At 72.4% G+C, this 56,709-nt stretch carries 49 protein-coding genes (1 of these 49 only partly in view); 26 read left to right on the top strand and 23 right to left on the bottom strand.

Features of this window, described 5'->3' with window-relative positions:
- The 4 genes from pgsA to ACRYCC_RS42340 form a co-directional block, all read left to right on the top strand.
- Positions 1 to 85, top strand: partial view of a CDP-diacylglycerol--glycerol-3-phosphate 3-phosphatidyltransferase gene (pgsA, locus tag ACRYCC_RS42355; protein WP_433819827.1) — the end only. 560 nt of this gene lie to the left of the window's left edge; the window shows 85 of its 645 coding nt (coding positions 561-645); its start codon lies off the left edge, out of view; it ends in the stop codon at positions 83 to 85.
- A 180-nt stretch (positions 86 to 265) separates the two neighbouring features.
- Positions 266 to 787: a DUF1990 domain-containing protein gene (locus ACRYCC_RS42350; RefSeq protein WP_433819825.1), complete on the top strand. Its 522-nt coding sequence runs from the start codon at positions 266 to 268 to the stop codon at positions 785 to 787.
- A gap of 217 nt (positions 788 to 1,004) precedes the next feature.
- A complete protein-coding gene (locus tag ACRYCC_RS42345) occupies positions 1,005 to 2,300 on the top strand; it encodes a CinA family nicotinamide mononucleotide deamidase-related protein (RefSeq protein ID WP_433819824.1) in 1,296 nt (431 codons plus the stop codon).
- Positions 2,301 to 2,412: 112 nt separating this feature from the next.
- The gene (locus ACRYCC_RS42340; protein ID WP_433819822.1) at positions 2,413 to 2,796 is read left to right on the top strand and encodes a helix-turn-helix domain-containing protein; all 384 of its coding nucleotides are present in this window, start codon (positions 2,413 to 2,415) and stop codon (positions 2,794 to 2,796) included.
- 117 nt (positions 2,797 to 2,913) lie between these two features.
- On the opposite strand, the gene ACRYCC_RS42335 is transcribed toward ACRYCC_RS42340, so the two are convergent.
- From ACRYCC_RS42335 to ACRYCC_RS42325, 3 genes are all read right to left on the bottom strand, one after another.
- A complete protein-coding gene (locus tag ACRYCC_RS42335) occupies positions 2,914 to 3,702 on the bottom strand; it encodes a DNA-formamidopyrimidine glycosylase family protein (protein ID WP_433819821.1) in 789 nt (262 codons plus the stop codon).
- A gap of 66 nt (positions 3,703 to 3,768) precedes the next feature.
- On the bottom strand, positions 3,769 to 4,236 hold the full coding sequence (locus ACRYCC_RS42330; protein ID WP_433819820.1) for an RrF2 family transcriptional regulator: 468 nt from the start codon (positions 4,234 to 4,236) through the stop codon (positions 3,769 to 3,771).
- A 138-nt stretch (positions 4,237 to 4,374) separates the two neighbouring features.
- Positions 4,375 to 5,820 carry a glycoside hydrolase family 3 protein gene (locus tag ACRYCC_RS42325; protein WP_433819819.1) on the bottom strand — a complete coding sequence of 482 codons (1,446 nt, stop codon included), beginning with the start codon at positions 5,818 to 5,820 and terminating at the stop codon, positions 4,375 to 4,377.
- Positions 5,821 to 6,084: 264 nt separating this feature from the next.
- Between ACRYCC_RS42325 and ACRYCC_RS42320 the strand changes: the two genes are divergently transcribed.
- Positions 6,085 to 7,281, top strand: a complete 1,197-nt coding sequence (locus ACRYCC_RS42320; protein ID WP_433819817.1) for an ROK family transcriptional regulator — start codon at positions 6,085 to 6,087, stop codon at positions 7,279 to 7,281.
- Between the two features lie 202 nt (positions 7,282 to 7,483).
- Here the strand turns inward: ACRYCC_RS42320 and ACRYCC_RS42315 are convergent, their stop codons facing one another.
- Complete coding sequence (locus ACRYCC_RS42315) at positions 7,484 to 7,618, bottom strand: hypothetical protein (protein ID WP_433819815.1); 135 nt, start codon at positions 7,616 to 7,618, stop codon at positions 7,484 to 7,486.
- Positions 7,619 to 7,830: 212 nt separating this feature from the next.
- A complete protein-coding gene (locus ACRYCC_RS42310; protein WP_433819813.1) occupies positions 7,831 to 12,615 on the bottom strand; it encodes an ATP-dependent helicase in 4,785 nt (1,594 codons plus the stop codon).
- Between the two features lie 143 nt (positions 12,616 to 12,758).
- On the opposite strand from ACRYCC_RS42310, the gene ACRYCC_RS42305 reads away from it, so the two are divergent.
- Entirely contained in the window at positions 12,759 to 12,953 is a 195-nt protein-coding gene (locus tag ACRYCC_RS42305; protein ID WP_433819811.1) for a DUF3046 domain-containing protein, read from the top strand.
- Between the two features lie 187 nt (positions 12,954 to 13,140).
- Here the strand turns inward: ACRYCC_RS42305 and ACRYCC_RS42300 are convergent, their stop codons facing one another.
- From ACRYCC_RS42300 to ACRYCC_RS42285, 4 genes are all read right to left on the bottom strand, one after another.
- Positions 13,141 to 13,590 carry a DUF350 domain-containing protein gene (locus ACRYCC_RS42300; RefSeq protein ID WP_433819810.1) on the bottom strand — a complete coding sequence of 150 codons (450 nt, stop codon included), beginning with the start codon at positions 13,588 to 13,590 and terminating at the stop codon, positions 13,141 to 13,143.
- Between the two features lie 50 nt (positions 13,591 to 13,640).
- On the bottom strand, positions 13,641 to 14,798 hold the full coding sequence (locus ACRYCC_RS42295; RefSeq protein WP_433819808.1) for a glutathionylspermidine synthase family protein: 1,158 nt from the start codon (positions 14,796 to 14,798) through the stop codon (positions 13,641 to 13,643).
- Between the two features lies 1 nt (position 14,799).
- Positions 14,800 to 15,198, bottom strand: a complete 399-nt coding sequence (locus ACRYCC_RS42290) for a DUF1190 domain-containing protein (protein WP_433819807.1) — start codon at positions 15,196 to 15,198, stop codon at positions 14,800 to 14,802.
- A 280-nt stretch (positions 15,199 to 15,478) separates the two neighbouring features.
- Positions 15,479 to 16,348 carry an ATP-grasp domain-containing protein gene (locus tag ACRYCC_RS42285; RefSeq protein WP_433819806.1) on the bottom strand — a complete coding sequence of 290 codons (870 nt, stop codon included), beginning with the start codon at positions 16,346 to 16,348 and terminating at the stop codon, positions 15,479 to 15,481.
- A 253-nt stretch (positions 16,349 to 16,601) separates the two neighbouring features.
- On the opposite strand from ACRYCC_RS42285, the gene recA reads away from it, so the two are divergent.
- From recA to ACRYCC_RS42265, 4 genes are all read left to right on the top strand, one after another.
- Positions 16,602 to 17,714, top strand: a complete 1,113-nt coding sequence (gene recA, locus ACRYCC_RS42280) for a recombinase RecA (protein ID WP_433819805.1) — start codon at positions 16,602 to 16,604, stop codon at positions 17,712 to 17,714.
- Between the two features lie 192 nt (positions 17,715 to 17,906).
- Complete coding sequence (gene recX, locus ACRYCC_RS42275; RefSeq protein ID WP_433819803.1) at positions 17,907 to 18,563, top strand: recombination regulator RecX; 657 nt, start codon at positions 17,907 to 17,909, stop codon at positions 18,561 to 18,563.
- A 583-nt stretch (positions 18,564 to 19,146) separates the two neighbouring features.
- Positions 19,147 to 20,757: a ribonuclease Y gene (rny, locus tag ACRYCC_RS42270; RefSeq protein ID WP_433819802.1), complete on the top strand. Its 1,611-nt coding sequence runs from the start codon at positions 19,147 to 19,149 to the stop codon at positions 20,755 to 20,757.
- A gap of 181 nt (positions 20,758 to 20,938) precedes the next feature.
- On the top strand, positions 20,939 to 21,880 hold the full coding sequence (locus ACRYCC_RS42265; protein WP_433819801.1) for a trypsin-like serine peptidase: 942 nt from the start codon (positions 20,939 to 20,941) through the stop codon (positions 21,878 to 21,880).
- Between the two features lie 28 nt (positions 21,881 to 21,908).
- Here the strand turns inward: ACRYCC_RS42265 and ACRYCC_RS42260 are convergent, their stop codons facing one another.
- The 5 genes from ACRYCC_RS42260 to ACRYCC_RS42240 form a co-directional block, all read right to left on the bottom strand.
- Positions 21,909 to 23,885, bottom strand: a complete 1,977-nt coding sequence (locus ACRYCC_RS42260) for a S9 family peptidase (protein ID WP_433819800.1) — start codon at positions 23,883 to 23,885, stop codon at positions 21,909 to 21,911.
- A gap of 82 nt (positions 23,886 to 23,967) precedes the next feature.
- Positions 23,968 to 24,921 (bottom strand): amino acid ABC transporter permease, encoded by a 954-nt coding sequence (locus tag ACRYCC_RS42255; protein ID WP_433819798.1) that lies wholly within the window; start codon positions 24,919 to 24,921, stop codon positions 23,968 to 23,970.
- Complete coding sequence (locus ACRYCC_RS42250; RefSeq protein ID WP_433819797.1) at positions 24,918 to 25,601, bottom strand: amino acid ABC transporter permease; 684 nt, start codon at positions 25,599 to 25,601, stop codon at positions 24,918 to 24,920. The genes ACRYCC_RS42255 and ACRYCC_RS42250 overlap by 4 nt, the downstream gene beginning before the upstream one ends.
- A gap of 58 nt (positions 25,602 to 25,659) precedes the next feature.
- Positions 25,660 to 26,514, bottom strand: a complete 855-nt coding sequence (locus ACRYCC_RS42245) for a glutamate ABC transporter substrate-binding protein (RefSeq protein WP_433819796.1) — start codon at positions 26,512 to 26,514, stop codon at positions 25,660 to 25,662.
- A 26-nt stretch (positions 26,515 to 26,540) separates the two neighbouring features.
- Positions 26,541 to 27,314 carry an amino acid ABC transporter ATP-binding protein gene (locus ACRYCC_RS42240; RefSeq protein ID WP_433819795.1) on the bottom strand — a complete coding sequence of 258 codons (774 nt, stop codon included), beginning with the start codon at positions 27,312 to 27,314 and terminating at the stop codon, positions 26,541 to 26,543.
- Positions 27,315 to 27,547: 233 nt separating this feature from the next.
- Here ACRYCC_RS42240 and miaB point away from each other — a divergent pair, with 233 nt between their 5' ends.
- Positions 27,548 to 29,065: a tRNA (N6-isopentenyl adenosine(37)-C2)-methylthiotransferase MiaB gene (gene miaB, locus ACRYCC_RS42235; RefSeq protein WP_433819794.1), complete on the top strand. Its 1,518-nt coding sequence runs from the start codon at positions 27,548 to 27,550 to the stop codon at positions 29,063 to 29,065.
- Positions 29,056 to 29,772 carry a class III extradiol ring-cleavage dioxygenase family protein gene (locus ACRYCC_RS42230; protein ID WP_433819793.1) on the top strand — a complete coding sequence of 239 codons (717 nt, stop codon included), beginning with the start codon at positions 29,056 to 29,058 and terminating at the stop codon, positions 29,770 to 29,772. Before miaB ends, ACRYCC_RS42230 begins: the two co-directional genes overlap by 10 nt.
- A 72-nt stretch (positions 29,773 to 29,844) precedes the next feature.
- Here ACRYCC_RS42230 and ACRYCC_RS42225 read toward each other — a convergent pair whose 3' ends face one another.
- Positions 29,845 to 30,039 carry an antitoxin gene (locus ACRYCC_RS42225; protein WP_433819792.1) on the bottom strand — a complete coding sequence of 65 codons (195 nt, stop codon included), beginning with the start codon at positions 30,037 to 30,039 and terminating at the stop codon, positions 29,845 to 29,847.
- A 150-nt stretch (positions 30,040 to 30,189) separates the two neighbouring features.
- On the opposite strand from ACRYCC_RS42225, the gene miaA reads away from it, so the two are divergent.
- From miaA to ACRYCC_RS42210, 3 genes are read left to right on the top strand one after another with little or no spacing between them, the layout of a single operon-like run.
- On the top strand, positions 30,190 to 31,101 hold the full coding sequence (miaA, locus tag ACRYCC_RS42220) for a tRNA (adenosine(37)-N6)-dimethylallyltransferase MiaA (RefSeq protein ID WP_433819896.1): 912 nt from the start codon (positions 30,190 to 30,192) through the stop codon (positions 31,099 to 31,101).
- Between the two features lie 27 nt (positions 31,102 to 31,128).
- Positions 31,129 to 32,004 carry a diaminopimelate epimerase gene (dapF, locus tag ACRYCC_RS42215; protein ID WP_433819790.1) on the top strand — a complete coding sequence of 292 codons (876 nt, stop codon included), beginning with the start codon at positions 31,129 to 31,131 and terminating at the stop codon, positions 32,002 to 32,004.
- 47 nt (positions 32,005 to 32,051) lie between these two features.
- Positions 32,052 to 32,804: an SCO6745 family protein gene (locus ACRYCC_RS42210; protein WP_433819789.1), complete on the top strand. Its 753-nt coding sequence runs from the start codon at positions 32,052 to 32,054 to the stop codon at positions 32,802 to 32,804.
- Positions 32,805 to 32,990: 186 nt separating this feature from the next.
- Here ACRYCC_RS42210 and ACRYCC_RS42205 read toward each other — a convergent pair whose 3' ends face one another.
- Entirely contained in the window at positions 32,991 to 34,949 is a 1,959-nt protein-coding gene (locus ACRYCC_RS42205; RefSeq protein ID WP_433819788.1) for a sensor histidine kinase, read from the bottom strand.
- A 197-nt stretch (positions 34,950 to 35,146) separates the two neighbouring features.
- Here ACRYCC_RS42205 and ACRYCC_RS42200 point away from each other — a divergent pair, with 197 nt between their 5' ends.
- The 4 genes from ACRYCC_RS42200 to ACRYCC_RS42185 are packed head-to-tail and all read left to right on the top strand — an operon-like array spanning position 35,147 to position 40,714.
- Complete coding sequence (locus ACRYCC_RS42200) at positions 35,147 to 36,115, top strand: ABC transporter permease (RefSeq protein WP_433819786.1); 969 nt, start codon at positions 35,147 to 35,149, stop codon at positions 36,113 to 36,115.
- Positions 36,112 to 37,002, top strand: a complete 891-nt coding sequence (locus ACRYCC_RS42195; RefSeq protein WP_433819785.1) for an ABC transporter permease — start codon at positions 36,112 to 36,114, stop codon at positions 37,000 to 37,002. Before ACRYCC_RS42200 ends, ACRYCC_RS42195 begins: the two co-directional genes overlap by 4 nt.
- Complete coding sequence (locus tag ACRYCC_RS42190; RefSeq protein ID WP_433819784.1) at positions 36,999 to 39,050, top strand: dipeptide ABC transporter ATP-binding protein; 2,052 nt, start codon at positions 36,999 to 37,001, stop codon at positions 39,048 to 39,050. The genes ACRYCC_RS42195 and ACRYCC_RS42190 overlap by 4 nt, the downstream gene beginning before the upstream one ends.
- Positions 39,047 to 40,714 carry an ABC transporter family substrate-binding protein gene (locus ACRYCC_RS42185; RefSeq protein WP_433819782.1) on the top strand — a complete coding sequence of 556 codons (1,668 nt, stop codon included), beginning with the start codon at positions 39,047 to 39,049 and terminating at the stop codon, positions 40,712 to 40,714. Before ACRYCC_RS42190 ends, ACRYCC_RS42185 begins: the two co-directional genes overlap by 4 nt.
- Positions 40,715 to 40,783: 69 nt before the next feature.
- On the opposite strand, the gene ACRYCC_RS42180 is transcribed toward ACRYCC_RS42185, so the two are convergent.
- From ACRYCC_RS42180 to aceB, 5 genes are all read right to left on the bottom strand, one after another.
- Positions 40,784 to 41,518, bottom strand: coding sequence for a hypothetical protein (locus ACRYCC_RS42180; RefSeq protein ID WP_433819780.1), 735 nt, complete (start codon positions 41,516 to 41,518; stop codon positions 40,784 to 40,786).
- Between the two features lie 161 nt (positions 41,519 to 41,679).
- A complete protein-coding gene (locus ACRYCC_RS42175; RefSeq protein ID WP_433819778.1) occupies positions 41,680 to 42,996 on the bottom strand; it encodes a (Fe-S)-binding protein in 1,317 nt (438 codons plus the stop codon).
- Positions 42,996 to 44,234, bottom strand: coding sequence for an FAD-binding oxidoreductase (locus ACRYCC_RS42170; RefSeq protein WP_433819777.1), 1,239 nt, complete (start codon positions 44,232 to 44,234; stop codon positions 42,996 to 42,998). The genes ACRYCC_RS42175 and ACRYCC_RS42170 overlap by 1 nt, the downstream gene beginning before the upstream one ends.
- The gene (locus tag ACRYCC_RS42165; RefSeq protein ID WP_433819776.1) at positions 44,234 to 45,682 is read right to left on the bottom strand and encodes an FAD-binding oxidoreductase; all 1,449 of its coding nucleotides are present in this window, start codon (positions 45,680 to 45,682) and stop codon (positions 44,234 to 44,236) included. The genes ACRYCC_RS42170 and ACRYCC_RS42165 overlap by 1 nt, the downstream gene beginning before the upstream one ends.
- 82 nt (positions 45,683 to 45,764) lie before the next feature.
- Entirely contained in the window at positions 45,765 to 47,369 is a 1,605-nt protein-coding gene (aceB, locus tag ACRYCC_RS42160) for a malate synthase A (protein ID WP_433819775.1), read from the bottom strand.
- 281 nt (positions 47,370 to 47,650) lie between these two features.
- Here aceB and hflX point away from each other — a divergent pair, with 281 nt between their 5' ends.
- The 7 genes from hflX (at position 47,651) to ACRYCC_RS42125 (ending at position 53,925) form a co-directional block, all read left to right on the top strand.
- Positions 47,651 to 49,066 carry a GTPase HflX gene (hflX, locus tag ACRYCC_RS42155; protein ID WP_433819773.1) on the top strand — a complete coding sequence of 472 codons (1,416 nt, stop codon included), beginning with the start codon at positions 47,651 to 47,653 and terminating at the stop codon, positions 49,064 to 49,066.
- A 646-nt stretch (positions 49,067 to 49,712) separates the two neighbouring features.
- Positions 49,713 to 50,924 (top strand): imidazolonepropionase, encoded by a 1,212-nt coding sequence (gene hutI / locus ACRYCC_RS42150; RefSeq protein WP_433819771.1) that lies wholly within the window; start codon positions 49,713 to 49,715, stop codon positions 50,922 to 50,924.
- 16 nt (positions 50,925 to 50,940) lie between these two features.
- A complete protein-coding gene (locus ACRYCC_RS42145; RefSeq protein WP_433819770.1) occupies positions 50,941 to 51,813 on the top strand; it encodes a DegV family protein in 873 nt (290 codons plus the stop codon).
- A 151-nt stretch (positions 51,814 to 51,964) separates the two neighbouring features.
- A complete protein-coding gene (locus ACRYCC_RS42140) occupies positions 51,965 to 52,354 on the top strand; it encodes a hypothetical protein (RefSeq protein ID WP_433819768.1) in 390 nt (129 codons plus the stop codon).
- Positions 52,351 to 53,145, top strand: coding sequence for a hypothetical protein (locus ACRYCC_RS42135; RefSeq protein WP_433819767.1), 795 nt, complete (start codon positions 52,351 to 52,353; stop codon positions 53,143 to 53,145). Before ACRYCC_RS42140 ends, ACRYCC_RS42135 begins: the two co-directional genes overlap by 4 nt.
- 23 nt (positions 53,146 to 53,168) lie before the next feature.
- Positions 53,169 to 53,624 carry a roadblock/LC7 domain-containing protein gene (locus ACRYCC_RS42130; protein ID WP_433819766.1) on the top strand — a complete coding sequence of 152 codons (456 nt, stop codon included), beginning with the start codon at positions 53,169 to 53,171 and terminating at the stop codon, positions 53,622 to 53,624.
- A complete protein-coding gene (locus ACRYCC_RS42125) occupies positions 53,554 to 53,925 on the top strand; it encodes a hypothetical protein (protein WP_433819765.1) in 372 nt (123 codons plus the stop codon). The genes ACRYCC_RS42130 and ACRYCC_RS42125 overlap by 71 nt, the downstream gene beginning before the upstream one ends.
- Before the next feature lie 149 nt (positions 53,926 to 54,074).
- Here the strand turns inward: ACRYCC_RS42125 and ACRYCC_RS42120 are convergent, their stop codons facing one another.
- Together ACRYCC_RS42120 and ACRYCC_RS42115 are read right to left on the bottom strand one after the other, a co-directional pair.
- A complete protein-coding gene (locus ACRYCC_RS42120) occupies positions 54,075 to 56,435 on the bottom strand; it encodes a ComEC/Rec2 family competence protein (RefSeq protein WP_433819764.1) in 2,361 nt (786 codons plus the stop codon).
- Positions 56,422 to 56,709 (bottom strand): ComEA family DNA-binding protein (locus ACRYCC_RS42115; protein ID WP_433819763.1); only part of this gene is annotated, 288 nt, incomplete at its 5' end. The genes ACRYCC_RS42120 and ACRYCC_RS42115, both read right to left, overlap by 14 nt.

Here is a 56,709-nt window from a genome sequence, read left to right as displayed (position 1 = left end):
CGTCGCCGTCACGATCGTGACCGGTCTGGACTACCTCTTCCGGGCCTGGAGCCTGCGCCGCCAGGCGGCCGGCGCCCGTTCCTGAGCGGGCGGGTCCGGGTGGACGGGTCTGAGCGGGCGGGTCCTGGACGGGTCTGGACGGGTCTGGACGGGTCTGGACGGGCACTGACGGGTCCTGGACGGGGCACCGACCGGTCCTGATGATCCTGTCCGGCCGCGCCGTATGCGGGATGCTGGCCCGGAGACGACTGCGGGAGGACGCACCGTGAAGCTGACCTACGACGAGGTGGGCGCCACCAGAGACGGCTCCCTGCCGGACGGCTACCGCCGGCTGCGGGAACGGACCCTGCTCGGGCAGGGCCCCGCCGTGATGGCGGCGGCCACCGACGCGGTGCTGGACTGGTGGATGCACCGGGCGGCCGGGGTCCGGATCGACTCGGGCGGCCGCCGGGCCGCGCCCGGGGTGATCGTGACGGTACGGCTCGGGGTCGGCCCCCTCGCGCTGCGCGCGCCGTGCGAGATCATCTGGACCGAGGAGGGCGACCGGCGCGCCGGTTTCGGCTACGGCACGCTCTCCGGGCACCCCGCGAGCGGCGAGGAGGCGTTCGTCGTCTCCCGTGATGCCGAGGACGACGTGTGGCTGACCGTCACGGCCTTCAGCCGGCCGGCCGTCTGGTACACCAGGGCGGGCGGCCCGCTGGTGCCGGTGATGCAGCGGGCCTACGCCCGCCGCTGCGGCACGGCCCTGCGCAGGCTCGTCTCCGCCGCGGACCGGCCCGGCGCCTGATCGAGGGCCGGGCCCGCCGGCCGATCCCGGGCCTGATCCGATCCTGAGCCTGATCCGATCCTGAGCCTGATCAGATCGTGAGCCTGATCGGATCGTGAGCCTGATCCGATCCGGGGCTGATCCGATCCGGGACGTGATCCGGTGGCCGATCCGACACAATCGGAACCCGGCGATCGCACCCGCGATCGCCTGTGATCCACGGCACGAAGGGACACGGATGCGGGTCGAGCTGGTGACGGTGGGGGACGAGCTGCTCCTCGGCGACACGATGAACGGGAACGCCGCGTGGCTGGGCCGGCGGCTGGCCGAGAACGGCGTCGGGGTGACGCGGAGCGTCGTCGTGGCCGACCGGCAGGAGGAGATCATCGGAGCCGTCACCGAGGCGCTCGGCCGCGCCGACGCGGTGATCACGACCGGCGGGCTGGGACCGACCTACGACGACCTGACCCGTGACGCGCTGGCCGTGGCGGCCGGGGTCGAACTGCACCGTGATCCCGGGATCGAGCGGCGGCTGCGCGAGCGTTCCGCCGGGATGGGCCTGCCGTTGCAGCCGATGGCGCTGCGCATGGCCGAGGTCCCCGCCGGGGCCACCGTGCTGGACAACCCCATGGGCAGTGCCCCCGGGCTGCGGATCGAGCTCGCGGGCGGGCCCGTCTACGCCCTGCCCGGCGTCCCGGTCGAGATGCGCGCCATCACCGACACGGCGGTGCTGCCCGAGCTGCGCACGGCGGTGACGGGCCCGGTTCCGGCCCGGCGGCGGCTGCGCACGGCGTGCGTGCGGGAGTCGGAGCTGGCCACCCGGCTGGCCGAGGTCGAGGCGCTGCCCGGGATCACGCTGGCGTACCTGCCCGACCCCGCCGAGGTGAGCGTCCGCATCACCGCCACCGGCCCGGACGCACCGGCCGCCCTGGACCGCGCCGAGGGGCTCGCCCGGGAACTGCTGGGCGGCGTCGTGCACGGCTCCGGGGAGGACACCCTCGACCGGGTGGTGCACCGGCTGCTGGCCGAGCGTTCCGCGACCGTGGCGACGGCCGAGTCGCTGACCGGCGGCCTGCTGGGCGCCGAGCTCACCGCGATGCCCGGGTCCTCGGCCACCTTCGCCGGCGGGATCGTGGCCTACGCGACGGCGCTCAAGGCCTCGCTGCTGGGCGTCCCCGAGGACCTGCTGGCCCGGCACGGCGCCGTCCACCCCGAAGTCGCCGTCGCCATGGCGGAGGGCGTACGGGACCGCCTGGGGGCCACCTACGGCCTCGCGGTCACCGGGGTGGCCGGTCCCGAGCCCCAGGACGGCCGGCCGGTGGGCACGGTCCACCTCGCCGTGGCCGGACCAGGCGGCGTCTCACCGGCCTACTCTCCGGCGCTGCCCGTGCCGGGCACCGGCCCGCAGATCCGGCCGCTGGTCCGGCGGATGACCGTGGTGCACGCCCTGGACCTGCTGAGACGGCACATTCTGGGTCTGGACGTCGTGCGCGAATGGCGCGATGATCGTAAAGATCGGGAAGAATCGACTTGATTACAGCGTTACGTTCGAAGCGAACACGAATCTCTCGGTCTGCCACGCGTACCGCGAAGCCGGGTACGGTGGAACCGTCAGATGGTCCGAACTCAGGGGAGGGAGCGAGACGATGGTCCTGCTTCGCCAGCTGCTTGGTGACGTACTGCGGCAGCTGCGGCTGCGCCAGGGTCGCACCCTCCGTGAGGTGTCCGCCGCGGCCAGAGTGTCGCTGGGCTACCTTTCCGAGGTGGAACGAGGACAGAAGGAAGCGTCCTCCGAACTGCTCGCGTCGATCTGCAAGGCCCTTGGGGTGCCGCTGTCCCACGTGCTTCGGGAAGTATCGGACCAGTTGTCCCTGGCCGAACTGCAGCACGAGCCGGTCATGGCCGGTGCGCCCCCGGCGCACGAGCGCCTCGACGCCGACAGGGAGGCACAGCGCATCGCCGAGACGATCCCCGCCACGCCGGAGGAGATCGCGGGCGACGCCTTCCGCGCCGACATGGTGGCCGCCTGAGCCATCGTCGAGCGGGGACCTCTGGCAGCCATGCCCGCGCGCAGGCCCGAGATAGGGCCTTTACGGCGAACTGACAGGCTTTTTCCCCTAAAAGAGGCTTACGCACGAGAGGCGTGATCAGGGAAGCGGTGCCGCGGGCTGACAGCGCGGGCACCAGAACGTGACCCGGTCGTAGGGACCTGTGCCCTGATCCGCCCGTTCGATCACGGTGCCGCAGCGACGGCAGGCACGTCCCGCCCGCCCGTAGACCCAGTGCTCCTGGCCTCGCCGGCCGGATCCGGTGGTGATCTGGTCCCAGCGTTCCTTGTTGGTGTCGAGCAGCCGCCGGGCCAGCTCCACCAGCTCCTCCAGCCCGGGGACGTCCCCGACCGGGCGCCACGGATGCACTCCGCGCAGGAACAGCACCTCGGCCTTGTAGAGGTTGCCGATACCGGCCAGCCTGGTCTGGTCCAGCAGCGCCTCGCCCACGGCGCGCTCGGGCCGCTCCAGCAGCAGGCGTACGGCCTCGGCCGCGTCCCAGCCCGGCCCCAGCAGATCCGGGCCCAGGTGGCCCACCGCCCCGTCCTCGGCGGAGGTCTTCAGCAGCTCCACCACGCCCAGGGAGTAGCCGAGGGCCTGCCACTCGGCGTTGGCGAGCACCAGGCGCAGGCGGTGGTCGGACGGCACCCGCCCGGGCCGCCGGATCTTCCAGGAGCCCTCCATCCGCAGATGGGTGTGGACGGTGAGATCGCCCTCCACCCGGATGAGCAGATGCTTGCCCCGGGACAGCGCCTCACGGACCTCCCTGCCGCGCAGATCCGCGGTGGCCAGCGCCGGGACCCGGAAGTCGCTGCGGGACAGGGACCGGCCGGCCAGCGCCCGGTGCAGGCGCTGAGCGGTCAGCCAGACGGTGTCCCCCTCGGGCACGTCCTCAGCCTAGGGGAGGCCGGGAGCGGGGACGGAGACCGGCGGGGCCGGCGCGGCCGGGCCGGGTCACTGGAAGGCCGGGGAGTCCCAGGCCGCAGGGTCCTGGGTGAACTTTCGGACGACCTCGGGCAGGTCACCGGCGGCGAGGTGGGCCAGCGTCACCTGTTCGAGGATGGACCGCTCACTGGCACGCAGCGCGATCCAGACCTCCTGGAGCGACCGGGCGGCGCCCTCGTAGCCGACGTGCTCGGGTCGTTCCCCGCGTACGCCGAGGAGCGGGCCGTCGATGGCTCTGATGATGTCGGCCATCGTGATCTTCTCGGCCGGTTTGGCCAGCCAGTAGCCTCCCTCCGGGCCGCGCTGGCTGCGGATGATGCCGGAACGGCGGAGCTGGCCGAGGATGTTCTCCAGGAACTTCGGCGGGATCTGCTGGGCGTCGGCCAGCTGAACCGCCGTCACCGGGTGGTCATCGGCGGCAACGGCGAGCTCGGCGGCCGCGCGCAGCGCGTAATCGACCCGGGCGGATAGTCGCATGATCTCAGTATCCCTTGCCTCGGAGACAGATTGTCCCTACCTCCGGTATGAGCGGTGGGGATGCTCCTCCATCCTGCCCCAGGCCGAGCTCGGCAGGGCCCCGGGGTGGGGTGGCCCAGAAGCCCAGGAGTCAGGGAGTCAGGGTGCGGTCAGCCCCAGGAGCTCGGCGGCGGCCCGGCCGTTGGCGCGCGCGGCGCCGTACGTCGCCAGGTGCACCGCCGCGGGCCGCCACACCGGAAGGCCCATCTCGACGACCACGGTGTCGGGGCGGGCCGCGAGCAGCGCCAGCACGAGCCGTCGCTGGTCCGGGTGCCGGTGGGCGTCGCGCACCACCACGACCAGCGACCGGTCGGTGGCGCGGGCCAGCAGCTTCGGCACGTCGGCGGTGGCCCCGTCGGCCCGCAGCACCTCGGGGGCCCAGGGGGACAGCCCCCACGGCACCGGCCCCACCGCGAGGTTGCCCGGCGCCTCCAGCTCCACGACCAGCGGGTCGCGCAGCGGGGGAAGCTCGCCGGTGCGGTGAACCGCCCGCCGTGCGGCCTCCAGGCCGACGCGGGGGGTGGCGGGGCCGGCCGTCGCCGGCGGGCCGCCGGCCAGCCAGGCCTTGAGCCGCCCGTTGCGGTCCGCGGCCTCGGCGAGGCGCTGTTCGGGCAGCCGTCCGTCCCGTACGGCGGCCACGATCGCCGCCCGGATGCCGGCGAGGCTGGCGGCGAACTCCTGGGAGCCCAGGCAGAGCAGGTCGGCGCCGGCGGACAGCGCCCGCACCGCCGCCTCGGGGATGCCGATGACACCGCTGGCACCGTGCATGTCCAGCGCGTCGGTCACGATGACCCCCTGGAACCCGAGCCGTTCCCGCAGCAGCCCGGTGATCGCCGCGTGCGAGAGCGTCGCGGGATCGCTCCCGGTCAGCCGGGGCACGTTGATGTGCGCCGTCATGATCGACTTGGCTCCGGCGGCGATCGCGGCCCGGAACGGCACCAGCTCCCGGCGGTCCAGCAGATCGAGGTCCGCGTCCACCACGGGCAGCCCGAGGTGCGAGTCGCCGACCGTCGCGCCATGGCCGGGGAAGTGCTTGGCGCAGGCGGCGACGCCCGCCGCCTGGAGCCCGGTGACGGCCGCGGCGGCATGCCTGGCCACCAGCGCGGGATCGGAGCCGAAGGCCCGGACGCCGATGATCGGGTTGTCGTCGGCGCTGTTGACGTCCACGGTCGGGGCGAGGTCGAGGTTGACCCCGACCTCGGTCAGCTCCGCGCCCATCGAGCAGTGCACCTGCCGGGTGAGCTCGACGTCGTCGACCGCCCCGAGCGCGGCGTTGCCCGGGTAGGCACTGCCCGTCAGGTGGGCGAGGCGGGTGACGTCGCCGCCCTCCTCGTCGATGGAGACGACCGGGTCGCCGGCCTCGCGCAGCCGCGCGGTGAGGGCCGCCAGGCCCTCGCGGTCGGGGACGTTGCCGTTCAGCGCGAACAGCGTCACGCCGCCGAGGCCGCGCTCCAGCTCGCCGAGCAGCCAGCCGGGCGGGTCGGCACCGGGGAACGGCGCGAGGAGCACCGACCGGGCGAGCCGGGAGAGGGAGTCGTCGCTCAAGAGGTGCTCCGCATGGGTCGTACCGGTTCCTTTTCCACGTGGCCTCCCCGTGACAGCGACCCTTCCGCCCGCCGGATCCGGCTCCGACCACGTAAGGTCCAGCCATGCCCGGCTTTGCTGCGCGTCGCCGGGGGTGCCGTCGCCCGGTCCAGGTTCTGGATCACGGCGTGTGTGTTGGTAAACTAACAGGAAACTTTCCTAAACGAAACCTGTTGCTGACGGTTTCGATATTCGCCGGTGGTTGAGACATTCGAGGAGTCCAGCATGGCCAGACGTCCCGGGACGCCGAGGCTGCTGCGTGAACTGAACGACCGGGCCGCACTGGAGCTGCTGATCGCCGAAGGGCCGCTGACCCGCGCCCAGATCGGGGAGCGCACGGGCCTGTCGAAGGTGACCGCCTCGCAGCTGCTCGCCCGTCTCGAGGAGCGCGGGCTGGTCGAGGTGGTGGGAGAACAGGCCGGCGGCCGCGGTCCCAACGCGGCCCTGTACGCCGTCGTCCCCGCCGCCGCCTACGTCGCGGGGCTGGAGGTCGGGCCCACCGGCGTCACCGCCGGGATCGCCGACATCACCGGGTGCATCATCGCCCAGGTCACGGTCGACCTCGACAACGCCGACGACCCGGTGTCGGTGGTCCACACCGCCGTCACCAAGGCCTGCCGGTCGGCCCGGGTGGCGCTGTCCCGGCTGAGCGCCTTCGTCATCGGCACGCCCGGCGTGGTCGATCCCCGGACCGGGGACGTGCAGTTCGCCTTCGACCTGCCCACCTGGCACGAGGGCGTCCTGGACGGGCTGCGGACCGACCTCCGCCGGCCGGTCGTCATCGAGAACGACGTGAACCTCGTCGCCGTGGCCGAACGCGCGTACGGCGCGGCCCAGGACGCCGAGGACTTCGCGCTCATGTGGATGGATCGCGGTGTCGGCCTCGCCGTGGTGCTGGGCGGGCGGATCCACCGCGGCATCTCGGGCGGCGCCGGCGAGATCGGCTATCTGCCGGTGCCGGGGGTGCCGCTGCCGGAGGGCGTCACCGAGTCGATGGCCTGGGGCAAGCCCGCGCTGGCCGGTGGATTCGGCTCGCTCGTGGGGGCGGACGCGGTGCTGGAGCTGGCACGCTCCCATGGATTCACCGATCCGGGGTCCGCCGCCGAATGCGTACGGGCCGCCGTGGCGGACGAGGAGCGCGGAGGGGCCTTCCTCGACGAGCTCGCCATCCGCATCTCCTACGGCGTGGCCTCGGTCAACATCGTCCTCGACCCGGGCCTGGTGGTGATCTCCGGGGAAATGGGGCGGGCCGGCGGCGCGGCGCTCGCCGCCCGGGTGGAGCGGGCGGTGGCCCGGATCTGCCCGACCAGGCCGCGGATCGCGCTGACCCAGGTCGACGGCAATCCGGTGCTGCGCGGAGCGCTCTACTCAGCCCTCGAGCAGGCCCGCGAAGAGGTCTTCTCCTCCACCACCGACGACTGAGCCCGCACCGACGACTGAGCCCGCACCGACGACTGAGTCCGTACCGGCGGCCGAGCCCGTACCCAACGACCGAGCCCGTACCGGCGGCCGAGTCCGTACCGGCGGCCCATGACACGCGATCGCCGACGACAGCCCCCGCGTCGTCGGCTGATGCCGCATCGCGCCGGCGACCGGTCCTTCTGGTCCGGTCGCCGGGCCGGACTCAGTGGTCGGTGACCTTCGGCAGCGCGCCGACCGGCTGGCGCCTCGGGTCCTGCTGGACCCGGTCGCGTACCGTCTGGCTGATCACCAGGCGCTTGCGCCGCTGCGCTATCGCCCATCGAGCCGTCGATGTCATGCCAACTCCCCGTAACCGATGGCATGGCCACCCACACCACCACTGACCCCGTTGACCTTCATGATCTCGAAACGCCGGGACCGGCGCATCGGCCGAGCGAATGATTCGTCATCCGCCCTTAGGACGAACGAAGCGGACGGCTGTTTTATTGCAGCTTCATGGAAAAGTTTCGCCGCCGTGGCCCGCCGCCCTGAATCAACGCCGCCGTGGCCTCAACGCCGCAGGCGGAGCCCTCGCGGGGTCGGATGGAATCCCGCCGTCTCCAGCGCCTCCGCCAGCGGCGAGCCGCCGATCGGCTCCCCGTCGGCGCGTTCCACCGTCAGCTTGCCCAGCGCTCCCTCCCGGACGGCCAGGGCCAGCGCGTCGACGGCCGGTTGCAGGACCTCGCGCTCCTCGCCCGGCGGCTGGAAGGACAGCAGCGTGCGGCCGCCGCGTTCCACGTAGAGGACGAGGTCGCCGTCGACGAGCACGACCAGTGCGCCGGCCTTGCGGCCGGGCTTGTGGCCGCTGGCGGCCTCCGGGCGGCCCTCGGCCCCCGCGCGCCCGGCCTCCGGCCACGGCAGCGCCGCGCCGTACGGGTTGGCCGGATCGGCCGCGGCCAGCACCAGCGTGCGACGGCCCCGGTCCCTGCCCCGGCCGGTGGCGGGCGTGGCCCACGGGTCGTCCACCGGCTCCGGGCGCGCCTCCCGCATGGCCCGCAGCCGGTCCACGGCCCCGGGGAGGGCGAACTGGGCCGCGCCCAGGCCCTCCACGAAGTAGCCGCGACGGCACCGGCCGCCCTCCTCGAAGGCGCGCAGCACCGGGTACACCGCCGCGAACCCGCCGGGAGTGCGCTCGGCGGCCACCGCGCCACGGATGACGATGCCGTACCGCTCGAGCAGCACCTCGGCGAGCGCGTGCGCCCGGCGGGTGCGGTCCGTGTCGCGGGCGGGCGCCAGCCACCACCGGCCCGCCACGGTCGGCGGCCCGGTCCGGGAGGGGAGCACGGGCCGTCCCCGGCGGGCGGTGCCGCGCGACCGGTGCGCCGGGCGCCCCGACCCCAGCGTGGTGCGCAGCGGGGCGAGCGTGTCGTTGGTGAGGTGGCCGGCCCACACCAGGTCCCAGAGCACCGTGGCCAGATCCTGGTCGCTCAGCCGGGCGGGCGCGACGGGTGCCTGTTCACCGGGGTTCTGGCCGGCGGGCTGGTCCCCGGGCGGCCGGCCATCCACGTGATCGGCCGGTGCCCGGACCCGGGACGGGGGTACGGGCACGGTACCGATCCGGACACCGTTGATCCGGTCGGAGAGCGTACGGAAGAACAGCGCGCTGCCGTCGGCCAGCGCCTCCAGTACCTTCTCGTGCGGCGGGGTCAGGGTGATCTCACCCGGGTCGGCCATGAGCAGCGGGGCGGTGTCGGCCAGGTAGAGCGAGATCCAGCCGTCGCCGCCGGGCAGGGCGCCCTGCCCGGCCCAGACGACCTCGCCGGTGGAGGTCAGCTCGTCCAGCATCGCCGGGGAGTAGCCGGGGACCCGGGCCGGCAGGATCAGCGACTCCAGCGCCGAGGCGGGCACCGCCGCGCCCTGCAGCTGCTCGATCGCCTGCACCAGCGCGTCGATGCCCCGTAGCCGCCCGCTCCCGATGCCGTGCCAGGCGGGCAGGAAACGGCCGAGGGACTCCGGCGGGGACGGCTCCACCTCCGCGCGCAGCCGGGCCAGCGACCGGCGGCGCAGCATCCGCAGGACGCCCGCGTCGCACCACTCGGTCCCCGGCGGCCCGGACAGGGCCTCCACCGGGAGGAACTCGCCCTCGACCACCCTCCCGCCGGCGGCCAGCCGGCGCAGGGTCTCGGCCACCACCGCGCCGCCCAGCCCGAACCGCGCGGCGGCCGCGGCGGCCCGGAACGGCCCGTGCGTCCGGGCGTACCGGCCGAGCAGGTCCCCGAGGGGGTCGGCGACCGGCTCGAGGAAGGCCTCCGGGATGCCGACGGGCAGTGGCACCCCGAGGGCGTCCTGCAGCCGGCCGGCGTCCTCGATCGCTGCCCACCGCTCGGCACCGCTGATCCGGACCCGGATCGCGCGCCGGGACTCCGCCAGCCCGGCCAGCCACCTCGGCACCTCCCCGGTGGTGTCCGGCGTGCAGCGCTCGGCCACCTCGCCGGTGGTCAGCGGACCCAGCTGACGGAGCAGGTCGGCGACGCCCTCGGCGTCCCCGGCCCGCCGGTCGGTGGCGAGCCGCTGCAGCTCCCGCTCCGCGTCGGCCACCACTTCCAGGTCCAGCAGCTCACGCAGGTCGGCCTGGCCCAGCAGCTCGGCCAGCAGCGCCGAGTCCAGGGCCAGGGCCTGGGCGCGCCGCTCGGCCAGCGGGGCGTCACCGGCGTACATGAACGCGCCGACGTAGTGGAACAGCAGCGACCGGGCGAACGGCGAGGGGGCGGGGGTCTCGACCTCGACCAGCCGGGCCGCCCGGCCCGCCAGGTCACGCATCAGCTGGACCAGCCCCGGCACGTCGAAGACGTCCTGGAGGCACTCGCGCATCGTCTCCAGCACGATCGGGAACGAGGCGTACTTGCCGGCCACGGCCAGCAGCTGCGACGACCGCTGTCGCTGCTGCCACAGCGGCATCCGCTTGTCCGGGCGGCGCCGGGGGAGCAGCAGCGAGCGTGCCGCGCACTCCCGGAACCGCGCCGCGAACAGTGCCGAGGAGCCCAGCTCGTCGACCACGATCCGCTCGATCTCCTCGGGCTCGAACAGCACCAGGTCGGCCGGCGGGGGCGTGCCGGTGGCGCCCTCGTCGAAGAGCATCGAGTCGGTGTCGGGGATGCGCAGCACGATCCCGTCGTCGGCGTGCACCGCCTGGGCGTCCACGCCGTACCGCTCCCGCAGCCGGGCGGTGATGGCCAGCGCCCACGGCGCGTGCACCAGCGCCCCGTACGGCGAGTGCAGGACCAGCCGCCAGTCGCCGAGCTCGTCGCGGAAGCGCTCGACGACCAGTGTGCGATCGTCGGGCACGTGCAGGGTGGCCTCTCGCTGCTCGGCCAGATAGGACACCAGGTTGCCGGCCGCCCATTCGTCCAGGCCCGCCGCGGCCACCCGCTCCCGCGCGGCGGCGGGCTCCATGCCGGCCAGCTCCCGGGTGAACGCGCCCAGCGCCCGGCCCAGCTCGACCGGGCGGCCGGGGGAGTCGCCGTGCCAGAACGGCAGCTTCCCGGGCTGCCCCGGGGCCGGCGAGACCAGCACCCGGTCCGGGGTGATGTCCTCGATCCGCCAGGAGGAGGCGCCCAGCACGAACACGTCGCCGATGCGCGACTCGTACACCATCTCCTCGTCCAGCTCGCCCACCCGCGAGGACTTCTCCCCGACGAGGCCGTGCCCGCCCGGGGGACGACCCCCGGAACCCCCGACGAGAAAGACTCCGAACAGGCCGCGGTCGGGGATGGTCCCGCCGCTGGTGACGGCGAGCCGCTGGGAGCCGGGCCGGTCGCGGAGCGTGCCGGTCACCCGGTCCCACACCAGCCGGGGCCGCAGCTCACCGAACTCGTCGCTGGGGTACCGCCCGGCCAGCATGTCCAGCGTGGCCTCCAGCGCCGAGCGGGGGAGGGTGGCGTACGGCGCGGCCCGACGCACGAGCGTCTCCACCTCGTCGACCGTCCACTCGTCCATCGCGACCATGGCCACGATCTGCTGGGCCAGCACGTCCAGCGGGTTGCGCGGATAGCGGAGCGCCTCGATCCGCCCGTCGCGCATCCGCTCCGCCACGACCGCGGTCTGCACCAGGTCTCCCCGGTACTTCGGGAAGATCACTCCCTTGGAGACCGCGCCGACCTGGTGGCCCGCCCGGCCGACGCGCTGCAGGCCGCTGGCCACCGACGGCGGGGACTCCACCTGCACCACCAGGTCCACCGCGCCCATGTCGATGCCCAGCTCCAGGCTGGAGGTCGCCACCACCGCGGGCAGCCGGCCCTGCTTGAGGGCCTCCTCGATGCCGGCCCGCTCCTCCTTGGACACCGAACCGTGGTGCGCCCGGGCGACCTCCCGCGGTGCGCCCCTCAGCGCGCCGGCCTGCGCCATGAGGTCGGCCGGGGCGACGTCCTCGGGCAGCGCCTCGCCGTTCTCGCGCTCGTAGGCCAGCTCGTTGAGCTTGCCGCAGAGCCGCTCGGCGAGCCGCCGGGAGTTGGCGAACACGATCGTCGAGCGATGCGCCTCGATCAGATCGAGCAACCGCTCCTCGACGTGCGGCCAGATCGAGCGCCGCGAGGGCTCCAGCTCGAGGTCCCCGCCGGACTCCCCGGGCTCGGTCATGTCCTCGATCGGCACGACGATCCGGAGCTCGAAGGCCTTCTCGTTCGGCGGCTGGACCACGGTCGCGGGCCGGGCGCCGCCGAGGTAGGCCGCCACCTCCTCCACGGGCCGGACCGTCGCCGACAGCCCGATGCGCTGGGCCGGCCGCTCCAGCAGGGCGTCCAGCCGCTCCAGCGACAGCGCCAGATGGGAGCCGCGCTTGGTGGCGGCCACCGCGTGCACCTCGTCGATGATCACGGTCTCGATCCCGCGGAGCGACTCCCTGGCCTGCGAGGTCAGCATCAGGAAGAACGACTCGGGGGTGGTGATGAGGATGTCCGGGGGCCGGGAGACCAGCCGCCGGCGCTCGTCGGCGGGGGTGTCGCCGGACCGCACCCCGACCCGGATGTCCGGCTCGGTGAGCCCCAGCCGCCGCGCCGCCTGCCGGATGCCGGTCAGCGGCGCCCGCAGGTTGCGCTCGATGTCCACCGCGAGGGCCTTCAGCGGCGAGATGTAGAGCACCCGGGCGCGATGCTTGGGATTGCCGGGGGGCGGTGTGGCGGCCAGCCGGTCGAGGGACCACAGGAAGGCGGCCAGGGTCTTGCCCGAACCGGTCGGCGCCACCACCAGCGTGTTGTCGCCGCGCGAGATCGCCTCCCAGGCGCCCGCCTGCGCGGCGGTGGGGGCCGAGAACGCCCCGGTGAACCAGGCGCGGGTGGCGGCGGAGAAGCGGTCGGGCATTCCCCTATGATGCCTCCGCCCGGCGGATGCCGCCGACGGGTGCGCCCCGGCCGATGACCCAGCGGTCACCTCCCGTCCCGGCCGCGCGCCCTGCGGGATCGCGGCGGGACCGAGGGCTCTGCCGCGACCGGTAGCGTGGGCGGGTGCGTCTCACGAGGTTCTGGCAGCTGATGAACGAGCAGTTCGGCGAGGTCTACGCGGCCAGCGTCGCCAAGGACTACGTCATCGCCGAGCTCGGCGGCCGCACCATCGAGCAGGCCCTCGCCGACGGGGACAGCGCCAAGAGGGTGTGGGCCGCCGTCTGCGCCACCTTCGACGTCCCCGACAGGCTCCGCTGACCCCGCCGTCCCGCTCCGGCAGCGGCTCACGGCCCCCGCCCCTCTCCCTCCGCCCGCCACTCTTCGCCTTGGCCCTCGCCTTCCGTGATCATGCAATCAATCGTCCAACGATTTCATGATCACGGAAGGCTCGGTCGGCGGAGCTCAGCTCGGGCTCGGGTCGGGCTTGGGCGGGGCTCGGGTGGGGTCAGATGACGGAGATGCCGGTGACGAGGCCGATCATCACATAGGTCGAGGCCAGCAGCAGGGCGGCCGGCTCCAGCTTCTCCTCCCGGCACAGGGTGCTGATCTTCACCCCGATCAGCAGGTTGAACACCAGCATCGCGATCGTCTGCACGACGATCCCGACGAGGCCGTAGACGACGGTGGCGATCAGGCCCTCGCCGAGATTGCCCTCCGAGCCGTAGATGGAGGCGGCCACGATCAGGCCGACCGCGACCATCGCCGCCGTCGCGAGCGCCGTCGCGTTCGGGTTGCGCTCATGCCGGATCACCGAGATCAGCCTGCCCGGCGTGGCCAGGTCCACCACGTAGAAACCGGCCACGAACAGGACCAGGCCGACACCGGCGTACGCCGAGATCGCCGCCGTGTTGTGGCCCAGCGTCGAAACAAAGCCGCTTTCCAGCGCCAGTGCCATGTTGCTCCTTAGAAGGGGATGCCTGAAGTGGGTGCTTCAGAGGGGTTCTGTCAGAGGCGGATGCGATGGGGGACGAAGGAGGAGGTGTCGTCGGTGATGAGGGCAGTGGTCTCCCGGATGCCGAGCCCCACCGACTCGTCGCCCACCACCCAGGTGCCGAGCACCGGGTACTGGCCGTCGAACTCGGGAAGGGCCATGAACTCCTGGAAGACGTAGCCCTCCGCGCCGTAGTCGCCCCCGGTCTGCACCTGCGGGCCGTCCGGGGTGACGATCCGCATGTTGTTGCCCTCCCGGCCCAGCAGCGGCTTCTGGATGTAGGAGGTGAGGTTCGCCGGGGTGTTGAGATAGGCGGGCAGCAGGTTGGGATGCCCGGGGAACAGCTCCCACAGCAGCACCAGCAGGCCCTTGTTGGACAGCAGCATCTTCCACATGGGCTCGATCCACGCCGTCGGGGCCTCCGGCACGTTCCGGCCGAAGCTCTCGGTGACGATCCACTCCCACGGATAGAGCTTGGAGATCGTCCTGATCTCCCGCTCCTGGAGGTCGACGAAGCGCCTGGTCCCCGAGTGCCAGCCGATGTCCTCCATGGCGATCGACACCCCCTGGAGCCCGGCCTGCTCGGCGGTCTCCTGGATGTAGGCGATCGTCATGTAGTCCTCACCGGACTCGTCCTCGCCCGGCCAGGCGAAGTGCACCGGCCCCGGCGCCAGCCGCGGCTTGATCTCCTCCCAGCGGGCGATCAGGGCCTCGTGCACCGAGTTCCACTGGTCGTCCTCGGGGAAGAGGTCCTCCTTCCAGAACCACTGGACGACCGAGCCCTCCACCAGGCAGGTCGGGGTGTCGGCGTTGTACTCCAGCAGCTTCGCCGGGCCCTCGCCGTCGTAGCGCAGGTCGAACCGCCCGTAGAGGTAGGGGTCCCGCCGCCGCCAGGAGGCCTCGATGGACGGCGCCAGCCAGTCCGGCAGCCCCAGCACGTGGTAGCGGCCCGTGGTGACCACGTGCTCCACGGCCTGCAGGCACATCTGGTGCAGGTCCTCGACGACCTTCTCCAGCGCCAGCACCTGCTCCATGTCGAACACGTAGTGGACCGACTCGTCCCAGTAGGGCCTGGTCAGGTGGGCGGGATGCGAGGTGCGGTGGAAGGCGAGCCCCTGCTCCTCGATGATCTTCTCCCACCCGGGCCGCACGGCGGACCGTTCCCGGAGCACCTCAGCCGCCCGACGAACGGTGCGAGGAATGGCCGCCGAAACCGCCCCGGCTGATCGTGTGCCCGCTGCTCGACTTGATCGTCTTGCCGCGGGGGGCGATCGAGGAGCCCCGGTAGATGTAGTGGCGCCCGTGGGAGGTGTAGCCGCGCCCGCCGTAGTACCAGAAGTAGCGGTTGTAGTTGGGAGACCCCAGGGAGTACGTGGTCGCGCAGTAGACGTCCGGGACCACCTGGTAGCCGCCCTTGGAACGATCGAAGAACCCGGCCGGGTCCTGCCGGTCCACGCAGTACCGGGTCGTCGACTGCGAGGAGCAGGCCACCAGAGTGACGGAGAGGGCGCTCAACATGCCGATCTTCACGACACGGGAGCTCAACCGCCGTCTGGCGTCCGATGCTGGCATGGTGGGGGTCCCTCCGGGGCTCGGTGCGATGAGCGATTCTAGGGCGTGCGGTACGACGGCAGTAGCTCTGCCGGATCAGGATTTCGTCTCATCGGAGGCGAGGACCATGACATTGTGACGTTCCCGCCGTACCGGTGCGTTCCGGGCGGAGGAAGCGAGGGCATTCATGGTAGGTCTCGGCCCGCCCGCGCTGAAGGGACCGTGGTCCCGACCTCCCAGGACAGCGCTCCGCCTCCGGGAGGGCAGGCCCTGAGGCCGGCGGAGCCGGGGGCGGGACCGGTCAGGACAGCGCACCGCCGGGGAGCTGCTCGTAGAGCTCGATGGGGTCCTCGGACGAGGCCAGATCGCTCACCTGGCCGTCGCCCACCTCGACCACCCGCCACACCTGGTCGGCGCGCAGGGCCAGGTCGGTGGTGACGAACCGGCAGCCGAGGGCCCTGATCGCGGCCCGTACGTCGTCCAGCACCGGGTCCGGCCTGCTCTCCGGGGTGTCGGGGTGCGGCCCGGTCAGCACCGGCTCGCCGTCCACCCACCACACCCGCGCCTCCGGGCCGAGGTACGGCTCGAACGCCCGCACCACGACGCCGCCGGCGAGGAAGTCGTCCTGCAGCTCGATCATGCGGGTGATGACCCGGTGCAGATCCTCGGCGTCGCGCAGGTCCGGGACGAAGCAGGCCTCGTCCCACTCGTGCTTGCGGGACTTCACGTAGTCCTTCACCACCGCCGCGCCGTCCGGGAGCCCCTGGACCAGGTCCACCAGGACCTCCTCGTCGGGGTCGGCGCCGGGGGAGAGCGGCAGCCAGACGCTCGGCGGGGTGAGACCGGCGAAGGTGTCGTGCCAGCCGGGCAGCTCATGGGCCCGCCGGTAGTCGGCGGGCAGGGTGATCAGAGGGGTGCCCTTGTCGTCGAGGGCCGCGGCGAGCTGCTCGTACTGCCCCGCGGTGACCATCCAGCCGCGGTACCAGGCGGGCCCCAGGTCGCGGGGGACGCGCCGGACGGCCTCGGCCAGGTCGCCGCGCTGCAGCGCGTCGTGGTCGATCAAGGGCGCCTCGCCGTAGATGGCCCGGACCGAGGCGGCCTCGCGGGCGAAGTGGGGGTCGGCACGCCGGGGATCGAGCGGGTCGGCACAGAAGAGAACGGTCAGCGGCATCAGGTCTCCCTGACGGATCACTGTACGGTCCGCGCGGCGCCCCGCGCACGAAGATTCCCGCCAAATCGGTGCGTCGGCCCATGATCGAACGAGTGTTCGGTAAGGTGGTGTCCGCACGGGACGATGTTCACAGCCGTGGCGGGCCCTCGAAACTGTCGGCGGGTCCCCGTAGCGTCGCTCTCGTCAATGAACGGCTCAGCACCCACCAGGGTCATCTCCAGGCGCTCAGCCTGGGATAGGACAGGGATATCTCATGGCAGCAAACGACCGGGAGAAGGCTCTCGAGACCGCGCTCGCGCAGATCGAGCGGCAGTTCGGCAAGGGCTCGGTCATGCGGCTCGGCGACGAGGCGCGGGTCCCGATGGAGGTCATCCCGACCGGCTCGATCGCCCTGGACGTCGCCCTGGGCATCGGCGGCGTCCCGCGGGGCCGGGTCGTCGAGGTGTACGGACCGGAGAGCTCCGGTAAGACCTCCCTGGCGCTCCATGTCGTGGCCAGTGCCCAGAAGGCGGGCGGGATCGCCGCGTTCGTCGATGCCGAGCACGCCCTCGACCCGGAGTACGCGAAGAAGATCGGCGTCGACACCGACGCCCTGCTCGTCTCCCAGCCCGACACCGGTGAGCAGGCGCTCGAGATCACCGACATGCTGATCCGGTCCGGCGCGATCGACATCATCGTGGTCGACTCGGTGGCCGCGCTCGTGCCGCGCGCCGAGATCGAGGGCGAGATGGGCGACAGCCACGTGGGCCTCCAGGCCCGGCTGATGTCCCAGGCCCTCCGCAAGATGACCGGCGCCATCAACCAGACCAAGACGACGGTCATCTTCATCAACCAGCTGCGCGAGAAGATCGGCGTCATGTTCGGGAGCCCGGAGACGACGACGGGCGGTCGGGCGCTGAAGTTCTACTCCTCCATCCGGCTGGACGTGCGGCGGATCGAGACGCTCAAGGACGGCACCGAGGCGGTCGGCAACCGGATGCGCGTCAAGGTCGTGAAGAACAAGGTCTCGCCGCCCTTCAAGGTCGCCGACATGGACCTCATGTACGGCCAGGGCATCAGCAAGGAGGGCGGCCTGATCGACATGGGGGTCGAGCAGGGCTTCGTCCGTAAGTCCGGTGCCTGGTACACCTACGAGGGCGACCAGCTCGGCCAGGGCAAGGAGAACGCCCGGAACTTCCTGAAGGCCAACCCCGACATGGCCGACGAGATCGAGAAGAAGATCAAGGAGAAGCTCGGGGTCGGTCCCAAGCTCGACCAGCCGGCGGATGCCCCGGTCGTGGCGCCGGTGGACGCGCCCCCGGTCGGCAGCGTGACCGGCGGGGCCGCCCGGCGTGGGTCGAAGGCCGCTAAAAACGGAGATTCCTGACCTAAATCGTGGAAGCCAGGTGAATCCTGACGAAGAGTGAGTAATGATCTCTCTTGACGGGCGGCGGCGCCGTACCTCCCAGCGAAGCGCCCGGCCGGCCGGCCTCGAATCGACCGAGGCAGGCCGGTCCGGAGGCGGAATCGCCGGGAGACCCTTCCCCGGTGGTGCCGCCGCCCCCGCCGGGGGCCTCCGTTGAGCACGGACACTCCGCGTGGCCGCGGCACCGGCCGGGGGGCCGGCCGAAAAGGTGGCGGAGGGGGCCGCGGCGGGCGCCGGAGGGGCGGCGGTGACAGGTTCCCGGACGGCCCTGCTCCCGGCAGCGGCGCGGCCGACACGCCGCCCGCCGATCCGGAGGCGGTGGCCCGGGAGGTCTGCCTGCGGCTGCTGACCATGTCGCCGCGCACCCGGTCCCAGCTGGCGGAGGCGCTGCAGCGCAAGAACGTGCCCGGCGACGTGGCCGAGCGGGTGCTGGGCCGGTTCTCCGAGGTCGGCCTGATCGATGACGCCGCGTTCGCCCGGGCCTGGGTGGAGTCGAGGCATCGGGGCCGCGGGCTCGCCGGCCGGGCGCTGGCGGCGGAGCTGCGCAGGCGCGGGGTGGCCGACGAGACCGTCAAGGAGGCCGTGGCCGAGCTCGACCCCGACCAGGAGGAGACCAGGGCCCGGGAGCTGGTCGACCGGCGGCTGGCGTCGACCCGCAGTGCCGACCCGGTCAAGAGGATGCGCCAGCTGGTGGGCATGCTCGCCCGCAAGGGCTACTCGCCGGGGCTGGCCTACCGCGTGGTCAAGGACGCGCTGGCGGCCGAAGGGGCGGACGTCGAGGAGTTCCCCGAAGACGGCCCCGAGGAGTGAAGGGGCCGCTCCCTCCGGAGTGCGGATCCCGGGTGGGTCTCCGGGAGGCACCGTCCCGGAGAGTGAAGGGGCGGTTCCGGCGAGTCGCGGGCGGTGGCCGTCCGGGACCGGAACACCCGATGGCGTGAGCAAGGCGACACGCCCGGTGGCGGATCTTGGTCGTGGCGCGATCCTTGCCGCTCGCGGACCGCGGTTTTACCGGTGAACGGGCTGGTGACAGGTCGGTTGCCGGAAAGCCGAACACTCACCTGACCACCGCATTGTGGCGCGTGGAGTGTCCAGATTGCTCCGAGTTTGCTTGCTCATTACATACTTGCCGCTTACCGTTACGGCAGTGAGGAGTTACTCCGTGCACTGCGGATGACCATACGACGTGACATGTGCGAGCACCTGAGGGACATAAAGGACACGAGTTCGGGTACGTGCCCACCGGCTTCGGCATGACCGGGGTCCGGGTCGTGGCGCTTGCTCTGCGTTGCCCTGCGTCGACGTTCGGTGGTCCCCCGGGGCGTGAGTAAACCCCTCGCGATGCAGGGCTCCTCGAGCCTCCGGTGGAGCCGGCGCGGAGAAAGGGGTCTGGACCATGGAGAGCGCACTGCTGGGTGCGGCGTTGCTGGTCACCCTCGTCGCTCTTCTGGTGGTCCTGCTGCGCAGACCGCACGGCTCCCAGGATCAGGCCGGGAAGGCCGCGCATCCCACCGGCGGGACACCGTCGCAGGAGGACCTCGACGACCTGCACGGGGAGGCCGACGGCATCCGCGCCCAGGCGCGGTCCGAGGCCCAGGACATCCTGCGCGAGGCGGAGTCGCGGGCGCAGTCCGCCGCCCAGTCGGCCCGGGCCGAGATCGAGGAAGAGGCCAAGGCCGTCAAGGAGGACCTGCGGACGATCCGGGAGGATCTGGAGCGCAGGGAGAGCCGGCTGGCCGAGCGCGAGCAGCGGCTGGATGACGAGCTGCGCCGACTGGCCGAGCGGACGGACCAGCTCGGCACGGCGGAGCGGAGCCTGGACGACCGCAAGGCCGAGCTCGCCCGGCTCGACGAGGAGCGCCGCCAGGTGCTCGAGCAGGCCGCCGCGCTGACCGTCGAGCAGGCCAAGGCCGAGCTGATCGCGGCCATCGAGAACCAGGCCAAGCGGGAGGCGGTCCTGCTCACCCGGGAGATCGAGGGCAAGGCCCGCGAGGAGGGCGACAAGCGGGCGCGCAAGATCGTGACGCTGGCGATCCAGCGGGTGGCGAGCGAGCAGACGGCCGAGTCGGTGGTCTCGGTGCTGCATCTGCCCAGCGATGAGATGAAGGGCCGGATCATCGGCCGGGAGGGCCGCAACATCCGGGCCTTCGAGTCGACGACCGGGGTCAACCTGATCATCGATGACACGCCCGAGGCGGTGCTGCTGAGCTGTTTTGATCCGGTGCGGCGGGAGGTGGGCCGGCTGACGCTGGACAAGCTGGTGCTGGACGGCCGGATCCATCCGCAGCGGATCGAGGAGATCTACGAACGCAGCAAGTCCGAGGTCGAGGACCTCTGCGTCCGCGCGGGTGAGGACGCCCTGGTGGACCTGGGCATCACCGAGATGCACCCCGAGCTGATCGCGCTGCTGGGCCAGCTGCGCTACCGCACCTCCTACGGCCAGAACGTGCTCAAGCATCTGGTCGAGTCCGCGCACCTCGCCGGGGTGATGGCGGCGGAGCTGCGGCTGCCGGTGCCCCTGGTGAAGCGGTGCACGCTGCTGCACGACATCGGCAAGGCGCTCACCCACGAGGTCGAGGGCAGCCACGCGTTGATCGGGGCGGAGATCGCCCGGCGGTACGGCGAGGAGGAGGACGTGGTGCACGCCATCGAGGCGCACCACAACGAGGTCGAGGTCCGTACCGTCGAGGCGGTGCTCACCCAGGCGGCGGACGCGATAAGCGGCAGCCGGCCGGGCGCGCGCCGGGAGTCGCTGGAGGCGTACGTCAAGCGCCTGGAGCGGCTGGAGGAGATCGCCAAGAGCAAGCACGAGGGCGTGGAGAAGGTGTTCGCCATGCAGGCGGGCCGCGAGATCCGGGTCATGGTGAAGCCCGACGCGGTCGACGACATCCAGGCCCAGGTGATCGCTCGTGACATCGCCAAGCAGGTCGAGGACGAGTTGACCTATCCGGGCCAGATTCGCGTCACCGTGGTCCGGGAGTCGCGCGCGACCGAGTTCGCCCGCTGACCCCCCCGGGGACGACCGCCGCCGAGCGAACCCCTCCCTTCATTTCGTGATCATGCAATCGCTCGTCGACCGATTGCATGATCACGAAATGAAGGGGCTAAGCCGGGGGAAACCGGTGGGCAAGGAGTCTTGGCGGTCCGGCGCTTGCCTTGCCTGACGGCCGGTCCTTAAGTTGCTGGTCATGCGTTCAGGGACGGGTGGGGTCCGTGCGGCCGGCGTGCGGAGGGGACGCGTCCGGGCGGTGGCGCTGACCTCGGCCGTGACCGGCTGCCTCGGCCTCGTGGCGGCAGTGGTGAGCGCGGGGCCCGGCGCGGCGCCGGTGAGCCTCCAGCGGGTCGGCGCGACCGAGGCGGCGTCGTCGGAGTCGTACTGGACACCGGAGCGGATGCGGGACGCCACCCCGGCGGACCCCAGGGCGCCCGGGCGGCCGGCGCCCGACCCCGCGGGCCGTGCCGCGTGGCGGAGCGCCACCGTGTTCCACGGGGTGCCGTCGATCGGCGCGCTGTTCTTCCGCAACGGCAACGGCGACCACTACTGCACCGCCAGCGTGATCGACAGCAGGAAGCGCAACCTGCTCATCACGGCCGCGCACTGCGTCCACGGCGGCCCGGGCCGGGGCTTCGTGTCCCGGGTGGCCTTCGTGCCCGGCTACGACGGCGGGCGGCGTCCCTACGGGGTCTGGACGGCCCGGGTGCTGGTGGTCAAGCGGGGCTGGATCCGCGCCGGCGACCCCGACCTGGACTTCGGGTTCGTGGCGGTCGACCCGCTGCACGGCCGCAGGCTCGCCGGCGTGGTGGGCAGCAACCGGCTGGTGGTCGACAGGGGGCCCGGCCACGTCGTGAACGTGGTGGGGTACCCGGCCGGCAGGGACCATCCGATCTACTGCCGAGGTACGACGAAGAGGCAGGCGAGGTACCAGCTGCGGTTCGACTGCGGCGGCTTCACCGGGGGCACCAGCGGCAGCCCGTGGCTGCTGTCCTACAGCGCCCGGACCAGGACCGGCTCCACCAACGGAGTCATCGGCGGCTACCAGCGCGGCGGGAGGTACTCCGACATCTCCTACTCGCCCTACTTCGACCAGGACGTGTGGCGGCTGCGGGAGGACGCCGACAGGGCGGCCTGAGGCGGGCGCCGGGGCGCACCCCGGCGCCTCACCCCACGGTGATCTTGACCTTCGGCACGCCGTGCGGGGCGAAGCCGAGGGTCTGGCCGTAGAAGGACAGCTCGGACTCCAGGCAGGTGATGGTGGTCTCGGCCCGGCGGAACCCGTGCGACTCGCCCTCGAAGGTGAGATAGGTGTACGGCATGTTCTGCTCGGCCAGCGCGTCGGCGAACTTCTGCGACTGGACGGGCGGGACGACCGGGTCGTCCATGCCCTGCAGCAGCAGCACCGGGCACGAGGTCTGGTCGGCGCGGACGAGCGGTGACCGCTCCTCGTAGGCCCGCTCGAAACCGGGCAGCGGACCGATCAGGCCGAAGACGTACTGCGATTCGAAGTCGTGCGTCTCGTCCAGGAAGCTGCGCGGGTCGCTGATGCCGAAGTACGAGGTCGCGGCGTGGAACACGTCGGTGTGGGTGACGGCGGCCAGCGTGGTCCAGCCGCCGGCGCTGCCGCCCCGGATCGCCAGCCGCGCCGGGTCCGCCGCGCCCGCCCTGACGAGCGCCTCCGCCGCCGCGACGGCGTCCTCGACGTCGACGACGCCCCACTGGCGGCGCAGCCGCTCGCGGTAGGCCCGGCCGTATCCGGTGGACCCGCCGTAGTTGACATCCACCACCCCGATGCCGCGGCTGGTGAAGTAGGCGCGTTCGAGGCTGAGCACGCTGGACGCGCGCCCGGTGGGCCCGCCGTGCACGAACACCACGTACGGGGGCAGCTCGTTGTGCGGGGCCTGCGCGGCCGGGTTGGCGGGCGGGTACACGTAGGCGTACACCGGCCGGCCGAAGGGGCCCTCGAGGCGTTCCTCGTGCGGCACCGGCAGGTAGGCGGCGTCGGGCAGCGCGGCGAGCTCCCGGCGGAGCTCGCGGTGCCGCCCGGTGCTGGTGTCGATCATCACGACGGTCGGGGAGGTGGTCGGGCCGCCGGCGATGCCGACCACGGTGGTGCCGTCGGCCGACAGCGACATCTGCCAGTCGGAGTACGGGAGGTTCAGCTCGGTCAGCTCCAGCGTCTCGGGGTCGTACACGCTGAGCCGCTGGTCGCCCTGGCCGTGCAGGACCGCCAGCCGGCCGTCCGACAACGACGCGTACGGCATGCCGCCGAGCTGCCAGAGGGGACCGGCGAACTCCTCCTCGGCCGGGTAGAGCGCCTGCGGGGACTCGCCGTACAGCCCCACCTGGTAGATGTTCCACCAGCCGGGCCAGTCGGAGATGACGTACAGGCTCTTGCCGTCCCGCCAGGTGGGGGCCAGCGCGGACTCGGTCAGGCCGCCCTTGACCGTCCGGGGCGCGGTGACCTTGCCGTCGTCGATCACGCCGACCCGCAGCTCGGTGCCGTCCCAGGGCATCCGCGGGTGGCTCCACTGCACCCAGGCGAGGTGGCCGCCGCCGGGGGAGGGCGTCGGGGAGGCGTAGAAGTGCGCACCGGTGACCAGCTCACGGATGGCCGCGGGGTCCTCGGCGGCGCTGCCGTCCAGCGGGATGCCGACGATGGCGCGCCGCACGCCGTCCGGAGTGTGACCCTCGCAGACGCACCAGACCTCGTCGCCGTCCGGGGACAGCACGAAGTCGGCGTACCGCAGCCCGGCCGGGACGGCGGGCTCGGGCGTCAGCGGCCGCGGCTTGGCGTCACCGGGGTCGAGCCGGTGCAGCCGCTGGTCCTCGTAGTTGGCGAAGACGACCGTGTGACCCCCGCCCTCCGCCGGATTCAGGGGGATCGGCAGGTATGACCGCCCGCCGTACTCGTGCACCCGAGTTCGGGCGTCCCACGGCGCGGGGAGCAGCTCCACCGCCTCGTTGCCGTGCAACTGGACGATCGTGGTCCGTCCGCCCTCCTCGGGCCGGGTCTCCTGCCACCACACGTCGTCGCCGTGGACGGTGGGGAAACTGAGGCGCAGCCGCGCCTTGGCGACGTCTGCGGCGGAGATCGGGGAGGGCCAGGAACCATAGGGGGCGGTCACGCGAGCGGTCATAGCGGAATCGTCCCGCAAAGTGGGGCGGAATGGGGCCTTGACCTGAGAGTTGAGCTCGGAATGATACGGCTTCGTCGCCTCGTCAAACGATCACGTCTTGACCAGGCGCTCCGACCGTGCCGGTGAGCGGGGCCGCGGAGGTCCTGCCGACGCGGCGGGTGCGCCGTTCCAGCCAGTTCGCGGTGAAGCTGAGGATCAGGTTGATCGCGATGTAGATGGCGGCGATGACGATGGCCGCGGGCAGCAGGTTGTGGTACTTGGTCGGGATGAATCGGAAGCCGGAGTTGAGCAGGTCCTCGTAGGAGATGATCCAGCCGAGCGCCGAGTCCTTGAGCAGCACCACGAGCTGGCTGACGATGGCGGGCATCATCGCGGTCGTGGCCTGCGGGATCAGCACCCGGAGCATGACCCCGCTCTTGCGGAGACCGATCGAGTAGGCCGCCTCCGACTGGCCCTTCGGCACGGCGAGGATGCCGGCGCGGACGATCTCGGCCAGCACCGACCCGTTGTAGAGCGTGAGCCCGACGACCACCGCGGTGAACGCGCTGATCTGCGGGACCTCCCGGTCGAGCGCGGTCGCGATGGTGGCCGGGCCGGAGAACACGAAGAAGATCAGCAGCAGTAGCGGGATCGCGCGGAAGAACTCCACGAACGCCCCCGCCGGCACCCGGATCCACCAGTGGTCCGACAGCCTGCCGAGCCCGAAGAGCACCCCGGCCAGCAGCGCGAGCACCCCGGCCACGGCCGCCGCCTTCAGGGTGCCCAGCAGGCCGGGGATGATGAAGTCCGTCCACGTGCTGCCCCACAGGAACGGCCGCCAGAGCTCCCCCTTGAACTGGCCCTTCTCGTCGAGCCGGGCCAGGGCCGCGTACACGACCACCAGCACCACGACCACGAAGACGAGCGTCAGGACGTTGTTGCGCAGGCGGGCGCGCGGGCCGGGGACGTCGAACAGGACCGAGGCCCGCTCGGCCGGCCTGGGGCGGCGCTTGGCCGGGGCCGGGGCGGGGGCCGGGGCGTCGGCGGGGGCCGTCATCGGGCCACGGCCAGTCGCTTGGCCAGCCAGCCGAAGAAGAACCCGGTCGGCAGGGTGAGGATCATGAAGCCGGCCGCGAAGCCAAGGAAGATCGGCAACGTCGCTCCGTAGTCGTCGAACATCTGCTTCATCTGGGCCGTGGCCTCCAGGTAGCCGGCCACCAGCACCACCGTCGAGTTCTTGATCATGGCGATCATGACGCTGCCCAGCGGGGCGACGACCGCGCGCAGGGCCTGCGGCAGGATCACCAGGCGCAGTGACTGTGTGGAGGTCAGCCCGATCGCCCGCGCGGCCTCCGCCTGCCCCAGCGGGACGGTGTTGATGCCGGACCGCACCGCCTCACAGACGAAGGCGGCGGTGTAGGCGGAGAAGCCGAGCACCGCCAGCCAGTACGCGTTGATCGTGCTCTGGTCGGAGAGCCTGATCTGGAGGGTGTCGCTGAGCCCCAGGCTGACCAGCAGCAGCAGCAACGTCAGCGGCGTGTTGCGCAGCGTGTTGACGTACAAGGTGCCGATGACCCGGGCGATCGGGGTCGGCGACACCCGCATGGCGGCCAGCAAGGTGCCGAAGATCAGCGACAGCAGCCCGGTCATCGCCGACAGCCGGATGGTGGCCCAGAAGGCGGCCAGTACCTTGTCGGCGTCCTTGGCGAACGGGCTGAAGTCGAAAAGCGCGTTCATTGAGCTCCCTGGACGCGGAGCCGATGAGCCCGGACGGGCTCATCGGCACGGCGGTGCGTCAGCTGCAGCCTTCGGCCGTCGGAGCCGTGGCGTCGAAGTTCAGGCCGGTCTTGCCGAACCACTTGTCCCACAGCTGCTTGGTGGTGCCGTCGGCGTACATGGCGGCGATGGCCTTGTTCACGGCCTCACAGCCCTTGATGTCGCCCTTCTTGAGCCCGACGCCGTACTTCTCGTCGGTGAAGGAGGCATTGGCGATCCTGAAGACGCCGGGCTCGCGGGCCGAGAAGCCGGCCAGGATGGTGGCGTCGGTGGAGACCGCGTCGATCGAGTTGCCCTTGAGCTTGGTGATGCAGTCCTCGTATCCCGCGGACGGGATGAGCTCCGCGGCCACCTTCACGTTGAGCTTGTTGGGCCCCTCGGTGATGTTCTTCCAGGAGTTCGAGCCGGTCACCTGGCAGAGCTTCTTCTTCTTGAGATCGGTGACGGCCTTGACGGAGGTGTCGGCCGCCCGGGTCATGATGTCCTGGTGGGTGACGATGTACGGCCCGGCGAAGGTCACCTTGGGCTTGCGCGCCGCGGTGATCGAGTAGGTCGCGATGACCATGTCGACGGTGCCGTTCTGGAGGAACGTCTCCCGGTTGGCCGACCGGGCCTCCTTCAGCTCGATGTTCTTCTCGTCGGTCACGCCCAGCTTCTTGGCGATGTACTTCGCGACGTCGACGTCGAAGCCCTGGGCGCCGCTTCCGGTCTTCTCGCCCAGTCCCGGCTGGTCGTACTTGACGCCGATGACGAGCTTCTTGTCGTTCTTGGCCTTGTCGGCGACGGAGTCGTTCTTCTTGGCGCTGCATCCGGAGAGGGCGAGGGAGGCCGTCGCCAGCGCGGCGAGCACGATGCCTGATCGGCTCACGTTCATGGTGTGCACCTCGATTTTCGTCTGGCTCAGTGAGTGAGGATCTTGGAGAGGAAGTCCTTGGCGCGGTCGGTGCGCGGCCGGGTGAAGAACTCTTCGGGTGTGCTCGTCTCGGCGATCTGGCCGTCCGCCATGAAGACCACCCGCTGCGCGGCGCTGCGGGCGAAGCCCATCTCGTGAGTGACCACGATCATGGTCATGCCGTCCCGGGCCAGGCCCGTCATCACATCGAGCACCTCGTTGACCATCTCGGGGTCGAGCGCCGAGGTGGCCTCGTCGAACAGCATCACCTTGGGCTTCATGGCCAGGGCGCGGGCGATGGCCGCGCGCTGCTGCTGGCCGCCGGAGAGCTGGGCCGGGTACTTGCGCGCCTGGTCGGCGATGCCCACCCGTTCCAGCAGGATCATGGCCTCCCGCTCGGCCTCGACCCGGGACACCCCGCGCACCTTCGTCGGCCCGAGGGTGACGTTCTGCAGGATCGTCTTGTGGGCGAAGAGGTTGAAGGACTGGAACACCATGCCCACGTCGGCGCGTAGCCTGGCCAGCGCCGCGCCCTCGCTGGGCAGGGGCACCCCGTCCAGGGTGATCGTGCCGTCGTCGATCGTCTCCAGCCGGTTGATCGTGCGGCAGAGCGTCGACTTGCCTCCGCCGGAGGGGCCGATGACGACCACGACCTCACCCTCGTGCAGGGTCAGGTCGATGTCCTTGAGGACATGCAGGTCGCCGAAGTACTTGTTGACATTGTCGAGTACGACAAGTGGTCTGCCGCCGGGCACCGGGGGCGCTACGCCGCTGTCCGCCATGGGCCAGAACACTACGACGTCAAGGCCCGCAGATCATGACTTCGAGCGGTACCGATCGGATTACGGATCTCATAACTCCAGGTAGATGTCAGCTTTTTTCCCAAACCTTTACCCATTTCACCGGGTGATTCGTCCGCGCGCCGGGCGTGTCGCGCCCTGTCCGGGGTGGGTTTCGGTCCGGCGGACGGGAACGAGCGCGCCCCCTCCGCCGGCGCGTACCCTTGGTGACTGTCATGAGCGCACCCACGATCACGCACCCGCGTACGTACGACATCCGCACGTACGGCTGCCAGATGAACGTCCACGACTCCGAGCGGCTGGCCGGCCTGCTGGAGGCGGCCGGCTACGTCAAGGACGACGCCGGTGATCCGGACGTCGTCGTCTTCAACACCTGTGCCGTCCGGGAGAACGCCGACAACCGGCTGTACGGCAACCTCGGGCATCTGCGCCCGGTCAAGGACGCCCACCCCGGGATGCAGATCGCGGTCGGCGGCTGCCTCGCGCAGAAGGACCGCGACGTGATCGTCCGCCGGGCGCCCTGGGTCGACGTGGTCTTCGGCACCCACAACATCGGCTCGCTGCCGGTGCTGCTGGAGCGCGCGCGGATCGCCCAGGAGGCGCAGGTCGAGATCCACGAGTCGCTGGAGACCTTCCCCTCCACGCTGCCGACCCGGCGCGAGTCGCCGTACGCCGCCTGGGTGTCGGTCTCGGTGGGCTGCAACAACACGTGCACGTTCTGCATCGTGCCCGCGCTGCGCGGCACCGAGAAGGACCGCCGGCCGGGCGACATCCTGCAGGAGGTCGAGGCACTGGTCGCCGAGGGCGTCCTGGAGATCACCCTGCTCGGCCAGAACGTCAACGCCTACGGCTCGGGCTTCGGGGACCTCGGCGACGTCGCCGCCGACCGGCAGGCGTTCGCCAAGCTGCTGCGCGCCTGCGGGCGGATCGACGGGCTGGAGCGGGTGCGGTTCACCAGCCCCCACCCGCGCGACTTCACCGACGACGTGATCGCGGCGATGGCCGAGACCCCCAACGTCATGCCGTCGCTGCACATGCCGCTGCAGTCCGGCTCCGACCCCGTGCTCAAGGCGATGCGCCGCTCGTACCGGCAGGAGCGCTACCTGGGGATCATCGACCGGGTCCGCGCGGCCATCCCGGACGCCGCCATCACCACCGACATCATCGTCGGCTTCCCCGGCGAGACGGAGGCCGACTTCGAGCAGACCCTCCACGTGGTGCGCGAGGCCCGCTTCTCCGGCGCCTTCACCTTCCAGTACTCCAAGCGCCCGGGCACGCCCGCGGCGACCATGGACGGCCAGGTGCCCAAGGAGGTCGTGCAGGAGCGGTACGAACGGCTCGTCGCCCTGCAGGAGGAGATCTCCTGGGCGGAGAACGGCAGGCAGCTCGGCCGCACCCTGGAGGTGCTGGTCGCCGAGGGGGAGGGCCGGAAGGACCAGGCCACCCACCGGCTGTCCGGCCGGGCCCCCGACAACCGCCTCGTGCACTTCTCGCCGGGGGCCGAGCTGCCGCGGCCCGGCGACATGGCCACGGTCCAGGTGACCTACGCGGCACCGCACCATCTGGTCGCCGACGGGGCCCCCGCCACCGTCCGGCGGACGCGCGCGGGCGACGCCTGGGAGGCCCGCCAGGGCCGGCCCGCCGCGCCCCGGGGAGTCTCGCTGGGCATGCCCGCGGTCGGCCCGCCCGCCACGACGGCACCGGCGGCCTCCGGCTGCTCCGCGTGCCCCTGATCGCCGCCGCGGTCTGCCCGCATCCGCCCCTGCTCGTCCCGGAGGTCGCCGGAGCCGCGGCCGCGGAGCTGGACGCCCTGCGGGACGCCTGCGACGAGGCGGTCGACCGCCTCGTGGCCGCCCTCGGGGCGGGATCGCTGGTGGTGGTCGGGGCGGACACCGCGACGCGGGCGTACGGGGCGGACGCGGCCGGGAGCCTGGAGCCGTACGGCGTCGGGCTGACCGTCGGCCCGGGCGCGCCGGTGCTCCCGCTGTCGCTGACCATCGGCCGCTGGCTGCTGGCCCGCCACCGCGGCGGCGGACCCGGCGCGATCACGGATGTGAGGTTCCAGGGCGTGGCCGAGGACGCCCCGGCGGCGGAGTGCCTGGAGCTGGGCGCGGAGCTGGCCGGGTCGGCCGCCCGGGTGGGCCTGCTGGTCCTCGGGGACGGGTCCGCCTGCCGGGGCGAGAAGTCGCCAGGCTACCACGACGACCGGGCCGAGCCGTACGACGCCTTCGTCGGCCGGGCGCTGGCGGCCGCCGACGCCGCCACGCTGGCGGGATTGGATCCCGCGGTCTCGCGGGAGCTGCTGGCGGCCGGGCGCGCGGCCTGGCAGGTGCTCGCCGGGGCGGCCGGCCGGACGCGGCTGCGCGGCACCCTGCTCGCCGACGAGGCGCCGTACGGCGTCGGCTATCTCGTGGCCAGCTGGAGCCCCGTGAGCCGGTGACCCCATGACCCCGTGACCCCATGACCCCCGTGAGCCCATGACCCCGTGGGCGGCCGGGCGGTGCGGGGCCGGTCAGACCGACGGAGGCACGTCTCCGCGGCGCTGTTGCTCGGCGTACCTGTGGGCCTGGTCCTGCGCCTTGTCGACCTTGTCGGCGTACTTCCCGCCGGTCCGCCGGTCGAACATGTCGCCGGCCTTGTCGACGGCGTCGTGGGCCTTGTCGGTGTGCCGGCCGAGCATCTCCTTGACCTTGTCGATGATCGACATGTGAGCGTCCCCCGATGATCGGTTCGGTGCCGTACGGCACCCGTACGGGACCAGCCATACCCATTCTGTTGTCACACTTAGCCCGTGACCCTTGGCGATGTCGCCGGCCCCGGAGCCGGCCCCGCGACCGGCCCCGCGACCGGCCCGGCGATGGACCCGGCGACCCGGCGGGTGATCGCCGTGGTCGGCCCGACCGCCGCCGGCAAGTCCGATCTCGCGGTGGAGCTGGCGCTGCGGCTCGGCGGCGAGGTGATCAACGCGGACTCGATGCAGCTGTACCGGGGCATGGACGTCGGCACCGCCAAGCTGGCCCCGGCGGAGCGGCGCGGTGTCCCGCACCATCTGCTGGACGTCTGGGAGGTGACCCGGACCGCGAGCGTCGCGGAGTACCAGGACCTGGCGCGCCGGGCCATCGACGAGGTCCGCGGGCGGGGCCGGGTCCCGCTGCTGGTCGGCGGCTCCGGGCTGTACGTCAGGGCGGCGCTGGACGACCTGGAGTTCCCGGGCACCGATCCGGCGGTGCGGGCCCGGCTGGAGGCGGAGCTGGCCGAGCACGGGCCGGGCCCGCTGCACGAACGGCTGCGCGCCCAGGACCCGCCCGCGGCGGAGGCGATCCTGATCAGCAACGGGCGCCGGATCGTGCGCGCCCTGGAAGTGATCGAGATCTCCGGGCGGCCGTTCACCGCCACGCTGCCCGCCTACCGCTACCTCGGCGACGCCGTGCAGATCGGGCTGACCGTGCCCCGCGCGGATCTGGACGAGCGCATCGGCCTCCGGGTGCGGCGGATGTGGGAGGCGGGCCTGGTCGAGGAGGTGAGGACCCTGGAGGCGGCCGGGCTGCGGGAGGGGCTGACGGCCGGCCGCGCGCTCGGTTACGCCCAGGTGCTGCGGGCCCTGGCCGGTGAGTGGACGCCGGAGCAGGCCATCGAGGAGACCGCCCGGGCCACCCGGCGGTTCGCCCGCCGCCAGGAGTCGTGGTTCCGCCGTGACCCCCGGGTCCGCTGGCTGCGCTACGACGCCCCAGACCTGCTGGAGCAGGCGCTCGCGGTGGTGCGCGCGTAGCCGGGGCCCGCCGGATACGATCGCGCCATGCGATTCATCAAGGGGCATGGGACCGAGAACGACTTCGTCATCCTGCCCGACCCGGACGGATCGCTCGATCTCACGCCGGAGACCGTCACCACGCTGTGCGACCGGCGGGCGGGGATCGGCGCGGACGGCGTGCTGCGGGTCGTGCGCTGCAAGACCTCGGGTGACCCGCGGGCCGAGGCGCTGGCCGGCGACGCCGAGTGGTTCATGGACTACCGCAACGCCGACGGCAGCCTCGCCGAGGTGTGCGGCAACGGGCTCCGGGTCTTCGCCCGTTTCCTGGTCGAGGAGGGCCTGGCCGCGCCGGGCGAGTGGCGGGTGGCGACCCGCGCCGGCCTGCACCGGGTCGAGCTGGCCGCGTCCGGTGACGTCACCGTCGACATGGGCCCCCCGGACGTGCGGGGCCCCGGCACCGCGCTGGTGGCCGGGCGGTCCTACGGCGGGCTGCGGGTGTCCCTGGGCAACCCGCACCTGGCCTGCCTGATCGACGAGCCGGTGTGGGACCTCGACCTGTCGCTGCCGCCGTCCTTCGACCCGGCGGTCTTCCCCGACGGGGTCAACGTCGAGCTGTTCCGGCCGGTCGGCGAGCGGCACGTGGAGATGCGGGTGTACGAGCGGGGCTCCGGCGAGACCCGCTCCTGCGGCAGCGGGTCCGTCGCGACCGCGGTCGCCGCGGCGGTCGCGGCCGCCGGTCCCGGCGAGGCGGAGGCGATCGCGGCGGGGCGCCTGCCGGCCGGTGACTGGCTGGTGGACGTGCCCGGCGGCCGGGTCACGGTGATCTTCGACGGCACGACCAGCAGGCTGCGCGGCCCGGCGGTCCTGGTGGCGGAGGGCGAGACCCGGGCCGGGTGGCCCCAGCCGCGACACTCCGGCTGAGGCGGCCTAAGATCCCTGGAATCCGGTTCGGATTGCAGGGAGGCCCCATGACTGACGCGCGCATGGTCGCGACGGCGGTGAAGGACCCCGTCGGCCGGCTGGGCGGGGCGTTCATGATCTCGAGAGAGGCCAAGGTCTTCGCCCAGGAGACCGGTTTCGCGGGCTGGGCACCGTACTTCCGCGGCCGGTGCGGCGTCCTGGGCGAGGTCGACGCCGACGTGGTCGTCTCGGCGGCCGGGTTCTTCCCCGGCAGTGCCGTCCGGGAGGCCTGGGAGGCGGCGGCGAGCCTGCCGGCCGCCCAGGCGGCCAACCGCTATGCAGTGATATGCCAGGAATTCGGACGCCGGAAGCTGGCCGGCTTCCCCGACGCGGACCGGCTGGCCGACCTGCTCCAGCTGGTCGTCGGCCGCGCCGACGTGACGGGCGCCCCGCTGTTCGCGGGCTGGCGGGCCATGCCGCTGGCCGATGACGGCCCGGCCCGCGTCTCCCAGCTCGCCCACGTGCTGCGGGAACTGCGCAACGGGCTGCACCTGGTCGCCGTGCTGGCCACCGGGCTGTCCCCGCTGGAGGCCGTGCTGACCGGTACCTCGGCCCTGGTCCCGGGCGGCGAGGCCAACGCGGAGTTCTTCGGCTGGCCCCGGCCCTACCCGGACGCCACCGCGGAGCTGAGGGAGCGGCGGGCCAGGGCCGAGCAGCTCACCGACGGCCTGGTCGCCCCCGCCTTCGAGGTCCTCAGCCCCGACGAGGGGAACGAGCTGGTCACCCTGCTCGGCAAGGCCGACGCCACGGTGTTCGGCTAGTCATCGGTCCTGCCCGGGGCGGGACCCCCGTCCCTTCTGGCCGGGATGCCCGGGCTCGTAGCGTGCTACTCGCACACCCTGTGAGGGGCCGCGTGGATCAACGGATGGGAGCCCTGCGATCCGCGCGGAGCGAGCGGGCCGGTGGTCACCGTCTTGGCGGGGGGCGGCCACCGGCCCTTCGCGGGCTCATACCACCGCCACGTTGATCGGCAGGCGGGCCAGGACGCGGGTGCCGCCCTCCGGGCCGGGCCCGATCTGGCAGGACCCGCCCAGCTCCGCGGCGCGTTCGCGCATCGACGACATGCCCACTCCGGCGCGGCTGCGCCCGGACACGCCCACCCCGTCGTCGGTGATGCTCACCTGCAGCGCGGTGCCGCGTTCGAGCCGTACCACCACGACGCCCGCCGCGGCGTGCCGCCGGATGTTGGTGATCGCCTCCTGGATGATGCGGTAGGCCGCGACCTCCACGGCCGCCGGCAGGTCCTCCAGCTCCCCGTCGACCTCGACCTCGACGCGCGGGCCGGTGATCTCGGTGATGTTGTCCGCCAGCGCCATGATGGCTCCCAGCAGGCCCAGATCGTCCAGGGCCGGGGGGCGCAGGCCGTAGACGAGCTCGCGGATGTCGCCGATCGCCCGGCCCATGGTGGTGCGCAGGACCTCCAGCAGCGGATCCACCGCCGCGGGGTCCTTCGGCAGCGTGATGCGGGCCGCGTCCACGGTCATGGCGAGGCTGGCCAGCGTCGGGCCCAGCCCGTCGTGCAGGTCGCGGCGCAGCCGGCGTCGCTCCTCCTCCCGGGTGCTGAGGATGCGCTCCCGGGAGCGCTGCACGTCGGCGGCGAGCCGCACCGCGTTGGCGACCGTGGCCAGGTTGCGGGCCAGTACGGAGGCCAGCCGGATGTCCGGGGGGTCCGAGCGGGAGAAGATCAGCCGGCCCACCGGCTCGCCTCCCCAGATCAGCGGGATGACCTGCGGGCGGGCCCCGAGGTCGCCGTCCTCGGCCCGGGCGGCCCGCCCCTCCCGGTCCAGCACCTCGATCACCACGCCCGAGGCCCCGAGCGCCTCCCGCACGGTCTGGGCGGCGGTCGCCAGGGCGTCGGCGGGGTCGGAGGCGGTCTGCAGCCGGCGGTTCAGCTGGTCGGCGAGCCGGTAGGGGTCCCGCTCCCCGTGCATCAGCCGGTCGACGCTGCGCTGCAGGCGCCGCCGGGCCGGTTCGAACACCGCGCCCGCGGCGATCGCCCCCACCAGGCCGGCGAGCTGGCCCTGCCCTGCCACGACCAGGCTGGTCGCGCCGACGAGCGCGAAGTAGACCGTGGTGATCACTGCCACCAGGCCGACGTAGACGAGCGTGCGGTTGACGACGATGTCGATGTCGTAGAGCCGGTACCGGGTGATGGCGATCGCCACGCACAACGGGACCAGCGCCACCGAGGCGTTGCGGATCACGTCCGGGATGGGGGTCACCTCGCCGACGAAGACCACCGCCTGAGTGATCAGTCCCGGGTAGATGACCCAGATGATCTGGCGCCGCACGTCGGACGGGGAGTGCAGGAACCGGATCGCGACCGACACCAGGCCGAGCGCGAGGGTGACCAGCAGCGTCCCGCCGATGATCAGGGGTACGTCCTGGACCGGATAGGAGGAGACGCCGTTGTCGAACCGGCGGATGTCGGGCTCGTACGTCAGATGGACGCAGATCATGACCGGCACCAGCAGGGCCGAGACCAGCACCGGGCGGAACCACCGCGACACCAGCCGGCCGTCCGGGAAGATCAGGGGCATCACCAGGATCAGGCCGTAGGTGTCGACCGCCCACAGCCAGTAGGTCAGCCACAGGAAGAAGTCGCCGCCCGGGCCGTGATGGAGGATCAGCCAGGGGGCCAGGTTGAGCGACAGCACGTACAGCGCCGCGCACTGCCCCGCCGCGACCATCAGCCAGGCGACCTTGAGCCCGGGCCGGTGCCGCAGCAGCAGCGAGCCCACGGGCGTGTAGGTCAGCGCCACCACGATCTCCGGGTGCCACAGCGGCATGCGCAGCGCGCCGGGTACGTCGGTGCCGATCAGCAGCGAGGCCGCGACCATCAGGACGGCCGTCAGGGTCAGCAGCAGTGCCGCCCGGACGATCCAGCGCTCACGGCCGGCCGTCATCGTTGCTGTCCCTCCGCCGTCGCACGTCACGTCGTGGGAAAGCGTAAGGGAAAAGGGATGAATGTCCTGATCTTGCGGGCCTGTGGAGAGCGTTATCAGACTCGTTTCAGCGGCCTGCCGGGACTGGCCACTCCAACCGTACGTTTCGTGATACTCCAGTAGCGTACTGTCACGATCGCGGGCGAGGAGGAGGGCGGGTGACAGGGTTCCTGCTGCGCAGGCTGCTCAACTACGCCGTGCTGGTCACGCTGGCCGCGAGCCTGGCCTACCTGCTCGCCGCGGCGAGCCTCGACCCCCGGGCCAACTTCGAGGACCGCGCGCAGCGGCCGCCGGAATGGGTGATCGACGCCCGGCTCACCGAGCTCAACCTCAACGACAAGACCCCGCTGCTGGACCGTTACACGACCTGGGCCTCCGGGGTGCTGCACGGCGATCTCGGCCGCACCTGGGAGGGCGAGCCGGTCGGCGCCGAGATGGAGCGCCGGGTGTGGGTGAGCCTGCGGCTGCTGCTGGCCGGCTGCGTGCTGGGCTGCGTGCTCGGCGTGCTGGCCGGTGCCCATGGAGCGGTCCGGCGGCACCGGCTGGGCGATCGCGTCACCACGCTGGGCTCCTTCGTGATCATGGCGGTGCCGGTGTTCGTGCTCGCCGTGCTGCTGCAGATCTGCGGCCAGTGGATCAACGACCGCACCGGCACCCGGCTGCTGGAATGGACGGGGGAGAGCGCCCCCGGCGGCGGCCTGGGCAGCCGGCTGCGGCACCTGGTGCTGCCCACGCTGACCATCGTGCTCGCCCAGGCCGCGGTCTACAGCCGCTACCAGCGCAGCATGATGCTGGACGTGCTGTCCGCGGACTACGTCCGGACCGCGCTGGCCAAGGGGCTGCGGCGGCGGACCGCGCTGCGCCGGCACGCGCTGCGCACCGCGCTGATCCCGGTGACGACCTACTTCGCCTACAACTTCGGGCTGCTGCTGCTCGGCGCGACCTTCACCGAGAAGATCTTCGGCTGGCACGGCATGGGGGAGTGGCTGATCGACTCCATCTCACGCGGCGACGTCAACGTGGTCGCGGCGTTCGACTGCTTCGCCGCCGGGCTGGTGCTGCTCGCCGGCCTGTGCTCCGACGTGGCGCAGGGCGCCCTGGATCCGCGGGTGCGGGTGACGGCATGACCACGATGATCGACGACTCCGCGGTCGTGGTGCGGTCCCAGGTCCCGCGCCGCGCCCCCCTCGTGCTGCGCCGCCTGCTGCGCAGTCCCGGCGCCACGGCCGGGGTGATACTGCTGGCGCTGCTGTTCCTGCTCGCGTTCGCCGGGCCCCAGCTGTCCAGGTGGTCGTGGCAGGCCACCGACTTCACCGCCTTCCGCGAGCCGCCGTCCGCCGCCCACTGGCTGGGCACCACGCAGAGCGGCCGGGACGTCTTCGCCGTCACCCTGCGCGGCATGCAGAAGTCGCTGATCATCGGCCTGTTCGTCGCGGTCGTCTCCACCGGCCTGGCCGCCCTGGTCGGGTCCTTCGCCGGCTATCTCGGCGGCTGGGCGGACCGGATCCTGATGTGGTGCGTGGACCTGCTGCTGGTCCTGCCGTCGTTCCTGGTCATCGCCGTGGTCGGGCCGACGCTCGCGCACGGCGGCTGGCCGGTCTTCATCGGGCTGCTGGCCGGATTCATGTGGATGGTGACGGCCCGCGTCGTGCGGGGCATGACGCTCTCGCTGAAGGACCGGGAGTACGTCCTGGCGGCCCGCTACATGGGGGTCGGCGCGCCGCGCATCATCCTGCGGCACATCCTGCCCAACCTCGCCTCGCTGCTGATCATCGACGCGACCCTCAACGTCAGCGTCGCGATCATCGGGGAGAGCGCGCTGTCCTACTTCGGGTTCGGAGTCCAGCCTCCCGACAGCTCACTCGGCACGGTCATCGCCGACGGGGCCGGGGCCGCGACCACCTACCCGTGGCTGTTCGTGCCCGCGGCCGCGCTGCTGGTGCTGACCGTGCTCAGTGCCAACCTGATCGGCGACGGGCTGCGCGACGCCCTCGACCCGGCCCGGTCCGCATGAGCGCTCCGCCGGCCGGTCCCGCGCGGGCCCCCGTGCTCGAGGTCGACGACCTGCGGGTCGTCTTCCGGCCCGGCCGCAGCGTCGTCCGGGGGGTGAGCCTCTCGCTCGCCCCCGGAGAGGTGCTCGGCATCGTCGGCGAGTCCGGCTCCGGCAAGTCGGTCACCGCGCTCGCCATGATGGGCCTGCTGCCCCCCACCGCCACCGCCACCGGTTCCGTACGGCTGCGCGGCCGGGAACTGCTCGGCCGCTCCGACCGCGAGCTCGCCCAGGTGCGCGGCAGGGAGCTGGCGATGGTCTTCCAGGACCCGCAGTCGGCCTTCACGCCGGTCTACCCGATCGGCGACCAGATCGCCGAGGCCGTCCGGATCCACACCGGCGCCGGCCGGCAGGCGGCCCGCCGCAGGGCGGTGGAGCTGCTGGACCTCGTGGGCATCCCCGACCCGGCCGTGCGGGCGCGCGCGTTCCCGCACGAGTTCTCCGGCGGCATGCGCCAGCGCGCGCTGATCGCCATGGCGATCGCCAACGACCCGGCGGTGCTCATCGCCGACGAGCCCACCACCGCGCTGGACGTGACGATCCAGGCCCAGGTGCTGGAGGTGCTGCGGGTCGCCAAGGAGGCGACCGGCGCCGCCGTCGTCCTGGTCACCCACGATCTCGGGGTGGTCGCCGGCCTGGCCGACCGGGTCCTGGTGATGTACGCGGGGCGGGTGGTCGAGACCGGGGCCGTCGGCGACGTCTACTACCGGCCCCGCATGCCGTACACCATCGGCCTGCTGGGCTGCACGCCGCGCCTGGACGGCGACCCGGCCGCGCTGGTGCCGATCGAGGGCGGCCCGCCGTCCGCCCCGGAGCCGCCGCCGGGCTGCGCCTTCGAGCCCCGCTGCCCGGTCTCCACCCCGCGGTGCTCCGCGGCCGAGCCCGCCCTCGCGCCCGCCGGGGCGCCGGGCCATCTGGCCGCCTGCGTCGAGGAGCTCGGCGACCCGGGGCGGATCTTCCCGGTGCCGCGGGTCCCGGTGGACGGTCCCCGCCCGCCGCGTGCCGAGCGGGCCGCCGTCCTGGAGGTGACCGACCTCGCCCGGCACTTCCCCCTGCGCAGGGGGACGGTGTTCCGGCGGCGGGCCGGCACCGTGCGGGCGGTCGACGGGATCGGCTTCGACATCCGCGAGGGCGAGACCCTCGGCCTGGTCGGCGAGTCCGGATGCGGCAAGACCACGACCCTGCACGAGATCCTGCGGCTGGCCGCCCCCCAGCGGGGCCGCATCACCGTGCTCGGCCGGGACGTCACGGGGCTGCGGCGGGCCGAGCGCAAGGAGCTGCGCCGCGACCTGCAGGTCGTCTTCCAGGACCCGCTCGCCGCCCTGGATCCGCGGATGCCGGTCGCCGACATCCTCGCCGAGCCGCTGCGGGCGCACGGATGGCGGGCGCCCGCCGTCGCCGCCCGGGTCGAGGAACTGCTGACGCTGGTCCGGCTCGAACCCTCGCACGCGGACCGCTACCCGGCGGCCTTCTCCGGCGGGCAGCGGCAGCGGATCGGCATCGCCCGGGCGCTCGCGCTGGGGCCCCGGCTGATCGTCCTCGACGAGCCGGTGTCGGCCCTGGACGTCTCCGTGCAGGCGGGCGTGATCAACCTGCTCCGGGAGCTGAAGGGCCGGCTGAACCTGTCCTACCTGTTCGTCGCGCACGACCTCGCCGTCGTCCGGCACATCGCCGACCGGGTCGCGGTCATGTACCGCGGGCGGATCGCCGAGCTGGGCGAGGCGGACCAGGTGCTGCGGTCGCCCGCGCACCCGTACACCCGGGCGCTGGTGGCGGCGGTCCCGGTGCCGGATCCGGACCGGGAGCGGGCCCGCACCCGGGTGTTGCTGCGAGGCGAGCCACCGGGCGCCGCCGACGGGGCCTCGCCGGGCTGCCGGTTCCGGTCCCGCTGCCCGCTGTACACGGAGCTGGACCTGGAGCGGCGTCACCGCTGCGCGCGGGAGGAGCCCGGGCTGCGCCCGCTGGCGGGGGACCAGCGGGTGGCATGCCACCACATCGAGGAGAGATCGTGAAGCCGTCCATTCCGCTGGTCGCCGTGCTCCTGCTGGTGAGCGCCTGCGGCGCGCCCGAGTCGCCGGGCCACGCCAAGGTCGCCAAGCTCGCGGCCTACGACGTCAACCCGGTGCCGCGCGAGCAGGTCCGCAGCGGCGGCACCTTGCGCTGGCCGCTGCCGGAGTTCCCGGCACAGTGGAACTCCAACCACGCCAACGGCGCCAAGGGCGTGGTGCTCAACGTCATCCGCGGGCTGATGCCCGTGCTGATGCCGTCCGACGAGAAGGGCCTCCCGCACCCGGACCCCGACTATGTCCTGGCCGCCAGGGTGACCCGCAACACCCCCCAGCAGGTCGTCACCTACACCCTCAATCCCCGGGCCGTCTGGTCCGACGGCACCCAGATCACCTACCGCGACTTCGCGGCACAGGCGTCGGCGCTGTCCGGCCGGGACCGGCGCTTCCAGATCGTCTCCAGCACCGGCTACGACCAGATCGCGCGGGTCGCGCGCGGCCGCGACGACCACCAGGTCGTGGTGACCTTCGCCCGGCCGTTCGCGGACTGGTCCGGCCTGTTCAGCCCGCTCTACCCGGCCGGGTCCGGCACCGATCCGGAGGTGTTCAACCGCGGCTGGCTCAACCGCATCCCGGTGACGGCGGGACCGTTCCGGCTGGGCGGCCTGGACCGCACCGCCAAGTCCGTCACGATCGTCCGCAACACCCGCTGGTGGGGGCGGCCCGCCAAGCTCGACTCGATCGTGTTCCGGGCGATGGACTCCAGCGCGATCCCCGGGGCGTTCGCCAACGGTGAGGTCGACCTGCTCGACATCGGCGGCGACGCCAGCGCGTACGCCCGGGTCAAGCGGGTGAGGGGCGCGGTGGTCCGCCGGGCGGGCGGCCCGGACTGGCGGCAGCTCACGCTGAACGCCGCCCGCCCGCCGCTGTCGGATCTCCGGGTCCGCCAGGCGCTCGCGCTGGGCATCGACCGCAGGGCGATCGCCGAGTCCGATCTCAAGGGCCTCAACTGGCCCGTCCAGACCCTGGGCAACCACTTCTTCGTCAACACCCAGGAGGGCTACCGCGACAACGCGGGGGAGCTGCGGGGCTACGACCCGGCCCGGGCGGGGCGGCTGCTCGACGAGGCGGGCTGGGTGCGCAGCGGGGACCGCCGGGTCAAGGACGGCAGGGCCCTGACCCTGCGGATGGTGGTGCCCTCCGGGGTCTCGGGCAGCAGGCAGGAGGCCGAGCTCATCCAGGCGATGCTCGCGCGGATCGCCGTCGGAGTGGACATCCGGTCGGTGCCCACCGACGACCTGTTCGACAAGTACGTCTCACCGGGCAACTTCGACATCGTGCCGTTCGCCTGGCTGGGCACCCCGTTCCCGGTCTCGTCGAACCGGTCGGTCTTCGCCCAGCCGCGCGGTGACCGGATCCAGCAGAACTACGCCCGGATCGGCACGACGCAGATCGACGCCTCGATGGACGAGGCGATGGGGGAGCTCGATCCGCAGAGGGCACGGCGGCTCACCAACGAGGTCGACCGGCTGGTCTGGCAGCAGGTCAGCGTGCTCCCGCTCTACCAGCGGCCCCAGCTGATCGGCACCCGCGCCAACCTGGCCAACTTCGGTGCCGGCGGCTTCTACGACCTGGCCTACGAGGACATCGGGTTCACCGCGAAGTCCTGAACCGGCCGCGGGCGCCGCCGTGCCAAGACGCTCGGTAGGCGCTCATAAGGCGCTGAGAAGACGCGGTGCTCAGGGGAAGGCGAGCAGGACGGCCTTGCGGTCGCTGATGTAGCGGGCGTCCCAGAGGTAAAGGTTCATCTCGCTCTGCGGGAGGTCCGTGCTCACCGGGAGATCGGTCGCGACGCGTACCAGGTACGACGCGCCGGCCGGCATGTACTGGTCGCCGTCCTGGGTGACCGGTGGCCTGGATCCGTTGAGGTAGCCGATGACCGCGCTGTGGTTGGGCAGCGTGCACATGTCCGGACGGGTGCCGGCCTGTGGCATGCAGCGCGTCCGGGCGACGACGCCCACCCGGTCCCGGTGCACGAACAGGTCCGCGGGGAAGTCCAGCAGCGCGGGCTTCTGCCCGGTGTTGGTGAGCACGTAGTCGGCGTAGGCGTAGCTCGTTCCGTCCGGTGGCGGGGTGCCGGTGCCGGGCAGCGGCTTGTTGTTGGTGCCGCCGCGGGCCGCCGCGATGGAGTACGCGTAGCCGTCGGTGTTGGCGATGCTCAGGGCCGGCCCGGTCTTGGGAGCGGGCACGGTCTTCGCCGTGCCGGACGATCCGGACGTGACGTCCTGGCCGGCGCCGGCGTGCACGGGACTCGGCGCGTCGTGGCCGCCCGGCCGCAGGATGATGATGACGACCGCGACCGCGACGATCCCGAGCACACCCACGAGGGCTCCGGCGAATCCGATCCGGCCGGCGTTGCTCTTCTTGGCACGCCGCCGGTGCGAGCGGGTGTCCTGACCGTTGTCCATCGTCATCCCCGGGTCCCTCAGCGTGTCCGGCCACTCGCCGTGACGCATCGTGTGATCCTGGTCGCCAGACAAACTACCGGAAGGCGTCGGCACACGCAGGCGCAGGTACCCTACTGGCCGATCGGCGTCCACCGGGCGGATCCGCCGCCGTTCGAACGGGCGGACGGTCACCTGTGCCGCAGGAACGTCTCCCGTCCGGTCCCGCGCAGGGACGCGTCGAGCAGCTCCGCCGGGTGCGCGACGGCGATCTCTCGGCCCTGCCGGCGCAGCGCCGTGGCGATCTGCATCGAGCAGCCGGGGTTGGCGGCGACCAGCAGCTCGGCGCCCGTCCGCCGCACGTGCTCCGCCTTGCGGTCGCCCAGCTCGGCGGCCGCCACCGGCTGCAGCAGGTTGTAGGTGCCGGCCGAGCCGCAGCAGATCTCGGCCTCGCCGACCTCCTCGAGCTCCAGGCCGGGGATGCCGCGCAGCAGATCGCGCGGCTGCCTGCGGATGCCCTGGGCGTGCGAGAGATGGCAGGCGTCGTGGTAGGCGACGGTGATCGGCAGCGGGTGCCGCTCGGCCCGCGGGCCGAGCTCGGCGAGGAACTCGGTGAGATCGCGCGTCCGGGCGCTGAGGGCGGCGGCCCGCCCGGCCCAGTCCGGCTGGTCGGCGAGCAGGTCGGCGTAGTCCTTCATGGCCGATCCGCAGCCGGCCGAGTTGACCACGATGGTGTCGATGCCGTCGAACGCCTGGATGGTCTGCTTGGCGAACTCTTCGGCCTCCGCGCGGCGGCCGGAGTGCAACGACAGCGCCCCGCAGCAGCCCTGGGCGGTGCCGATGACGACGTCGCAGCCCTCCATCGCCAGCACCCGGGCGGTCGCCGCGTTGACCTGGGGGAAGAACTCGCGTTGCACACAGCCGGTCAGCATGCCGACGGTGGCCCGCCGTTCCCCCCGGGCGGCGACGCGCTCGGGCAGCCGGGGCGCGGCGCCCAGCCGAGGGGTCAGCCGCTCCATCGCGGCCAGGGTCGGGGGCAGCCGGTCGAGCAGCCCGCTGCGCCTGACCAGCCTCTCCAGCCCGGACCGCTGGTACGCGCGCAGCGGCCCGCGCAGGGCCCGCAGCCGTTTCGGATAGGGGAACAGCGCGAAGATCATTTCACGGAGGAACTTCTCGCCGCGGGTCCGCGGATGCTCCTGCTCCACCTCGGCGCGGGTGGCCTCGATGAGCCGGTCGTACTGCACGCCGGAGGGGCAGGACGTCACGCAGGCCATGCACCCGAGGCAGGCGTCGAAGTGCCCCACCATCGGCTCGGACAGCGGGGCGCCCTCCGCGTGCTGCTTCATCAGGTGGATGCGGCCGCGCGGGGAGTCCATCTCCTCGCCCCACAGCAGGTACGTCGGGCAGGTCGGCAGGCAGAACCCGCAGTGCACGCAGTCGTCGATCAGCTCGTTCATCAGGTCGTCCCCGGGGACCGGCAGACCCGTTCCCGGCTCGTGCGTGCCCATCAGATGCCTCCCACGAAACGGCCCGGCGACAGGCGGCGCCCGGGGTCGAACTGGTCCTTGACCGCCCGCATCAGCGGCAGCGCGGGTACCGGCCCCCAGAAGTCGATCTCGTCGCGTACCGCCTCGGGGGCGTAGCGCACCACGGCGCCGCCCCGGTGCGGCGCCAGCGTCGCGCGCAGCCCGGCCAGCAGCCCGCCGACCTGGCCGGGCGGCGTCTCGGCGGGCACTCCGACCTGCCAGTTGCCGGTACCGGCGGATCCCCGCACCGAGGCGCCGGCCGGCGCGTCCCGCCCGTCCGCGCCGGCGAGCGCCAGCACGTCGGTGAGGGCGGTGGGCGGAGCGACGACCTCGATGAGGGTGCTGTCGTCGGGGTATCGGCCCCACCACGGTGGCGGCTCCGGCAGCACGGCCGCCTCACCCCCGAGGAGCCGGGCGACCTCCGCGCCGCGCGGCGGCATGCTCTCGGCCAGCCCCTCGACCAGCACCGCGACGGTGACCGGGCCGCCCGCGGGGGCGTCCACCTCGATCGCGCTGGGCACGACCGCGGAGTGCAGCACGGCCTGCACGGCCTGGTGCGCGCCGGCCGGGTCGGGGACGGTCCGGGTGACGTACGCCTGCGCGTCCGGCAGCGGGTGCAGCCGGAACGCCGCCTCCACGATCAGCCCCAGGGTGCCGTACGACCCGGTGAGCAGCTTGCCGAGGTCGTAGCCGGCGACGTTCTTGACCACCTTGCCGCCGGACTTGGCGATGGTGCCGTCGGCTCGCACGATGGTGACGCCGATCAGCAGGTCGCGGCCGGAGCCGTAGAACAGCCGGCGTGGTCCCGCGGCGGCCGTGGCCAGCGTCCCGCCGACCGTGGAGCCCGGCAGCGGGGTGTCCAGCGCGAGCTGCTGGCCCTGCGCGGCGAGCGGCTCCGCCAGCCGTTCCATCGTCAGCCCGGCCTCGACCTTGACCACCAGATCGCCCGCGGCGTGCTCGATGATCCGGTCCAGCCGCACGGTGTCGACCAGCAGGTCACAGCCGGCCGGGGGCCGCCCCCAGTCCAGCCGGGTCTCACCGCCCCGGGGGATCACGGTCAGCCCCCGCTCGGCGGCCACCCGCATGACCTCGCCGGCCTCGGCGACCGTCGCCGGTGCGGCGACGTAGGTCGGCGCGACGCCCAGCACGCCCTCCGCGGCCGTCCCCTCACGGACGTCCTCGCAGGCCTTCTGCAGCGCCGTCATCGTCCGGGTCGCCATCAGAACTGCTCCGCTCTTCCCTGCTCCACCAGCGGGTGGACGCCTTTCCGGACGCCGGGCACCTCGCCGCACAGCCGAGGGGTCGGGAACACCTTGCCAGGGTTGCAGAGCCCGGCCGGGTCGAACGCGCACCGCACCATCTGCATGGTGTCGAGGTCGGCGCCGGTGAACATGCGCGGCATGTAGCGCGCCTTGTCGACGCCCACCCCGTGCTCGCCGGTGATCGATCCGCCGTGCTCGATGCACAGGTCGAGGATCTTGCCGGAGACCTCCTCGGCCCGCTCGCCCGCCCCGGGTTCGGCGTCGTCGAAGAGCACCAGCGGATGGAGGTTGCCGTCGCCGGCGTGGAAGACGTTGGCCACCCGCACGCCTGACTCGCGCGACAGCAGGTCGATGCGGGCGAGGACCTCGGGCAGGGCCGTGCGCGGGATCACGCCGTCCTGGACCAGGTAGGCGGGGCTGATCCGGCCGACGGCCGCGAACGCCGACTTGCGTCCCCTCCAGATCAGGGCGCGCTCCTCGTCGTCGGCGGCGGTCCGGACCTCGAACGCACCGGCGTCCCGGCAGAGCCGCTGCACCTGCGCGAAGCGGTGCTCGACCTCCGTGGCGGGCCCGTCCAGCTCGACGATGAGGACGGCGCCGGCGCCGGCCGGATACTCGCACTGCACGGCGGCCTCGGCGGCCTCGATGGCGAGGGCGTCCATCATCTCGATCGCGGCGGGGACCACCCCGGTGCGGATGATCGCCGAGACCGCCTCGCCGCCGGCCTCGATCGAGGTGAACGCCGCCAGCAGGGTCTGGACCGTCTCCGGCAGCCGGGTCAGCCTCACCGTGACCTTGGTGGTGATGCCGATGGTGCCTTCCGAGCCGATGAACACCCCGAGCAGGTCGTAGCCGGCGCCGCCCGCGGTGATCTCCACGATGTCGCCAGCGGGGGTGACGATCTCGCAGGCCAGCACGTGGTTGGCGGTGAAGCCGTACTTGAGGCAGTGCGCCCCGCCGGAATTCTCGGCCACGTTGCCGCCGATGGAGCAGATCTGCTGGCTGGACGGGTCGGGCGCGAAGTAGTAGCCGTACGGCCTCGCGGCCTTGCTCACGTCCAGGTTGATCACGCCGGGCTCGACGACCGCCCGCTGGTTCGCCGCGTCGATGGACAGGATGCGGCGCATCCGGGAGGTCACGATCAGCACCCCGTCGGTGCGCGGCAGGGCGCCGCCCGACAGCCCGGTGCCCGAGCCGCGGGCGACGTAGGGGATCCCGGCCGCCACGCAGACCCGGACGATGGCCGCGATCTGCTCGGCGGTGTCGGGCAGCACGACGATGCCGGGCGTGGCCTTGTGATAGGTCAGGCCGTCGCATTCGTAGGTGCGCAGCCGTACCGGATCGGTGATGACCCCGTCCGCTCCGGTGATCTCGGTGAACCGTCTCGCGAGCGCCTCAACGTCCATGGTCGTCACCTCGTCCCGGATTCCCCTTCGTGATCATGCGGTCTCCCGTCGGGCGATTGCATGATCACGAAGGAGGAAGGTGTCACGGCATGCGCTCGTAGGCAGGGAGGGTCAGGAAGTCGGCGTAGTCGCCGGCCAGAGTGACCTCCTTGAACAGCGTCACGGCCTGAGCGTAACGCGGTTCGTTGAAGGCGCCGCCGAGTTCTTCCCGGATCTTCGTCAGCTCCTCCTCGAGGATCTGCTCGACCAGCTCCTTGGTGACCGTCTGGCCATCTGTGAGCTCGACATCATTGTAGATCCATTGCCACACCTGCGAGCGGGAGATCTCCGCCGTCGCGGCGTCCTCCATCAGGTTGTGGATGGCGACCGCGCCGCCCCCGCCGAGCCAGGTGGCCAGGTAGCGCAGTGCCACGTCGATGTTGTTGCGCAGACCCGCCTCGGTGATCTCACCCGGGGTCTGGGAGATCGCCAGCAGGTCGGCGGCCGACACGTCGACGTCCTCGCGGAGCCGGTCGCGCTGGTTGGGCCGCTCGCCGAGCACGTCGTCGAAGACCTCACGGCACAGGTCCACCATGCCCGGGTGGGCGACCCAGGAGCCGTCGAAGCCGTCGCCGGACTCGCGGGTCTTGTCCGCCCGCACCTTCTCGAAGGCGACCTTGTTGATCTCCTCGTCGCGGGAGGGGATGAAGGCGGCCATGCCGCCGATCGCGTGGGCGCCGCGCTTGTGGCAGGTCCGGACCAGCAGCTCGGTGTAGGCGCGCATGAACGGCGCGGTCATCGTGATGGAGTTGCGCTCGGGGAGCACGAAGTCGCGGCCCCGGTCGCGGAACTTCTTGATCACGGAGAAGAGGTAGTCCCAGCGGCCCGCGTTGAGCCCCGCGGAGTGCTCGCGCAGCTCGTACAGGATCTCCTCCATCTCGAACGCGGCCGGGATCGTCTCGATCAGCACCGTCGCGCGGATGGTCCCCTGGGGGATCCCCAGCTCGTCCTGGGCCCGCTTGAACACGTCGTTCCAGAGCCGGGCCTCGAGGTGGCTCTCCATCTTGGGGAGGTAGTAGTACGGGCCCTTGCCCTTGGCCAGCTGGCGCCGTCCGGAGTGGAAGAGGTAGAGGCCGAAGTCGAACAGCGAGCCCGACATGGGCCGGCCGTCCACCTGGAGGTGCTTCTCCTCCATGTGCCAGCCACGGGGGCGCACCACGATGGTGGCGAGCTCGTCGTCGGCCCTGAGCGCGTAGGACTTGCCGCTCTTGGGATCGGTGAAGTCGATCGTGCGGTCGAGCGCGTCCCGCAGGTTGAGCTGGCCCTGGACCATGTTGTCCCAGAGCGGGGTGTTGGCGTCCTCGAAGTCGGCCAGCCACACCTTCGCGCCGGAGTTGAGCGCGTTGATCGTCATCTTGCGGTCGGTGGGACCGGTGATCTCGACCCGCCGGTCGACCAGGCCCGGCGCGGGGTCGGCGACCCGCCAGGAGGGGTCCTCGCGCACCTGGGCGGTCTCGGGCAGGAAGTCCAGGGTGCCGCCCTTGGACAGCGCCTCCTGCCGCTCCACCCGCTTGGCCAGGAGCCCCTCGCGGCGGGCGCCGAACTCCCGCTGCAGGGTCGCGAGGAAGCCGACCGCCTCGGGCGTGAGGATCTCGTCGTAACGATCGTGAAGAGGCCCGGTGACCTCGACGCCTTCGGGACTGGCCATCTGCCTGACCTTTCGTCTAGCGAAAATCGACTTCTACTTAGTGGAACGCTAGTCGGTTCCCCGGATATCGGTCAAAGTGGGCTTTCCCACCTGGCCGGACCGGCACCACCTGGCCGTCATACCCGTCGAACCGGGAGAGACTCCGGTCGTGGCCCGGCATCCGCCCCCGGTGGCCGGGGAATAAAGCAGGTGACCGAGCCGGTGGGCCGTGGGACGATCGCCGGGAAGTTCCGGCCCCGCCCGGACGTTGATATCGATGAGTTCGCTGAGTCTGGAGGAACATGACTACTGCCCCTTATGAAGACCATGAGGAAGAGCCGATGACGGGAGACCTCGATCTCGCAGACCGGCAGGCTCTTCGTCGCGTCGGGGGGCTGTCGACCGAGCTCGCCGATGTCACCGAGGTCGAGTACCGGTCCCTGCGCCTGGAGCGCGTCGTGCTCATCGGCGTGTGGACGGAGGGTACGGCCGCGCAGGCGGAGTACTCCATGCGGGAGCTCGCGCTGCTCGCCGAGACCGCCGGCTCGGAGGTGCTGGACGGCCTGATCCAGCGCCGGAGCAAGCCCGACCCGGGCACCTACGTCGGCTCCGGCAAGGCGGAGGAGCTGTGCGACGTCGTCATCGCGACCGGCGCCGACACCGTCATCTGCGACGGTGAGCTCACCCCCGGCCAGCTACGTCAGCTCGAAGAGATCGTCAAGGTCAAGGTCATCGACCGTACCGCCCTCATCCTCGACATCTTCGCGCAGCACGCCCGCAGCCGGGAGGGCAAGGCGCAGGTCGAGCTGGCCCAGCTCAACTACCTGCTGCCGCGCCTGCGCGGCTGGGGTGGCAACCTCTCCCGGCAGGTCGGAGGCCGGGCGGCCGGCGGCGTCGGCATCGGCGGCCGTGGCCCCGGTGAGACGAAGATCGAGCTGGACCGCCGGCGCATCCGCACCCGGATCGCCAAGCTGCGCAGGCAGCTCGCCGAGATGAGCACCTCCCGCGACACCAAGCGGGCGGAGCGGCGGCGCCGTGAGGTGCCGTCGGTGGCGATCGCCGGCTACACCAACGCCGGCAAGTCCTCGCTGCTCAACCGGCTGACCGGCGCCGGGGTGCTGGTGGAGAACGCCCTGTTCGCCACCCTCGACCCCACGGTGCGCAAGGCGCAGTCCCCGTCCGGGCGCAACTTCACCCTGGCGGACACGGTGGGCTTCGTACGGCACCTGCCGCACCAGCTCGTGGAGGCCTTCCGCTCCACCCTGGAGGAGGTCGCGGACGCCGACCTGATCCTGCACATCGTGGACGGCTCCGACAGCGACCCGGAGGCGCAGCTCGACGCGGTCCGCGAGGTGCTGCGCGAGATCGACGCCGGGTCGGTGAAGGAACTGGTCGTGATCAACAAGTCCGACGCCGCCGATCCGCTCGCGCTGGCCCGGCTACAGCGCCGCGAACCGCACAGCGTGGTGGTCTCGGCCCGCACCGGTGCGGGCGTCGAGGAGCTCCTCGCGGCGATCGAGCGGGAGCTGCCCGTGCTCGACCGCGAGGTGCACGTGCTGCTGCCGTACGGCCGGGGCGATCTGGTGGCCCGCACGCACGATCACGGCGAGGTGTTCAAGCAGGAGCACACCGAGAACGGCACCGCGCTGCACGCGCGGGTGCCGCTGGCCCTCTACGCGGAGCTGGAGCGCTTCACCGTCACCCCGGCTCCGGCCTGACCCTGCTCGTGCCTGACGCCGGCGTACCGGCGTGCGTGCGCGGCCGGCTGTGACGATAAGCCCCGGGTGGCTATCCGCCCGGGGCTTATTGCTGGACATTGACAGAAATGGCGATCGCCTGGGCGGGACAACTGGCGAATCCCTGTGGCGGAGCCATATATTTCCCTACGGTCTGTTGGTCGGGGGCGACGGCACACCAGGGGGTGAGCAGGTATTGCATGCAGTATTTCCTTTCGTGAGAGTTATGTCGGTTTCTGTAACCGGGCACGCTCGCCGTCCGGACCTGGGAGACTGTGAGTCGGGGAGGGGTGCTCGTCGGTGGCCGTCCCGGCCGGAACTTTCCCCGATACCCCCTGCGTTTGGTGGCAAGAGGTTGTATGCCGGGCCTTCAGTGCACTACCGTGACGAAACCGATATCTCCGGGCTCGTTGCTCCCGGTGATCGTCCGATCACCGACAACCCCACGATGGTTCGCCGGCACCCAGTCGGCCATGACGATCGAGAGCAGGTGACCGTCTGGTGTGGGATCGAGAGCAGGTGAGACCCGCCACCATGTACGAGGGGGAGCAGGGGAGACCCACCACCATGTGCCTGGTGTTCCGATTGTCCGCTGCCGCGCGCTGCCGCGAAACTGGCCGGTGAAACTATGACGGTACGGTTGCTGACGAACATCGGCAGGCTCTGGACGGGCACCGATGTCTGTAGCAATGCCGCCATTCTCATTCACGACGACCGCATCGTATGGGCCGGCCCCGCCGCGGATCTGCCGCAGAGCGTGCCCGGTGTCATCGATGACATCGTCGACGTGGATCACGTCGAGAACCTCGGTGGCGGGCTGGTCACGCCAGGGCTGATCGACGCGCACTCCCATCCCGTCTACGCCGGCAACCGCTGGGCCGAGCTCGCGATGCTCTCGAGCGGCTCCACCGAGCGGGAGATTATGGCCGCGGGCGGCGGGGTCTACTCGACGGTGACCGTGACCCGCGGGACCGACCCCTGGACACTGTGCAACGCGGTCCGGGAGCGGCTGCGCCACTGGATCCACAGCGGCACCACCACGGTCGAGGCCAAGACCGGATATCACCTCACCCGCGACGGTGAGCTCGCCGACATCCGGCTGCTGCGCGGCCTGGAGAGCGAACCGGCGATGCCGCGCATCCACGCGACCTTCCTGGCCGCGCACGTGCTGCCGCCGGAGTTCTTCGGCAGGCGCCGGGACTACGTCGAGGCGGTGCGCCTGTGGGCGGGCGACGCGGCGGCGGCCGGCGCGGACAGCATCGACGTCTACTGCGACGACGGCCACTTCACCGCCGACGAGGCGCGGGCCGTGCTGCTCACCGGCAAGCGGGTCGGCCTCAAGGCCCGGATCCACGCCTGCGGCAAGGAGCGGATGGGCGCGGCGCATGTCGCCGCCGAGGTCGGCTGCTCCTCCGCGGACCTGCTCAACGAGGCCAACGAGGACGACATCAAGGCGCTGGCGCACGCCGGGGTCACCGCGACGGTGTGCCCGGGCAGCTCGCTCGCCGGCGGACGCCGCAAGGCGCCGGTCCGGGCGATGCTCGACCGCGGCGTGACGATCGCCCTCGGCACCGACCACAACCCGGGTCAGTGCGGCATCACCTCGATGCCGCTCATCATCGGCCTCGCGGTGGCGGAGTACGGGCTGAGCGTCACCGAGGCGCTGCGCGCCGCCACGCTGGGCGGTGCGTCCGCCCTGCGGGTCGGCGACCGGGGTTCGCTGGCGCCCGGCATGATGGCCGACATCGTGCTGTGGGACGCCGATCACGAGGGCGCCTTCGCCTGGTCCTTCGGGCTTCGGGCCGTGCGTGTCTGGCGGGGTGGCGTTCCCATCCAGTAGGGGTAGTCTCCCGGGCATGGGTGCTGAGGTCGCGATTGTCACGGATTCCACCGCGTACCTCCCCCCGGGGCTCGCCGAGCGGCACGACATCACCGTGGTGCCGCTACAGCTCACCGTGGGCGGGGCCCTCCGGGAAGAAGGCGTGGACATCTCCGCCGCCGACGCCGCGCAGGCGCTGCGCGAATGGAACCCCGTCACCACCTCCCGGCCGTCCCCCGAGCGGTTCTCCGCGGCCTACACGGCGGCCACCGCCACCGGGGCGACCGCCATCGTCTCGGTGCACCTGTCCGGTGCCATGTCCGGGACGGTGGAGGCGGCCCGGCTGGCCGCCGAGGCCGCGCCGGTCCCGGTCCGGGTCGTGGACACCGGCAGCATCGGCATGGGACTGGGCTTCGCCGCGCTGTCGGCGGCGGCGACCGCGCTGACCGGCGCCTCCCTCGACGAGGTCGCGAAGGCGGCGATGGACCGGGCCGACATCTGCCGCTCGCTGTTCTACGTCGCCACCCTGGAGCACCTGCGCCGCGGCGGCCGGATCGGCGCCGCGGCGAGCCTGCTGGGCTCGGCGCTCATGGTCAAGCCGCTGCTCGGCATCGAGGACGGCCGGATCGCCCCGCTGGAGAAGGTCCGCACGGCCTCACGGGCGGTGGCCCGGCTGGAGGAGCTCGCCGTCGAGACGGCGGGCACCCGGCCGGTCGACATCGCCGTCCAGCACCTGGCCGCGGCGGCCCGGGCCGAGGCGCTCGCGGACCGGTTGCGCGAGCGGATCCCGCATCTGGTCGACGTGTACGTCGGTGAGGTCGGCCCGGTGATCGGCGCACATGTGGGCCCCGGCATGCTCGGCGTCGTGGTGGCCCCCCAGCTCGGCACGGTCTCCTCAGCGCCGGGATGATCGGCGGGACTCCCGGCCGGCAGGCCGGAGGAACAATACTTATCGGTATCCGATAACCAACAAATAAACATCGCGCATCTATTGCCATTCCACCGGATCATCCATCTATAGCCTTGCATTTCAGGAATACTCCTATCTGGCCTGAGATGAGGTGGACGAGCTGCGCGGAATCGAGGACTGCCTGACGCGGGCGATGGCGATCCCTGGCGCCCAGGGCGTCACGTTGGTCGACTACACCAGCGGCCTCGTCATCGCCGCCGCCGGCAGTGAGCAGCTCCTTGACCGGGACGAGAACGCCGCCGGGATGACGGACCTGCTCCGTGCCGTGCTCGCCAGCCCCGCTCTCTCCTCGACGCCGACCGGTGACGATATCGAGGACATCGTCATTTCCGGTACGGCCGGATATCACCTTCTTGCCCTGATTCGAACGGTATTTGACGGGCAATTGTTCCTTCACGTACGGCTCGACCGGCGGCGTGGCAACATCGCGCTGGCCCGCCACAGCATTCAGTTGATCGTCCGCGAAATGGTGGCCCCGTGAAGGGCTCCCCGATAGAGCTGGAGCTCAACCGGCTGGCCGAGAGCGGGGCGACCGGTGCCCTGCACGTCGGCGCCGAGGGCTCGCTCTTCCTCACCGACGGAATGGTGACGTTCGCCCAGAGCGAGCGGGCCACCAGCCTCGACCTTCTCCTCACCGCCTCCGGCAGGGTGAGCGAGCAGAGCTGGCAGCGGGCCCGGGCCAGGGGAGCGCCGCCCGCCACCTGGAAGGCGGCCACGGCCAAGCGCCTGAGCCACGCCGAGTTCGAGACCTTCGTCCTGCTCGCCATCTTCGACGCCGCCTTCTTCCTGCTTCCCTCCTCCGAGCCGGCCGGGTTCGCCGAGGCAGAACGGCACTGGCTCGACCCGATCTGGCGGATCACGCCGGGCACGCTCGCCCATGAGTGCCGCCGCAGGCAGGCACAGCTCGAGGCCGCGTGGCCGTACGCGCTGGCCGATGACGCGCCGGTCATCCCCATCAGGAGACTGCGCAGGCAACGCGTCATCCTGACCGGGCTCCAGGCGGAGCTCCTGCTGAACGCCGACGGGCACCGCACCGTGACGGACCTCGCCCGTGAACTCGGCCGGACCTGCTTCGGCTCGCTGCTGGCCCTGCGGGGTCTCGCGGCGGCCTCGCTCGTGCACGTGGAGTCGACGACTCCGCGCCGGCGGCGGCCCGCCCTCGCCCCACCTCCGGTGAACCCGCCCGCGGAGGCTCCCGGGCAGCCCCGCTGGGCGGCGGTCGAGCAGGACCTGCTGGTACGCCTCCGCGACGCGCTGACGGAGTTCACATGAACCAGGAAGAGACCGAAGAGGCCGTGCTGGCGGAGCTCGGGCCGCTGCGCCGGCGGATCGCGCAGCTCTCGGGCAGCCTCGTGGCCACCTGTGACGGGCTTCTCGTCGCCCACGACCTTCCGCCTGATCTCGAACCCGCGGGGATGGCCGCGCTGGCCGCCTCCGAGCTGTCGCTCAGCCACCAGATGATGCTGAACACGCACGACGGAGACTTCGACGAGGTCGTCATCCGCGGGACCGGAGGCTACGTCGTGATCTACGCGGCCGGGCCGCACGCTTCCCTGACCCTCCTCGCCGGACCGGAGGTCAATGTTGGCCGGCTCCATCTGGAAGCGCGTCCCGTGGCGCGCACCATCGCCGATCACCTGGCGGATTCCACCCACCCGTTACGAAACCGGAGGAACGCTCATGTCCAATCTGGAAACGGCGCTGAAGGAGATGATGGCGATCGACGGGGCGCTCGGATGCGCCGTCGTTGACTACGGCAGCGGGATGGCGCTCGGTGTCCTCGGCAGCTCCAAGAGCCTGGACCTGCAGGTCGCCTCGGCGGGCAACACCGAGGTCATGCGCGCCAAGATGCGCACCATCGATCAGCTGGGGCTGAAGGACGCCATCGAGGACATCCTGATCTCCCTCACCAACCAGTACCACGTCCTGCGGCCCATCTCCGGCCGCAACGGTCAGGGCCTGTTCCTCTACATGGCACTGGACCGCACCCGCGCCAACCTGGCGTTGGCGCGGCACCAGCTCAAACGGGTCGAGGAGACCATCGAGATCTGATTCCGGCCCGGCCTTCGTGAGCTCTGCCGCTGCCGCAGAGATCACGAAGGCCGGTTCGGTGCCACGGCCCCGGTGCGGCCCGGCCCGGTGCGGCCGGCCCTGGTGGTCGGCGCGCATGCGATGCTTGCGTGCCGGTGACCCCGGCCGGCTCAGTGCCGGGGGGATCCGCGGGTGAGCACCGCGGGGCCGGTACGGGTCCGCAGGACGGCGACGTCACCGGCCTGGTCGGTGCGGTAGACGCGCATGCCGAGCCTGCCGAGCAGCGCCAGCGTGGGCCCGGCGGGGTGGCCGTAGTCGTTGCCGGCCCCGACCGAGGCGACCGCGATCCGGGCGCGGGTCGCCGCGAGGAAACCGGGGTCCTGCCGGCGCGAGCCATGATGCGGGACCTTGAGCACGTCGACCGCCGGGACCCGCGGGGCCAGGTCGTGCTGGGCCTCGGACTCGACGTCGCCGGAGAGCAGCGCGCTCAGGGCCGGGACGTCTCCGCCGCCCGCCCAGCGGGCCACCAGGACGACGCTGGCGTTGTTGACGGTGGTGCCGTCGTCCCGGGTGGAGACCTTCACCCCGGCCGGTCCGGGGGCCAGCACCGACAGCGTCAGCGGCCCCGCCTGCCAGCTCTGGCCCGGCGCGGCGGCCCGGACCCCCAGGCCGCGCAGGAACCGCGACTCCTCGCCCTCGCTCAGCGGGCTGGGCAGGACCGCGCCGACGGTGCGGCCGTGCCGGACGCCGGGCACCCCGTTGACGTGGTCGGCGTGCGGATGCGTGAGCACCAGCAGCGCCACCGTGTGCACGCCCAGGCGTTCGAGGCAGCCGTCCATGAGCCGCGGATCGGGCCCGGCGTCGACCACGACGGCGCGCGCCTCACCGGCGTTGAGCACGAGCCCGTCGCCCTGCCCCACGTCGCAGGCGACCAGGGACCAGCCCCGCGGCGGCCAGCCCGGCGTCAGGATCGCCGTCACGACCAGCACCGTCAGCACGCCCGCCACGGCGGCCGCCGTGAGCCGCAGCAACCGCCGGTGCCTGACGACCACGACCGCGGCCACCACCGCGCCCATCAGCACCACGGCGCCGGGCACCCCGTCCGGCAGGCCGACGTTCGCGTACGGCACGGCGGCGGCGGTACGGGCCACCCAGATGATCCAGCTCACGGCGAGCCCGGCAGGCCACACCAGCAGCCGGGCCACCGGCATCGCGACCGGCGCGACCGCGGCGGCGAGCGCGCCGAGCAGGGTCGCGGGCACCACCGCCGGCTCGGCCAGCAGGTTCGCCGCGACGGCGACCAGGCCGATCTCGCCGGACAGCATCACCAGCACCGGAGTGCAGGCGACCTGGGCGGCGGCCGCCATCGCGAGGACGTCCGCGATCCCGCGCGGCAGCCACCGCCGCAGCCGGGTCCGCCACGGCGGGGCCAGGACGAGCAGGCCCGCCGTGGCGAGCACCGACAGCGCGAAGCCGTAGGAGCGGCCGAGCGCGGGGTCGGCGAGCACCAGGATCAGCACCGCCGCGCACAGGGCCGGCACGCCGCGCCGCTCCCGCCCGGTGGCCAGCGCGATCAGCCCGATCATGCCCATGACCGTGGCGCGCAGCACACTCGGCTCCGGCCGGGCGACGACCACGAAGGCGAGCACGGCGGCCCCCGCCGCCAGGGGCGCGGCGCGCCGGCTCAGCCCGGCCCACCGGGCGAGGCCGAGGACCGCACCGGTGACGATCGCGATGTTGGCTCCGGAGACGACCATGAGGTGGGTGAGCCCGGACGTTGTGAAGGCCTCGGCGATCCGCGGATCGAGCCGGGAGGTGTCGCCCACGACCATGCCCGGGAGCACCCCGCGCGGTGCCGGGGAAAGCCCGCTCACCGCCTCGCGCAGCCCGGCCCGCACGCCCTCCGCCGCCCGCTGCACCGCCGACGGCGGGCCCACCTCCAGCGGCGGACCGCGGACCAGGGCCACCGCGGCGAGCAGCTCGCCCGGGCGCGGCACCACCAGCCGCGCGGTGAACCGCACCCGCCGGCTGGGCAGCAGGTCCCGCCACTGCGGGGTGCGGGCCAGCACCAGCACCGGGACCCGGACCGCGGTGACGCGTCCCCGGACGCGCACACTCTCGGCCCGGACCCGTAGCGCCACCAGCTCGCGCCCCCGCACGGTGCTCACCCGCGGGTCCTCGGTGACGACGGCCTCCAGAGTGGTCGGCGCCTCGGCGACGGCCAGCTCGCGGACCGGACCCGAGCCGACCGCGGAGAGCCGCAGCCCCACCCCGGCGGCGGAGGACGCCGCGCACGCCAGCGCGGCACCCGCCAGCACCCGGCGGGCGGTGCCGGCTCCCGGTGGCCTTCCCGCGAGGGCGCGCGGCCTCAGCAGGAGCAGTGCCGACGCCGCGCAGAGCCCGGCGGTGGCGTAGGCGGCCCACGCCGGGCAGCCGACGAGCACCAGCGCGGCCAGCCACACCGCCGACGCCGGCGCCACCAGCCGGAGGTCATGACCTCCGGTGGTGGCCGGCGGCTCAGACCCGGACACGTTCTCTCAGGTCCGCGAACCGCCGGGCACCGATCCCGCTGACCTGGCGCAGCTCCTCGACACCGCGGAACCCGCCCTGCCGCGTGCGGAAGTCGATGATCCGCTGGGCGAGCACCGGACCCACGCCGGGGAGCCGTTGCAACTGCTCGGAGGTCGCCGCGTTGAGATCCAGCGGGCCCGCCGGATCGCCGCCCGCCACGGCCCCGCCGGCCGGGTCACCGGCCGCCGGAGCGCCGCCGCCCGGCTGGGGCCCTCCCGGGCCGGGCACGCCGGC

Source organism: Actinomadura scrupuli, from assembly GCF_050971785.1.
GTDB lineage: Bacteria > Actinomycetota > Actinomycetes > Streptosporangiales > Streptosporangiaceae > Actinomadura_E > Actinomadura_E scrupuli.
This window is presented reverse-complemented; position numbering and strand designations above follow the sequence as displayed.

Coding starts and splice junctions, on each gene's coding strand:
- miaB (WP_433819794.1), top strand. CDS start 27,548: ATGAGCGCACCCACGATCACGCACCCGCGTACGTACGACATCCGCACG.
- ACRYCC_RS42165 (WP_433819776.1), bottom strand. CDS start 45,682: ATGGACGTTGAGGCGCTCGCGAGACGGTTCACCGAGATCACCGGAGCG.
- ACRYCC_RS42285 (WP_433819806.1), bottom strand. CDS start 16,348: ATGCCGCTGACCGTTCTCTTCTGTGCCGACCCGCTCGATCCCCGGCGT.
- ACRYCC_RS42310 (WP_433819813.1), bottom strand. CDS start 12,615: ATGCCCGACCGCTTCTCCGCCGCCACCCGCGCCTGGTTCACCGGGGCG.
- ACRYCC_RS42265 (WP_433819801.1), top strand. CDS start 20,939: ATGCGTTCAGGGACGGGTGGGGTCCGTGCGGCCGGCGTGCGGAGGGGA.
- aceB (WP_433819775.1), bottom strand. CDS start 47,369: ATGGCCAGTCCCGAAGGCGTCGAGGTCACCGGGCCTCTTCACGATCGT.
- ACRYCC_RS42315 (WP_433819815.1), bottom strand. CDS start 7,618: ATGACATCGACGGCTCGATGGGCGATAGCGCAGCGGCGCAAGCGCCTG.
- recA (WP_433819805.1), top strand. CDS start 16,602: ATGGCAGCAAACGACCGGGAGAAGGCTCTCGAGACCGCGCTCGCGCAG.
- ACRYCC_RS42170 (WP_433819777.1), bottom strand. CDS start 44,234: ATGGCGACCCGGACGATGACGGCGCTGCAGAAGGCCTGCGAGGACGTC.
- ACRYCC_RS42175 (WP_433819778.1), bottom strand. CDS start 42,996: ATGGGCACGCACGAGCCGGGAACGGGTCTGCCGGTCCCCGGGGACGAC.
- hflX (WP_433819773.1), top strand. CDS start 47,651: ATGACTACTGCCCCTTATGAAGACCATGAGGAAGAGCCGATGACGGGA.
- ACRYCC_RS42260 (WP_433819800.1), bottom strand. CDS start 23,885: ATGACCGCTCGCGTGACCGCCCCCTATGGTTCCTGGCCCTCCCCGATC.
- ACRYCC_RS42345 (WP_433819824.1), top strand. CDS start 1,005: ATGCGGGTCGAGCTGGTGACGGTGGGGGACGAGCTGCTCCTCGGCGAC.
- ACRYCC_RS42320 (WP_433819817.1), top strand. CDS start 6,085: ATGGCCAGACGTCCCGGGACGCCGAGGCTGCTGCGTGAACTGAACGAC.
- ACRYCC_RS42255 (WP_433819798.1), bottom strand. CDS start 24,921: ATGACGGCCCCCGCCGACGCCCCGGCCCCCGCCCCGGCCCCGGCCAAG.
- ACRYCC_RS42145 (WP_433819770.1), top strand. CDS start 50,941: ATGGGTGCTGAGGTCGCGATTGTCACGGATTCCACCGCGTACCTCCCC.
- ACRYCC_RS42300 (WP_433819810.1), bottom strand. CDS start 13,590: ATGGCACTGGCGCTGGAAAGCGGCTTTGTTTCGACGCTGGGCCACAAC.
- ACRYCC_RS42340 (WP_433819822.1), top strand. CDS start 2,413: ATGGTCCTGCTTCGCCAGCTGCTTGGTGACGTACTGCGGCAGCTGCGG.
- hutI (WP_433819771.1), top strand. CDS start 49,713: ATGACGGTACGGTTGCTGACGAACATCGGCAGGCTCTGGACGGGCACC.
- ACRYCC_RS42195 (WP_433819785.1), top strand. CDS start 36,112: ATGACCACGATGATCGACGACTCCGCGGTCGTGGTGCGGTCCCAGGTC.
- ACRYCC_RS42210 (WP_433819789.1), top strand. CDS start 32,052: ATGACTGACGCGCGCATGGTCGCGACGGCGGTGAAGGACCCCGTCGGC.
- ACRYCC_RS42240 (WP_433819795.1), bottom strand. CDS start 27,314: ATGGCGGACAGCGGCGTAGCGCCCCCGGTGCCCGGCGGCAGACCACTT.
- rny (WP_433819802.1), top strand. CDS start 19,147: ATGGAGAGCGCACTGCTGGGTGCGGCGTTGCTGGTCACCCTCGTCGCT.
- ACRYCC_RS42290 (WP_433819807.1), bottom strand. CDS start 15,198: ATGCCAGCATCGGACGCCAGACGGCGGTTGAGCTCCCGTGTCGTGAAG.
- dapF (WP_433819790.1), top strand. CDS start 31,129: ATGCGATTCATCAAGGGGCATGGGACCGAGAACGACTTCGTCATCCTG.
- miaA (WP_433819896.1), top strand. CDS start 30,190: ATGGACCCGGCGACCCGGCGGGTGATCGCCGTGGTCGGCCCGACCGCC.
- ACRYCC_RS42250 (WP_433819797.1), bottom strand. CDS start 25,601: ATGAACGCGCTTTTCGACTTCAGCCCGTTCGCCAAGGACGCCGACAAG.
- ACRYCC_RS42225 (WP_433819792.1), bottom strand. CDS start 30,039: ATGTCGATCATCGACAAGGTCAAGGAGATGCTCGGCCGGCACACCGAC.
- ACRYCC_RS42190 (WP_433819784.1), top strand. CDS start 36,999: ATGAGCGCTCCGCCGGCCGGTCCCGCGCGGGCCCCCGTGCTCGAGGTC.
- ACRYCC_RS42245 (WP_433819796.1), bottom strand. CDS start 26,514: ATGAACGTGAGCCGATCAGGCATCGTGCTCGCCGCGCTGGCGACGGCC.
- ACRYCC_RS42125 (WP_433819765.1), top strand. CDS start 53,554: ATGTCCAATCTGGAAACGGCGCTGAAGGAGATGATGGCGATCGACGGG.
- ACRYCC_RS42180 (WP_433819780.1), bottom strand. CDS start 41,518: ATGACGATGGACAACGGTCAGGACACCCGCTCGCACCGGCGGCGTGCC.
- ACRYCC_RS42330 (WP_433819820.1), bottom strand. CDS start 4,236: ATGCGACTATCCGCCCGGGTCGATTACGCGCTGCGCGCGGCCGCCGAG.
- ACRYCC_RS42205 (WP_433819788.1), bottom strand. CDS start 34,949: ATGACGGCCGGCCGTGAGCGCTGGATCGTCCGGGCGGCACTGCTGCTG.